Below are 56203 nucleotides of genomic sequence, written 5' to 3' on the forward strand. Positions count from 1 at the left end.
CCGGCCCGTCGGCCGTTCCCGCGGCTGTTCCCGCGGCGATTCCCGCGGCGATTCCCGCGGCGAGGGCCTCGGAGGCCGCCGCGCGGGTGTCCGCCGCGGTCGCCGCCGTCAGCACGGCCTTCGCTGCGGCCACGCACTGGGCCTCGGTGACAGCGGCGAGCGCGGCGGCGACGCGACCGAGCGCCCGCGGCGTCATCGACAGCGAGGTGACGCCGAGGCCCACGAGCACCGGCGCGAGAGCGGGGTCCGCGGCGGCCTCGCCGCACACCCCGACCGGGAGATCCCACCGGCGACCGGCCTCGCCGACCGCGCCGATCAGCCGGAGCACGGCGGGCTGCCACGGATCGTTGAGCTCGCCGAGCTCGGCCAGCAGCCGGTCGGCGGCCAACGCGTACTGGGCGAGGTCGTTGGTGCCGATGCTGACGAAGTCGACGACCTCGAGCATCTCGGAGGCGAGCAGCGCCGCCGACGGAGTCTCGACCATGATGCCGACCGTCATGAGCCCTGCAGCGCGGGCACTCTCGGCGAAGGCGCGGGCCTCCTCGACCGTCGCCACCATCGGCGCCATCACCTCGACGACCGCGGACTCCGCCTCGGCCGCCCTCGCCAACGCATGCAGTTGCTCGTCGAGCAACGCGGGCGAGCGACGAGAGATCCGCAGGCCGCGGATCCCCAGCGCGGGATTGTCCTCGGCATCCGCGTTCGCGAAGGGCAGCGGCTTGTCGCTGCCCGCATCGAGCGTGCGCACGACGACCCGGCGACCGCGGAAGGCCGCGAACACACCGCGATAGGCGGCGACCTGCTCGTCGATCGACGGCGCGTCGACCCGGTCGAGGAAGCAGAACTCGGTGCGGAAGAGCCCGACGCCCTCGGCTCCGGATGCCACGGCGGTGACCGCATCCGCCGCGCCGCCGACGTTGGCGAGCAGGGCGATGCGTCGCCCGTCGGCCAGCACGCCTTCGCCGCGGAACGGCGCCGCGACGGCCGCCGCCTCCGCCGCCGCGACCGTCGCCGCGTCGGGGGCGATCTCGACGGTCCCGCGATCGCCGTCGACGAGCGCGGTGACGCCGGGCACGATGCCCGTCGCCCCGGCGACCCCGACCACGGCGGGGATCCCGAGAGAGCGGGCGATGATCGCGGTGTGCGAGGTGGGCCCGCCTCTCTCGGTCACGAGAGCGACGCAGTTGCCGCCGTCGAGCGCCGCCGCATCGGCGGGCGCGAGATCGACCGCGACCAGGGCGAACGGCTCGTCGCGGTCGGGGACTCCGGGCACATCGATCTCGAGGATCTCGGCGATGAGGCGATCCCGGATGTCGCGGATGTCGGCGGCGCGCTCGGCCATCCGACCCCCGAGGGCGGTCAGCCCCTTCTCGTGCGCGACCGCGGTCTCCCACACGGCACGCGCCGCAGAGAGCCCCTTCGTGCGGACCCGCAGCGACGCGTCACCGACCAGTTCCGGGTCGGAGGCGAGAAGACGCGACGCGTCGAGGATCGCGCGCGCCTGTCCGGTCGCCCGTGCAGTGCGTCCGCGCAGCTGATCCGCGACCGCCACGGACGCCCACTCGATCGCCGACACCTCGCGCTCCCGATCGGCGGCAGCGACGACGACGTCGGGATCGGGCTCGCCGAGCGGTGGTCCGAGGAGAACCACCGGCGCGGCGACTCGACCGCCGCTGACCCCTCGACCGCGCAGCACGGTGCCGGCGAGCACCGGGGCCACCTCGGATGCGCGCTCGGCGGCGTTCGGGGCCGGTACACCCGCCGCGGCCGCCGGGCCCGCCTGACCCGCCGGGCCCGCCTCACCCGGCGGGCCCGCCGAGGCCGGCGGACTGGCGGTCCCCTCCCCGAACCCGTCATCGAACAGGGCCGCCACGCACTCGAGCACGGTCTCGGACCCGACCCCGCTCGCCGAGAGCTCGACCTCGTCGCCCTGCGCGGCGCCGAGGATGAGCATGCGAGACAGACTCGCCGCCGACGCGTCGGGCCCGTCGGGCAGCCGGCGAAGCCGCACATCCGCCCCGACCGACGCCTCGGCGATCAGGGCGGCGGGACGAGCGTGGATGCCGAGAGGATTGCGCACCACCACCACGCGCGTCACCGCGTCGGGATGCCGCCCGGTCGAGACGGCCTCTCCTGGCGTCGACTCGGCCTCCGGGACTCCGAGCTGCCCTGTCTTCGCACCCAACGCCGCCGAGGCCTCTGCGGCGACCAGATCGAGCGAGCCGCCGGCCGCCGCAGACACGACGGCGGCGAGCAGCCCCTCCACGAACGGGGCCGGCGCCAGGCGCACCGGCACGTCGCTCAGCCGGAGCTCGAGTGCGAGCTCCGCGCTGAGCACCGCGGAGCCCAGGTCCATCAACACGAGCACGCCGTCGCAGTCGGCTGCGAGTTCGTCGATCGCCGCGGCCACCGCGACCGCATCCGTCCCGAGGATGGGCGTGCCGTCGGCATCCGCTCCTGCGCCGGCGGCGACCCGCACGCGCACTCCCCCGCCCTGCACCATCTGCAGGGCGAGCTCGAGCGCCGCCTCCCCGAGTCGAGCGCTGTGGGAGACGGCGACGATGCCGATCATCAGGACGATTCCGCGGCGGGTGAGGCGGTCTCCGCGGTGGCCCGCGCGAGCGCCTCGAACAGCAGCGTGGTCGATGCGGCGCCGGGGTCGAGGTGACCGGCGCTGCGCTCGCCCAGGTAGCTCGCGCGTCCCTTGCGGGCGACGAGGGGCTCGGTGGCGTCGCGACCGGAAGCCGCGGCCCGCGCCGCCACCGCCGTGGCCTCACCGAGATCCGCACCGCCGGCGACCTCGGCATCGAAGGCATCGACCGCCGGAGCCATGGCGTCGATCATCGTCTTGTCGCCCACCTCGGCCTTGCCGCGGGCGACGATCCCGTCGAGCCCGGCCCGCAGCGACGCCGCCAGAGCCGGAGCGTCGAGCGCGGTCACGGGCCCCGCGGCCACTCCCATCCGCAGGAAGAGGGTCCCGTACAGCGGGCCGCTCGCGCCGCCGACCGAGCTCACCAGGGTCATGCCGACCGTCTTGAGCAGCTCGTCGACCGTGTCGGGCACGCCCGCGTCGAGCTTCGCGACCACCGCATCCATACCTCTCGACATGTTCGCGCCGTGGTCGGCGTCACCGATCGCGGAGTCGAGCTCGGTGAGCCACTCCTTCTTCTCGACGATCACGTCGCGGAACCCGTGCATCCAGGCCGACAGCTCAGCCGGACCGAGCGCCGCCATCAGGCGCCCCACCGCAGACCGGGGGTGTTCACGGGCGCGTCCCACAGTCGCAGCAGCTCGTCATCGGCTGTGAGCACGGTGAGCGAGCACCCGGCCATGTCGAGCGAGGTGATGTAGTTCCCGACCAGATTTCTGGCGATCTGCACGCCGGCCTTCTCGAGCAGCGGCACGACCTCGCCGTACATCAGGTACAGCTCGATCAGGGGCGATCCGCCCATGCCGTTGAGCATCACGATCGCGGGTCCCGCCGCGTCGAGATCCGCCAGGATCGGCTCGACGAGCTGGCGGGCGATCTCGGACGCCGGAGCCAGGGGCTCCCGGTGTCGGCCCGGCTCGCCGTGGATGCCGATGCCGATCTCCATCTGGTCGTCCGGAAGATCGAACGTGGGCTTGCCCGCCGCGGGCACGGTGCAGCTCGTGAGTGCCATGCCCATCGAGCGCCCCTGCCCGACGATCCGCTGCGCGAGCTCGACCACCGAGGCGAGATCCTGACCCTCTTCGGCCGCTGCGCCGACGAGCTTCTCGAGCAGCACGGTGAGCCCCACCCCACGGCGCCCTGCCGTGTACAGGGAGTCCTGCACGGCGACGTCATCGTCGACGATCACGGTGCCGACCTCGATCCCCTCCATCGCTGCGAGCTCCGCGGCCATCTCGAAGTTCAGCACGTCTCCGGTGTAGTTCTTCACGATGTGCAGCACGCCGGCGCCCCGATCGACCGCTTTGGTCGCGGCCTGCACGCGGTCGGGGGTGGGCGAGGTGAAGACCTCGCCGGCCACGGCCGCATCGAGCATCCCGACGCCGACGTAGCCGCCGTGCAGGGGCTCATGTCCGGATCCGCCTCCCGACACCACCGCCACCTTGCCCTGCGCCTTGGGCGTCGCCCGCGTGATCACCTGGGTCTCGTGGTCGACCGACAGCTCCGGATGCGCGAGGGCGACGCCCCGCAGCGATTCGACCAGCACATCGGCGGGGTTGTTGATGAGCTTCTTCATCGTTCGATCTCCCTTGATCTCTGCGGCGGCGAACTTTCGCGATATCGGAAAGGCATTCGTCACTGTCGAATATGCTCCTGCCCGACACCGCCCGCAACAGTTCTCGCGAGTGGGGATCGACGCGCCCGGTCGTTCACGCCCGGTCGCGCGCCCTTCTCAGCGCGACTGCAGTCCGTCGAGGCTCACCCGGAGGATGTCCTCACCCAGCTCGTCGGGATCCACGGAGCCACCGGGCCGGTACCACTCGACCACGGAGTTGATCATGCCGAAGATCAGCCTCGTCGCGACCGCGGCATCCACGTCATCGCGGATGAGCCCCTCGGCCTGAGCCTCGGAGACGATCGCGGTGACCCGCTGGTCGAACGCGCGGCGGCGCACCAGCGCGGCCGTCTCGACGTCGCCGTTGCCACGCACCCGCAGCAGCAGCGTCACCGAGGGGAGCTTCTCGGTGAGCACGCGCACGGCCCCGCGGATGATCGATCGCAGACGGTCGGAGGCGAGCGGATGCCGGGCGGTCGCGTCGTCCACGACGGCCTCGAGAGCGTCGAGCGCGTCGTTCAGGGCGAGCTCGAGGATCGCCGACTTGGAGTCGAAGTGGTGATAGAGCGCGGACTTCGTCAATCCCAGAGTGGCACTGAGGTCGGCGACGCTGGTCGCGTCGTAGCCCTGCTCGTTGAACACCTTGACCGCGACCGCGAGCACCTGCTCACGGTCGTAGCCGGGCCGGCCGCGTCGGGGGGCCGGTGCATCGGATCGGGGCTGCGACATGCGCCAAGTCTGTCATTCCTGCGGAGTTGCCATTCGCCTCCCGATCTGAGATCGTATTCCTGACCGATCGGTCTGAAATTATCGCCAGCGTCGGTGATCGAGAGGATGATGATGTCCGAGGCCTATCTCGTCGATGGCGTCCGCACCCCCGTCGGGCGCTACGGAGGGGCACTCGCGTCCGTCCGCCCCGACGACCTCGCAGCCCTGGTGGTGGGTGAGACCGCCCGCCGGTCCGGCCTTCCCGTCGAGGAGATCGACGAGGTGATCCTCGGCGCTGCGAACCAGGCGGGCGAGGACAACCGCAACGTGGCGCGCATGGCCGTGCTGCTCGCGGGTCTCCCCGACTCGATCCCCGGCCTGACCGTCAACCGCCTCTGCGCCTCGGGGATGTCGGCCATCGCCCTCGCCGCGAACGCCGTGCGCGCAGGAGACGCCGACCTCGTCATCGCTGGCGGCGTCGAATCCATGACCCGTGCGCCCTGGGTGCAGGCGAAGCCCGACCGGGCATGGGCACGGCCCGGTGCCGCGTTCGACACGTCGATCGGCTGGCGCTTCACGAACCCCCGGCTGAGCGCGCGCGACAAGGCGACGTTCTCGATGCCGGAGACGGCGGAGGAGGTCGCGCGCGTCGATGCGATCAGTCGGGCGGATGCCGACGCTTTCGCTCTGCAGAGCCACGAGCGGGCGATCGCCGCGATCGATGCCGGGCGCTTCGCCGCCGAGATCGTGGGAGTCGAGACGAACCGGGGGCTCGTCGAGACCGACGAGGGTCCTCGACGGGACACCACCCTCGACGCACTCGCGGGGCTGCGTGCGGTCGTCGCCGGCGGCGAGGTCGTCACCGCCGGGAACTCCAGTTCGCTGAACGACGGATCGTCCGCGATCGTCGTTGCGAGCGCCGAGGCCGTCGAACGGCACGGACTGCGCCCGCGTGCGCGCATCGTGGCATCCGCGACAGCCGCGCTCGCTCCCGAGATCATGGGTCTGGGCCCGGTGCCCGCCACCCAGAAGGTGCTCGCCAAGGCGGGGCTGCAGATCGGCGACCTCGGCGCCGTCGAGCTGAACGAGGCCTTCGCCTCGCAGTCCCTCGCCTGCATCCGCCGCCTGGGACTCGACCCGGCGATCGTCAACGCCGACGGTGGCGCCATCGCGCTCGGCCATCCGCTGGGATCCAGCGGCTCGCGACTGATCGTGACGCTTCTCGGACGGCTCGAGCGCGAGAACGCACGCTACGGACTCGCCACGATGTGCGTGGGCGTCGGGCAGGGCACCGCCATGATCGTCGAGCGCCTGACGTGACCCTGCACATCGAGGAGCAGGAGGACCGGATCGTCGCGACGCTGGACCGCCCCGAGAAGCGCAACGCCATCGACCAGGCGACGGTCGACGCGCTGCACGGGCTGTGCGCGATGCTCGAGGATGCTCCGCGCACGCTGATCCTCGCGGGATCGGGCGGTGTCTTCGCCGCCGGCGCCGACATCGCACAGCTGCGCGACCGCACCGCCGACGACGCCAGGCGCGGCATCAACGCGACCGTGTTCATCCGCATCCATGAGCTGCCGATGCCCGTGGTCGCCGCGATCGACGGCTACGCCCTCGGCGGCGGGGCCGAGCTCGCCTACGCCGCGGACATCCGCATCGCCACGCCGTCCCTCCGCATCGGCAACCCCGAGACCGGACTCGGGATCATCGCGGCGGCAGGCGCCACGTGGCGCCTGCCCGAGATCGTCGGCGAGGCGCGAGCCGGCGAACTGCTGCTCACCGGTCGAGCGCTCGACGCCGAGGAGGCGCTGCGCTGGGGCCTGGTCTCGTCGGTGCATCCGGCCGACGAGCTGCTCGCCACAGCTCACGGGATCGTCGATCGCATCGCAGCGAACGATCCACTGGCGACCCAGTACACGAAGCGGGCCCTGCGCACCCCTCGAGCGCAGCACCCGGCGATCGAACTCGAGCTGCAGGCCGAGCTGTTCGACTCGCCGGAGAAGCACCGCCGGATGACCGCATTCCTCGAGAGGAAGACCCGATGAGCGAGACCACCCGCCCGCTGAGCGAGCACACCGACCCCACCCGCCCGCTGAGCGAGCGGAGCGAGACGAAGCGCGCCCACGTCGCACCGGCGCACGTCGGCGTGCTGGGCGGCGGGCGCATGGGCGCCGGCATCGCGCATGCGTTTCTGCTCGCGGGTTCGCACGTGAGCGTGGTCGAGCGTGACGCGGCGAGCGCTGACGCCGCCCTGACGCGCATCGGCGACAGCATCCGCAGATCCGTCGAACGCGACTCCGCTCTGGATGCGGCAGAGCTCGCCGACCGGCTCACGACCGGTACCGACATCGCGGCGTTCGCCGCGGCCGACCTCGTGATCGAGGCGGTGCCGGAGGACCGTGCCCTCAAGGACGACGCCCTCGGTCGCGCCGAAATGGCGATGCCGGCTCACGCGACGCTGGCGAGCAACACCTCATCGATCTCGATCGACGATCTGGCTGCGGATCGGCTGCGCCCCGAGCGCTTCCTCGGTCTGCACTTCTTCAACCCCGTGCCGGCGTCGGCGCTCGTCGAGATCGTGCGCGGCGGCCGGACCGAGACGGCGATCGTCGACAGCGCGACCGGATGGGTGAGCGCTCTCGGCAAGACACCGATCGTCGTGAGCGACTCGCCGGGCTTCGCCTCGTCCCGACTGGGCGTGATGCTCGGCCTCGAGGCGATCAGGATGCTCGAGGAGGGCGTCGCCTCGGCAGCCGACATCGACGCGGCGATGACGCTCGGATACCGGCATCCGATGGGCCCCCTGCGCACGACCGACGTGGTCGGCCTCGATGTGCGCCTGGGGATAGCCGAGGAGCTGGAGCGCACGCTCGGCGCACGCTTCGCTCCGCCGGACCTCCTGCGGCGCCTGGTCGCCGAGGGAAAGCTCGGCCGCAAGAGCGGCGAAGGGTTCTACGCATGGAACGAGGAGAGATGACCGAGTATCTGCCGAGCTATGTCCAGGGCGAGTGGTGGACGCCGTCGTCCCCCGAGCGTTCCACCGAGGTGCGCGATGCGTCCACCGGCGACGTCGTCGCACACGTCTCCACCGACGGCCTCGACCTCGCCGGGGCGCTGGAGCACGCGCGTTCGGTGGGGCAGAGAAGCCTCGGCGCTCTCACCTTCCACCAGCGTGCGGTGCTGCTGAAGCAGTTCGCGCTCGCGCTCACCGAACGCAAGGACGAGCTGTATGCGCTGTCGTCCCGCACGGGCGCCACGAAGAACGACTCGTGGGTCGACATCGACGGCGGAATCGGCGTGCTGTTCTCTTACTCCGGAAAGGGACGGCGCGAGCTGCCCAACAGCCGCGTGCACGTCGACGGTCCGGTCGAGCCGCTCTCGAAGGACGGATCCTTCCTCGGTCGTCACGTCTACACGACGCTGCCCGGCGTCGCGGTGCAGATCAACGCGTTCAACTTCCCCGTGTGGGGATCGCTCGAGAAGTTCGCTCCGGCGTTCCTCGCCGGCATGCCCACGCTGGTGAAGCCCGCCACCCCGACGGGGTACCTGGCGGAGGCGATGGTGCGCATCCTCGTCGAGTCCGGACTGCTGCCCGAAGGGTCTCTCCAGCTCGTCAGCGGAAGCGTTCCCGAGCTGTTCGAGAACCTGCGACTCGGCGACATCGTCGGCTTCACCGGCAGCGCGTCGACGGCGGAGAGCCTCAAGGCCCACCCCGCCGTGCAGGTCGGAGGAGTGCGCTTCACCGCCGAGACCGACTCGATCAACGCGTCGGTACTGGGCACCGACGCCGTCGAGGGGACGCCCGAGTTCGACGCCTACGTGCGCCAGCTCGTCACGGAGATGACGACCAAGGCCGGCCAGAAGTGCACGGCGATCCGCCGCGCGATCGTGCCCGCGGGCTCGGCGGACGCCGTGATCGCGGCCGTACAGGCGCGCATCGCCGAGAAGACCGTGCTCGGCGACCCACGCGCCGAGGGCGTCACGATGGGCCCTCTCGCCTCGACCGCGCAGCGCGACGAGGTGCTTCGCCAGGTGCAGAGACTGCAGACGGGCGGCGGGCGGATCGTCGTCGGCACCACCGATGTCCCGGATGTGCGCCTCGCCGACGGCAGCACAGGCCCCTCCCCCCATGGCGCGTTCGTCTCGCCGGTGCTGCTGCATTTCGACGACTCGGGATCCGAGGCCGCGCACTCGATCGAGGCGTTCGGTCCGGTGTCCTCGCTGATCACCTACGACACCACCGCCGACGCCGCGGCGCTCGTCGCGAGGGGCGGAGGCTCACTCGTCACGAGCATCGCGACCCACGACCCGGTGCAGGCTGTGGAGCTGGCCGCGCGCATCGCGCCTTTCAACGGCCGGATGCTGCTGCTCGACCGCGACGACGCGCGATCGTCGACCGGTCACGGCTCCCCGCTCCCCACCCTCGTGCACGGAGGACCCGGCCGGGCCGGCGGCAGCGAGGAGCTCGGCGGCATCCGCGCGGTGCTCCACCACATGCAGCGCACCGCCGTGCAGGGCTCACCCGACATGCTCACCGCGCTGACCGGCGTGTGGCACGCCGGGGCCGCCGCGCGCAGCGACGGCCGGCATCCGTTCCGCAAGTCGCTCGCAGAGCTCCGCATCGGCGATCAGATCGTGTCCGCGTCGCGCGAGGTGACGCTCGCCGACATCGAGACCTTCGCGCACTTCACCGGCGACACGTTCTACGCGCACATGGATGAGGCGGCCGCCGCCGCCAACCCGTTCTTCCCCGGTCGGGTCGCCCACGGCTACCTGCTCGTCTCCTGGGCGGCCGGCCTGTTCGTCGACCCGGAGCCCGGCCCCGTGCTCGCCAACTACGGGCTCGAGAACCTGCGGTTCATCACCCCCGTCTCCCCGGGCGACACGATCCGCGTCGAGCTCACCGCCAAGCAGATCACTCCCCGCGAGACCGACGGGTACGGCGAGGTGCGCTGGGACGCCGTGATCCGCAACCAGAGCGACGAGCTCGTCGCGACCTACGACGTGCTGACCCTCGTCACCAAGGACGACGCCACCGAGGTCGCGGCAGCATGAGGCCCATGATGCAGCGCGATGCCGCCTCGGCCATGCTCGGCATGGTCATCGAGCTCGACGTGCCGGGAGAAGCCGTCGTGTCGATGACGGTGCGCGACGACATGCTCAACGGCTTCGCGATCACGCACGGCGGTCTGGTGTTCACTCTCGCCGACACCGCCTTCGCGATCGCCTGCAACGAGGATGAGCGGGTCACCGTCGCCGGCGGCGCCGACATCGCCTTCCTGAAGTCGACGGCCGCAGGGCAGCGGCTGACCGCACATGCCGTGCGCCGGGTCGTGAGCGGCCGCAACGGGCTCTACGATGTCACCGTCACCGATGACTCCGGAGACGTGGTCGCCGAGGTGCGGGGCCGCTCACTGACGACGAACCGCTCGCATCCCGCCTGAGCACCCCCGCGTTCACCCCCCTGTTCACGACGAAGGAGTCGACGATGACCGCTACCCGTGCCGACATCGGAACCGAACCCGAACTGCATTCGCCCGATCAGCTCGCCCGTCTGCAGCTGGAGCGTCTGCAGTGGACCGTGCACCACGCGTGGGAGAACGTGCCGACTTATCGCCGGAAGTTCGCCGAGCACGGCGTGCACCCCGACGACATCCGCACGCTCGACGACGTGCAGAAGCTGCCCTTCACCACCAAGGCGGACCTGCGCGAGAGCTACCCCTTCGGGATGTTCGCCGTCCCCCTGCCCGATGTCCGGCGCATCCACGCGTCGTCCGGCACGACGGGGCGTCCGACCGTGGTCGGCTACACCGAGGGCGACCTCGACCGCTGGGGCGACCTGGTCGCGAGGTCGCTGCACGCGGCGGGGATCCGGGCGGGGATGAAGGTGCACAACGCCTACGGATACGGGCTCTTCACCGGAGGACTCGGGGCGCACGCCGGCATCGAACGGCTCGGCGCCACGGCGATCCCCGTGTCGGGAGGGCAGACCGCACGACAGGTGCAGCTGATCCGGGATTTCGAACCGGATGCCATCCTGTGCACCCCCAGCTACCTGCTCACGATCGCGGATGCGATGGAGGCGGCCGGGATCGACCCGACCACGACGTCGCTGCGGGTGGCGGTGCTGGGCGCCGAGCCCTGGACGAACGAGATGCGTCGCGAGATCGAGCGTCGACTGCACATCGATGCGGTCGACATCTACGGTCTCAGCGAGGTGATGGGACCCGGTGTCGCGAGCGAGAGCGTGCTCACGAAAGACGGTCCGCACATCTGGGAGGACCACTTCCTGCCCGAGATCATCGACGGCGACACCGGCGGGCGGCTGGCGGACGGCGAACTCGGCGAGCTGGTCTTCACCTCGCTCACCAAGGAGGCGTTCCCCGTCATCCGATACCGGACGCGGGATCTCACACGGCTTCTCCCGGGCACGACCTACCCGGCGCTCCGGCGCATGGAGAAGATCACCGGGCGCAACGACGACATGATCATCCTGCGCGGCGTGAATCTCTTCCCCACGCAGATCGAGGAACTCGTGATGGGCATCGAGACCCTGACGCCGCACTTCGTGCTCGAGCTGCATCGTGCCGGTCAGCTCGACACGATGACCGTGCGCATCGAGCGACACCCGTCGTTGAGCGCCGAGGAGTGCGAGGCCGCCGCAGCGGTGCTCACCCACCGGATCAAGATGCACATCGGCACCAGCGTCGACGTCGAGGTCGAGGAGCCGGGCACGCTCCCTCGGAGCGAGGGCAAGTACAAGCGCGTGTACGACCTGCGCTGAGGGAGAATCGCCTCTACGCGATATCGCGTAGAGGTGATCAGCCGCGGAGCGCGAGGACGAACGGGAGCACCTCCGTGGCACCGGCCTGACGCAGCGTGCGGGCGGCGATGGTCAGAGTCCACCGGCTGTCGGCCAGGTCGTCGACGAGGAGGACGGGGCCGTCGGGGATGTCGAGACCCTTCGCGCTGAACCTGTCCCACAGACCGGCGAGACGGAAGACGCTGTTGCCGCCCGGCTGACCGGTCGGTCCGCCGTTCACCGGATCGAGCGCGCCGAGGTAGGGAAGTCGGCCGATCTCGGCGATCCCGCGGGCGAGCGAGTCCACGAGCAGCGGATGCGACCGTGACGGCATCGCGACCACCGCGACGGGGCGCTGCGCCCACCCCCACTCGGTGAGGACCCGCACGCATCCGCCGAGAACCTGCGGGGTGACGGGCGCATCAGGGGTTCCCGCCGCGAAGAGCTCCCGCAGGGTGCCGCCCCAGCCGAGGTCGGTCAGACGTGCGAGGGCACGCCCTTCCCCCGCCTGCTCGCCGGCGGGGATGCGTCCCTTGACGGGGACGTCGAGCCGATCGGCCCCGGTCGGCCAGGCACGACGAGGTTCGACCGGCACACCGACCCGGTCGAGCGAGTGCGCCGCCTGCGTGGTCGCGGACTCGCCGATCTCGCTCGGGAACCACACCCCCGCGCAGTTGTCGCACCGACCGCACGGCGCGGCGGTGTCGTCATCGAGGGATCTCTGGAGGAACTCCATCCGGCATCCGTCGGTCTGCTCGTAGTCGATCATGTGCTGCTGCTCGGCACGGCGTTCGGCCGCGATGCGCTCATAACGCTCGGCGTCGTAGACCCACGGCTCCCCGGTCGCGATCCACCCTCCCTGCACCCGTCGCACCGCTCCGTCGACGTCGAGCACCTTGAGCAGCAGCTCGAGCGGCGTGCGCCGGATGTCGACCATCGCCTCGAGCGCCGGCGTCGAGATCGGCTGATCGCCCAGCGCGTCGATCACGCGCTCGGCCCGCTCGCGGTCGGGCATCGACGCCGTCGCGAAGTAGTGCCAGATGTCGCGGTCTTCGACGCCGGGCAGCAGCAGGACGTCGGCGCTCTCGCTCGCGCGCCCCGCACGACCGACCTGCTGGTAGTACGCGACCGGTGACGACGGTGCGCCGAGGTGCAGCACGAAGCCGAGGTCGGGCTTGTCGAACCCCATGCCGAGAGCACTCGTCGCGACGAGAGCCTTGACCTCGTTGCGCTTCAGCATCCCCTCGGACTCCGCGCGCTCGTCGGTGTCGGTCTGGCCCGTGTAGGCGCGCACCTCGTGCCCGTGCTCGCGCAGCAGCCGCGCGGTGTCGACGGCCGCGGCGACCGTCAGCGTGTAGATGATGCCCGAGCCGGGCAGGTCGTCGATGTGGCTCAGCAGCCAGGCGAGGCGGCTCGCCGAATCACGCAGGCGCAGCACTCCGAGCCGCAGCGAGGTGCGGGCCAGCGGGCCTCTGATCGTCAGCACTTCGGGGCCATCACCGGATTCCTCCGCGGCGCCCGTGCCGAGCTGCTCGGCGACATCGGCGACGACCCGACTGTTGGCCGTGGCGGTCGTCGCGAGAACGGGCACCGCGACGGGCATCTGCTCGATCAGATCGCGCAGCCGCCGATAGTCGGGGCGGAAGTCATGCCCCCAATCGCTGATGCAGTGCGCCTCGTCGACCACCAGCATGCCGATCCGTCGCACGAGAGCGGGCAGCTGCTGCTCACGGAACGCGGGGTTGTTGAGTCGCTCCGGAGACACCAGCAGCACGTCGACCTCGTCGCGGTCGAGCTGCTGCATCACCTCGGACCACTCGTGCGCGTTGGTCGAGTTGATCGCCACGGCGCGCACGCCGGCCCGCTCGGCGGCGGCGATCTGATCGCGCATCAGAGCGAGCAGCGGCGAGACGAGCACGGTCGGCCCCGCCCCCTGTCGTCGCAGCAGCAGGGTCGCGACGAAGTAGACGGCGGACTTGCCCCACCCCGTGCGCTGCACCACGAGAGCCCGACGCCGGCCCTCGACGAGCGCCTCGATCGCCTCGTACTGACCATCGTGGAAGTCGGCGTCAGGGCGGCCGACGAGCTCGCGCAGCGCTCCGAGAGCGGCGTCGCGGGTGTCGACGGGGGTGGGGGAGGTCATGCCTCCACTCTGCCCGATGCGTCCGACACCCGGCCCCCTCCCTCCACAGCCCGATCCGCGCCCGGGCCCGACCACGTCGTCTAGCGTGGAGAGATGATCACCCGAGAACTGGCCGTATCCCTGCGCGACGCCGGCCTCGTGTGGCACCCGGCGGAGGGCGATCGCTTTCAGCTCGACCTCCCGGACGAGGTGGAGCTCGAGGCCGAGGCCGACGTGTTCACGGTCAGCGGGATGACGATCGAGGCCCGCCAGACGCCCAGCGGAACCGACCTCGCGTTCAACGGCACGACGGAGTGGGCCCTCGATGCGGTCACGCTGGCGGACGCCGTCTGGCTTCCGCGGGAGGATCAGCTGCGCGAGCTCCTGCGCGGCACGTTCCGCTCGCTGACGCGCCTCTCCGACGCCTTCGTCGTCGAGGTCGAGATCGCGGGCTCGACCCTGCGATTCGAGCATCCGGATCCGTCCGAGGCCTACGGCCGCGCACTTCTCGACCTCGTCTCGCGCTCGCGCTGAGCGCCCCGCCTTGCGCGCCGACGACCCTCGTGTCAGAATTACCTAACGACCGGTCAGTAAAGCAGGTCGGATACCGAGGAGTCGATGATGACAAGCCCCGCAGATCTCTCCCTCATCACGGGAGAGTCCGCCGATGACCAGATCTCCGACGAGGAGCGCCTGTTCGACGAGCTCATCGCGAACGAACAGCGCATCGAGCCGCGCGACTGGATGCCCGACGCCTACCGCAAGACGCTGATCCGTCAGATCTCGCAGCATGCGCACTCCGAGATCATCGGCATGCAGCCGGAGGGCAACTGGATCAGCCGCGCCCCGAGCCTCAAGCGCAAGGCGATCCTCATGGCCAAGGTGCAGGACGAAGCCGGCCACGGGCTCTACCTCTACTCCGCCGCCCAGACCCTCGGCATCACCCGCGACGAGATGATGGACCAGCTCATCAGCGGCAGGGCCAAGTACTCGTCGATCTTCAACTACCCCACCCCGACCTGGGCCGACATGGGCGCGATCGGATGGCTCGTCGACGGCGCGGCGATCGTGAACCAGGTGCCGCTGTGCCGTGCCTCGTACGGCCCGTACGGCCGCGCGATGGTGCGCGTCTGCAAGGAGGAGTCGTTCCACCAGCGGCAGGGATTCGAGATCCTGCTCTCGCTCATGCAGGGCACCGACGAGCAGAAGCAGATGGCACAGGATGCCGTGAACCGCTGGTACTGGCCGAGTCTGGCGATGTTCGGCCCGCCGGACGACCAGTCCCCGAACTCCGCGCAGTCCATGAAGTGGAAGATCAAGCGCTTCACCAACGACGAGCTGCGCCAGCGCTTCGTCGGAATGCTCGTGCCGCAGGCGGAGATCCTCGGCGTCACCCTTCCCGATCCCGATCTGCGCCTCGACGAGGAGACCGGACAGTACGTGATCGGCGAGATCGACTGGGACGAGTTCTTCGAGGTGCTCCGCGGCAATGGGCCCTGCAACGCCGAGCGTCTGGAGCGTCGTCGCACGGCGCACGAAGACGGCGCGTGGGTGCGCGAGGCCGCCGCCGAGTACGCCCGCAAGCAGTCCCTCCGTCGGGCTCAGAGGCCGGTCGGAGTCGTGGCGTGATGGCGACCCCGGGAGCCGACGAGCGCGAGCCCTGGCCCCTCTGGGAGGTCTTCGTGCGCGCGAACCGCGGTCTGAGCCACGTGCACGTCGGATCGCTGCATGCTCCGGATGCCGACCTGGCGATCCGCAACGCCCGCGACCTCTACACGCGTCGTGGCGAAGGCGTGTCGATCTGGGCCGTTCCCGCCGAGGCGATCACGACCAGCGACCCCGATGCCAAGGGCGCCTACTTCGAGAGCCCCGCAGGCAAGAACTATCGGCACGCCGTGTACTACACGGCCTCCGAAGGGGTGCCGCACCTGTGACGCTTCGACAGGCTCAGGGCCCCCTCGACGATGCCGACCTGCACGGCGACGTCTCGGTCGACGAGCTGCGACTGAGCGACGAGATCACCGGAACCGGCTCCGCCGCCGCATCCGCCGACATCGCCGAGTACGCGCTGTGGCTCGGCGACGACGCCCTGATCCTCTCCCAGCAGCTCGGCGAGTGGATCGCCCGCGCCCCCGAGCTGGAGGAAGACGTCGCCCTCGGCAACATCGCCCTCGACCTGCTGGGCCACGCACGCTCCTTCCTGCACTTCGCCGGCACCTACGACGGACGCTCCGAAGACGATCTCGCCTACTTCCGTGACGAGCCGGAGTTCCGCAGCGCCTGGATCGTCGAGCAGCCCAACGGAGACTTCGCGCAGACGATCGCGCGCCAGTTCGTCGTGTCGACCTACATGTTCGAGCTCTACGCGGCTCTGCGCGCGAGCACCGATCGGACGTTCGCGGCGATCGCCGAGAAGTCGCTCAAAGAGGTCGACTACCACCGCGACCACTCCGTGCAGTGGGTGCTGCGCCTGGCCGGGGGCACCGACGAGTCGAGGCGGCGGATCGTCCGGGCGCTCGGCGATGTCTGGCCGTACGTCGACGAGCTCTTCCGCGACGAACCCCTGATCGAGCGCCTCGGCGACGCCGCGGCACGGCCCTCGACGCTCCGTCCCGGTTTCGACGCGGTCGTCGACACGGTCTTCGCCGACGCGGAGCTGACGACACCCGCCGTCGCGGCATCATCGGCCGGTGGACGGCGCGGCCACCACGCGACACCGCTCGGACATCTCCTCGCCGAGATGCAGGTGCTCGCGCGACGGCATCCGGGGGCATCGTGGTGACCCTTCGTCAAGCTCAGGGGCCGGAGCGGGCTCAGGGGCCGGAGCGGGCTCTGGGGGCGGAGCGGGCTCTGGGGGCGGAGCGGGCTCTGCGGACCGAGTCCCACACCGCCGCCTGGCGGATCGCGGCGGCCGTGGCCGATCCCGAGGTGCCGGTGCTCACGATCGAGGACCTCGGGGTGCTGCGGGCGGTCACCGTGCAGGGCGACACCGTCGTGGTCGACATCACCCCGACCTACAGCGGATGCCCGGCGATGGACACGATCCGCGACGACGTCATCCTCGCCCTGACCGCGGCCGGCTACGAGAACGTCGACGTGCGCCTCGTCCTCTCCCCCGCCTGGACGACGGACTGGATGTCGGATGCCGGCAAGCAGAAGCTGTCTCAGTACGGCATCGCTCCCCCGAGCGGACGGGCGGCGATCTCCTCCGGCCCGATCCGGCTGGCGATCAGCGTGCGATGCCCGCGCTGCGGCTCACTGGACACCCGCGAGGTGTCGCGTTTCGGATCCACCTCGTGCAAGGCGCTGTTCGAATGCCGCGCCTGTCTCGAGCCCTTCGACCACTTCAAGGTGCACTGATGTCGCTGTTCGCTCCGTCCGGTGCGGTGGCCCCCGCATCCGCCCCACGTCCCGCCACGGCGGCGACCAGGAAACGGGCCCGTTTCCACACGCTGTCCGTCGAGGAGGTGCGGCCGCTCACCGACGACGCGGTCGAGGTGACCTTCGCCGTTCCCGCCGAGCTCGCCGACGAGTACGACCACCTGCCCGGCCAGTACGTGGCCCTGCGCACCACCCTCGAGGGCACCGAGGTGCGCAGGTCGTACTCGCTGTGCCGCGCCCCCGAGCACCGCACGGCGGAGCAGATCGCCGCGGGCGTGCCGACCCGCCTCAGCGTCGCCGTGAAGCGCGACGAGGGCGGGCTGTTCTCCACCTGGGCGCAGACGGGGTTGCATCCGGGGTTCGAGATCGACGTGATGAGCCCGCAGGGCACCTTCACCTCGGGCCTCGACGACCTCGATCACCGCCATGTCGTCGGCATCGCCGCAGGCTCGGGCATCACGCCGCTGATGGCACTCGCGCACACCGTGCTGACCCGCTCGGAGACCTCGCGCTTCACGCTGTTGTACACGAATCGCTCGACGCTCGACGTGATGTTCCTCGAAGACCTTGCCGATCTGAAGGACCGGTACCCGACACGGCTGACGCTGCACCATGTGCTCTCGCGCGAGCAGCGCACCGCGCCGGTGCTGTCCGGACGCATCGACGAGGAGAAGCTGCGCACGATCCTGCGGATGCTGATCGACCCGACCGATGTCGACGAGTGGTTCCTCTGCGGCCCACTCTCGCTCGTCGACCTGTGCCGCGAGGTGCTCGCCGACGTGGGCGTGCCGCGCGAGCACATCCGTTTCGAGCTCTTCACGACGGGCGACGAGCCGGTGCGTGCGGCACGACCGGTCGAGGTGCGGGCGGGAGAGCGCACGATCCGCATCGAGGTGACCCTCGACGGCGTCTCGTCGACCGTGCAGAGCCCGGTCGACGCCCACGAGTCCGTGCTGAACGCGGCGCTGCGCGTGCGCCCCGACGCCCCCTTCGCCTGCGCGGGAGGTGTCTGCGGCACCTGCCGCGCGCGGGTCGTCGAGGGCAGCGTGACGATGGCCGAGAACTACGCGCTCGAGCCGGACGAGATCGAGCGCGGTTACGTGCTGACCTGCCAGTCGCACCCGACGAGCGACCGCATCGTCGTCGACTACGACGTCTGAGGAGCATCCGATGATCGATCTCACCATCGCCGACGACACGGCGACCATCGTGCTGAACGCTCCCGCGAAGCTGAACGCGCTCGACGAGCAGGCGATCCGCGACCTCGGGCACGCGTACGACGAGGCGGAGGCCGCGGGAGTGCGCGCTCTCGTCCTGCGCGGCGAAGGCCGGGCATTCTGCGCCGGCCGGGACATCTCTGCCGTCGACCCGCGCGACGACGACGTGATCGGCTACCTCGGCGGGCTGGTGACACCCCTGCTCCAGCGGATGTCGCGCTTTCCCGCGCCGACCTTCGCGGTCGCGCACGGCGCCTGCCTCGGCGTCGGACTCGGGCTCCTGATCGCCACGGACGTCGTCTACGTCGCGCAGTCGGCGAAGATCGGCTCGCCCTTCGCCGCCCTGGGCGCCACGTTGGACTCGGGAGGGCACGCCCTCTTCGTCGAACGGCTGGGGGCGCACCGGACGCTCGACCTCATCTACACGGGGCGGCTGATGAGCGGGACGGAGGCGGTGAGCGCCGGGCTCTTCTCGCGGGTGGTGCCCGACGACGAGGTCGTCGACGCCACCGTCCTCGCCGCGACGACGGCCGCACGAGGAGCCACGGCCGCGTTCCTCGCCAGCAAGCAGCTCGTCGCGCGGATCCGCGACGAGCGGCTGGGCCTGTGGGTGTCGATGGATGCCGAGAACACGGCGCAGGCCGCGCTCTGCGACACGGAGGACTACCGCGAGGGGTTCGCCGCGTTCCAGGAGAAGCGCACTCCGGTGTTCCGGGGCCGCTGAGACGCGGGCGGGACCCCGGTCGCCTAGCGCCTGCGTGCCCGCGACGGCAAGGGCGTCGGCGATGTCGGATGCCGGTGCGAGACTGCATCCATGATGCTCTCGGAGCTCGTCTCCACCGCCGAAGCCGTCGCCGCGACCTCGTCCCGACTCGCGAAGATCGACGCGCTGTCGCAGCTGCTCGCCCAGGCCGACGCCGATGAACTGCCGGCACTCACCGGACTCCTGCTCGCCGCACCCCGCCAGGGGCGTCTGGGAGTCGGATGGCGGGGCCTGTCCGCTCTCGACGTCACGCATGCCGCGGATGCGACGCTGACGATCACCGACGTCGACGACGCTCTCGACACTCTGGCCCACACGTCCGGTTCAGGGTCGACCGCGGCCAGGAGCGCCGCGCTGACAGCTCTCGCCGCACGAGCGACGGCTCCCGAGTGGGACTTCCTGAGCCGGTCGATGCGGGGCGAACTGCGCACCGGCGCGCTCGGCGGAGTGCTGCTCGACGCGATCGCCAAGGCCTCGGAGCGACCTGCCGCATCCGTGCGTCGTGCCGCGATGCTGTCGGGCGACCTCGGCGCCACCGCGCGGCTCGCACTCACCGGCACGGCGACCGAGCTCGACGCCGTCGGTCTCGAGGTCGGACGCCCCGTGCTGCCCATGCTCGCATCGACCGCCGCGACGCCGACGGCGGCGCTCGCGGTCACGGGCACGGCATCCGTCGAATACAAGCTCGACGGTGCGCGCATCCAGGTGCACCGGCACGGCGACGAGGTCGGCGTCTACACCCGCAGCCTCGCCGACATCACCCACCGCGTGCCCGAGATCGTCGAGATCGTGCGCGCTCTGCCCGCTCACGACCTGATCCTCGACGGAGAGACCCTGTCGCTCGACGAAGACGGCGGTCCCCGGCCGTTCCAGGAGACGATGTCGCGGTTCGGGGCCGACGTCGCGCGCGACCTCGTGCTGCGGCCCTGGTTCTTCGACATCCTGCACGTCGACGGACGCGACCTCATCGACGAGCCGCTGTCGACGCGGCTGCACGAGCTCGCACGGGTCGTCGGCGAGTGGCGCATGCCCGGCATCGTCACCGACGATCCCGACGCCGCGGAGCAGCTCTCCCGCGAGGCCCTGGCCGCCGGGCATGAAGGCGTCGTGATCAAAGGCGTCGATGCCCCGTACGCCGCGGGCCGTCGCGGCGCATCCTGGGTCAAGGTCAAACCGGTGCTGACCTATGAGCTCGTCGTGCTGGGGGCCGAGTGGGGCTCGGGGCGCCGGAACGGGTGGCTGTCGAACCTGCATCTGGGTGCCCTCGATCCGACGGGCGAGTTCGGAGAACCCGGCGGATTCGTGATGGTGGGCAAGACGTTCAAGGGGCTGACCGACGAGCTGCTGCGGTGGCAGACCGAGCAGTTCCCGCCGCTCGAGACGAGGCGGACGCAGAGCACGGTGTTCCTGCGACCCGAGTTCGTCGTCGAGATCGCGATCGACGGTGTGCAGCGCTCCCCGCGCTACCCCGGCGGCGTCGCGCTGCGCTTCGCGAGGGTCAAGGGCTACCGGCCAGACAAGACCGCGGCAGAGGCCGACACGATCCAGACGCTGCGCGCGCTGGTTCGCGGCTGAGACGGCCGCGGTCGCCCGCAGGATCGCTCCGTCAGGCGGAGCACCGTCAGGCGGAGCACCGTCAGGAGGAGCGCCGTCAGGCGGAGGGCGCGAGTCCGAGGTCCTCTTCGCGCACCGTGCCCTGGAACGACCACGGGAAGTCGATCCACAGGTCGGTGTCCTTCCAGGCGTAGTCGGGCTGGATGATCGTCGACGGCTTCGTGTAGATCGTCACCGAGCGGACATCCGCCCCCTTGTCGGTCAGCAGCTGCACGGCCAGGGCGAGTGTGCGCCCCGAGTCGGCGACATCGTCGACGAGCAGCACTCGGCGACCGTCGAGATACGCCATGTCGAGTTCGGGCGGCAGCACCTCGGGGGCATCGAGCACGGTGCCGATGCCGGTGTAGAACTCGACGTTGATCGCTCCGCAGTTCTTCGCACCGAGACCGTACGCGATCGCACCGGCGGGGAGCAGCCCGCCGCGCGCGATGGCGACGACCACCTCGGGCACGAAGCCGCTGTCGAGGATGCGTCGCGCGAGGTCTCGCGTCGCCGATCCGAAGCCGTCCCAGGTGAGCGTCTCGCGCTCGATCGAAGCATCCGTCATCGTCTCATTCTTCCCCACCCGCCCGGTGCCCGCGTTCACCCGAGCCTGGTGACCTCGACCGACACGAACAGCTCGGACCCGCTGGATCCCGCGTACACACCACGCAGCGGAGCGACGTCCGCGTAATCGCGGCCGTGACCGACGTAGACGTGCGAGTCGCCGACCTCGACGAGATTCGTGGGATCGTACCCGCGCCACTCGCCCGAGTACCACTCCACCCAGGCGTGGGACTCCCCCGTGACCGGCTCTCCGATCGCGGCCGTCGGGTCGGGGTGCAGGTAGCCCGACACGTAGCGCGCCGGGATGCCGGCAGCACGCAGAACGCCCAGGGCGACATGTGCGATGTCCTGGCAGACGCCCGAGCGCGCGGGCCACGCATCGCGGGCGGTCGAGCTCACCCCTGTCACGCCGCTGCGGTACTCCATCGCCTCGCCGACCGTGCGGCAGATCTCGAGCGCGGTCTCGTCGACACCGCCGCCCTCGGCTTCGATGCGCAGGGCCAGCTCGTGCATCTCGTCATCCGGAGCGGTCGCCGGCGTCTGCATCACGCACTCCGCCAGGCCCAGGGACTGCGGGATCCGCAGCGCGAGCTCTTCCCAGTCGATGCCCGGCGCGGCAGCGAGAGCGGGCCGCACATCCACCACGCTGGTCGCCGTGACCGAGAGCATCTGGTGCGGGGTCAGCACCTCGAACGTCGAGACCCTGGTGTCCCAGTAGTCCACGTACGAATGCTGGGTCGCGGTGGGCGAGATGTCGAGAGTGGCCTGCAGCACGAACTGGCCGTCACGCGAATGCGGCAGCATCCTCGCCTCGTTGTACGACGCCGTCGCCGGCTGTCCGTAGCGGAATCCGGTGCGGTGCACGATCCTCAGCCGGCTCACAGTGCCTCTCCGATCCACACCGGCATCGCGATCGAGGGGAAGTACCGCTCCCTGATCGCGTCGCTCGCCACAGACATGCCCACCTGGACCTCCTCCATGCTCTCCGACAGCCGGTGCACCGTATCGCCGATCGGCCGGTACTCCAGCTCTGATCGCAGGCGTCCGAGCACGCGGTGCGCGCGATCAGGGGCACCGAATGCGCCGGCGGGGTCGATACCGCGCATGCATTCCTCGGCCTGCAGGATGCTGGAGAGCACCGACCGCGGGAACAGACGATCGACGAGGAGGAACTCGACCGCCGATGCCCCGGTCGGCACCGCCCTGTGGCTGCGCAGGTGCGCCTCGTACGCCCCACAGCTGCGCAGCAACGTCGTCCAGCTCGGACCGCCGGCCTCGGTCAGCGACCGCGTCGCGAGCAGGCGCGCCGTCATGTCCGCGCGCTCGATCGAGCGGCCGAGCACGAAGAAGTGCCACGCCTCGTCACGGCTCATCGACGAGTCCACGACCCCGAAGGCGAGCGCCGAACGGTCTCGCACCCAGCGGAAGAACGGATGCGTCTTGTCCGAGGCGATCCGCCGCGGCATCCGCGCGTTCGACTCGTTGAGCGTCTCCCACAGGTCGGTCGAGATGATCTCCCTCGCGCGCCTCGCGTTCTCGCGCGCGGAGGCGATCGAATGGGCGATCGATGCGGAGTGCTCGCGGTCGAGGGCGAGCAGCCGCACCACGTCGTCGCGGCTCAGCACCGCCTCGGGGTCCGCGGTCGTGCCCATCACCGAGAGGAGCGCTCGGCACGCGGTGTCCTCCTCCACCCACGGGTCCTCGAGGAGCAGCTGCAGATGCACATCGAGAATGCGTGCCGTGCCGTCGGCGCGCTCCACGTAGCGGCCGATCCAGAACAGCGCCTCGGCGATGCGGCTCAGCATCCCGCGCCTCCCTGCTGCTGTTGCGGCTGCTGTTGCTGCTGCTGTTGCTGCTGCTGGTGATGGCGCAGCTCGAGGTCCTCGTCCTGCGGCGATGAGAGGAAGGGAGGGCTCGCCTCCTCGCGCGACGACGCGAGGATCGGGATCGCGCCGGTCGCGAGCGACACCTCCGCGGCCGCGGGGTCGGGCTCCCCCGGCACGGTCGCCGTCTGTCCGGTGAAGAGAGACGGATCGAGCACCCACGTGTCCTTGGATCCTCCGCCCTGACTGGAGTTCACCACCAGCTGCCCTTCGGGAAGCGCGACGCGGGTGAGACCGCCCGGGAGCACCCAGATGTCCTGTCCGTCGTTGACCGCGAACGGGCGCAGGTCGACGTGCCGCGGCCGGAAGCCGTCCTCGACCAGGGTGGGGATGGTCGACAGCTGCACCACCGGCTGCGCGATCCAGCCACGCGGATCCGCCAGCAGCGTCTTCTTCAGCTCCTCCAGCGTCTCCCGCGACGCGTCGGGACCGACGACCAGCCCCTTGCCGCCCGACCCGTCGACCGGCTTCACCACGAGCTCGTCGAGCCTGTCGAGCACCTCCTCGAGCGCATCCGGCTCTTCGAGACGCCAGGTGTCGACGTTCGGCAGCACGGGTTCCTCCCCGAGGTAGTACCGGATCAGGTCGGGCACGTAGGTGTACACGAGCTTGTCGTCGGCGACGCCGTTGCCCACCGCGTTGGCGAGGGTCACGTTGCCGAGCCGCGCGGCGAGCATCAGTCCCGGCGCTCCGAGCACCGAATCCGGGCGGAACTGCTGCGGATCCAGGAACTCGTCGTCGACCCTGCGGTAGACGACGTCGACACGGGTGGGACCCGCGGTCGTGTGCATCCACACGCGGCCGCCCGAGCAGAACAGGTCGCGGCCCTCGACGAGCTCGATGCCCATCATGCGAGCCAGCAGCGTGTGCTCGTAGTACGCCGAGTTGTGCACGCCGGGCGTCAGCACCACGACCGTCGGGTCGTCGACGCCGATCGGCGCGGCCGCCCGCAGCGCCTGGAGCAGGCGGCCGGGATAGTCGACGACCGGTCGCACCCGCAGGCTCGTGAACAGTTCGGGCAGGGTCTGCGCCATCACCCGGCGATTGGCGAGCACGTAGCTCACTCCGCTGGGGACGCGCACGTTGTCCTCGAGCACGCGCCATGAGCCGGCCTCATCGCGGATCACGTCGATCCCGGCGACGTGGATGCGCACGCCGTTGGCCCCGACGATCCCCGCCGCCTGACGGTGGAAGTGCGACGAGGAGCTGATCAGCGATGCCGGGATGACTCCGTCCTGCACCGCGAGCTGCGGGCCGTACACATCGGCGAGGAACGCCTCCAGCGCCCGCACCCGCTGCGTCACCCCGGACTCGACGTAGCGCCAGTCATCCGCGGCGATCACCCGCGGCACGACGTCGAGAGGGAACGGACGCTCCTCCCCCGCGAAGTCGAAGGTGACGCCCTGCGCGAGATACGAGCTGGCGAGGGCATCCGTGCGCGCCCGCAGCTCCGCATCGTCCATACCGGCGAGGGCGGGATACATGTCCTGATACGGCGCCCGCACGTCCGCGCCGTCCGGCCGGGCCTCCGCCGCGAACATCTCGTCCCAGGGCGAGGCCCCCGGCCGCCGGGGCGATCGGCGCGTGGTGTATCCGTCGAACAGCGATTCCATGACCGCATGTTTCCCTGTCGCCGTTTCGACGGTGTTACGCGCAGGAGACGGCGCCGCGACGACCGGCGGCGGGCCGCGCGGTAGGATCTATCCGTCCGGCGCTCTGTGCCGCCGGTGCCTGAAAAAGAGGCACGAAGCACTCCGCGATGATGCGGAGGCGAGACACATACGGAATGCGCACGACCTCCGTCCCTGTCTCGAAAGGCCCACCCATGCCCAGTGTCTCCGCGCACGTCGCCCTCACCCTCGCCCAGCACATCGACGCCGTCTTCGGCGTCATGGGCAACGGCAACGCCTACTTCCTCGACGCGATCGAGACGCAGACGGACGCCGTCTTCACCGCGGTACGACACGAGCAGGGTGCTGTCGTCGCCGCCGACGCCCACTTCCGCGCGTCCGGGCGCATCGCCGCAGGCACGTCGACGTACGGCGCCGGGTTCACGAACACCCTGACCGCACTCGCGGAGGCCGTGCAGGCCCGCGTGCCGCTCGTGCTCGTCGTCGGAGACGAGCCGACCTCGGGACCGCGCCCCTGGGACGTCGATCAGATCGCGCTCGCCTCGGCCGTCGGCGCCCGCACCTATACCGTCGGTCATGCGGATGCCTCGGCCACCACCGTCATCGCGATCGAGCACGCTCTCACCTATCGCCTGCCGGTCGTGCTGGCGATCCCCTACGACGTGGCCACGCTCGATGCCGGCAGCGTGCCCGAGGTTCCCGCGCCGCGTCTGCTCACACCGCTCGCCCCGAAGGGCGAGTTCGCCGAGGGGATGCTCGACGAGATCGCCGCCGCGCTGTCGCAGGCGGAGCGTCCGTTCCTGCTCGCCGGACGCGGCGCCTGGCTGGCCGGCGCGGGCGACGCCCTCGGCGAGCTCGCCGCCCTCACCGGCGCGCTCACCGCGTCATCCGCTCTCGGCCGCGGCGTGTTCCCCGACGAGCGGTTCGATCTCGGCGTGACGGGTGGATTCGGGGCGGACGGGGCGATGGAGCTGATCCGCACCGCCGACGTCGCCGTGGTCTTCGGCGCCGCCCTGAACCAGTTCACGATGCGTTTCGGCGAGCTCTTCGCTCCGGGCACCCGTGTCTTCCAGATCGACATCGCGCCGGCGGCGACACATGCGCACATCGGCGGCTTCGTGCGCGCGGACGCCCGCGTCGCCGCCGAAGCGCTCGTCGCCAGGGTCGGCTCCGCGTCCTCCGCCGCTGCGCCCGGGGTGCCGTGGCGCGAGTCCGTCGACGTCGCCGCCGCACGGACGTACGAGAAGGGCGACGACCTCGCCGTCGACGGACGACTCGACCCCCGATCGGCCGCACGCCGCATCGCCGAGCTTCTGCCCCGCGACCGCGTCGTCGTCTCGGACGGCGGACACTTCATCGGCTGGGCGAACATGTACTGGCCCGTGGAGGCCCCCGACCGGATGATGATGGTCGGCACCGCCTTCCAGTCGATCGGGCAGGGATGGCCGAGCATGGTCGGCGCCGCGCTCGCCCGCAGGGACTCGACGATCGTGCTGACCTCGGGCGACGGAGGCGGGCTGATGGCCATCGCCGACCTCGAATCCGCGGTCCGCGCGGCCGCCGGACGCGGCATCGCCGTGATCTGGAATGACGCGGCATACGGCGCCGAGGTCAACCTCTACGGCCTGAAGGGGCTCGCGGAGGGGCCGATGCGGATCCCCGAGGTCGACTTCGCGGCGTTCGGCGCCGCCGTCGGGGCGGAGGGCGTCGTCGTGAAGACCCTCGCGGATCTCGACCGGCTCGGCGCATGGGCGCAGGAGGATGCCGCCACGCGACGATTCCTGCTTCTGGACCTGCGGATCTCCGGCGACGTGATCGCGCCGTACCAGCAGGAGATCATCCGCGTGAACTCGTGATCGCCGACGGTCCGGGCCCCTGCTGCGCTAGCCTTCCGGGATGCCCACCATCCGCAACATCGCCGTCGGCCTGCCCGTGAAGCAGGGTCATGTCCTTGCGTTGTCCGGCACGGATCGGTCCCGCGGACTCGACTTCCTGCGAGCGATCGGCGGCGGGATCGAGTTCGGCGAACGGGCCGAGGAGGCGCTGCATCGTGAGTTCCGCGAGGAACTCGACGTCACCCTGCAGGCCGTGGAACTGCTCGGCGTGCGCGACAACATCTTCACGTACGAGGGTGTCCCGGGTCACGAGATCGCCCATATCTACGCGGTGCGCTCGATCGAGCTCGACGCGGTCCCCCTCGACGCCGAGCTGCACGTGCTCGATGAGGGCAGTCCGGTGCGATGGGTGCCGATCGCGGAGGTGCGCGACGGCAGGCGACCGCTGTTCCCCGACGGCGCGACGGAGTTCCTGCTCGACCTCGACGCGAGCTGACTCCGCTGCGGGGCCGCAGGCGGGGCGCGGGGCGGGACACCGAGCTCATCGATCTGCCAGAATCGACGGGTGACCGGGCGGAACAGCACGAGGAAGACGGCGGCGGCAGCCGCGATCTTCCTGATGATCGTGACCATGACGTTGACCTCGTGCTCGGCGGGCGCCGATCCCGCGGAGGTCGCCGCGACCGCCACGGCGACCCCGCCCGCCACCTCGGAGCCGGTCGCCACGCAGGCCGCCGAGCCACCGGCGTCCGAATCGCAGAGCGCGTCCGACGGATTCCGCGAGTGGCTGGACGCGTCCCGCCTTCCCGACGTCGACACCGCCTGTGCGCGCCTCACCCCCGACCTCGTGACCCGCATGATCGCCGAGCTCGAGTCGCACGGGATGACGGGGATCTCGAGCTGCGAACAGATGATCACCGCCACCGCCGACCTCTACCGACCCCTCGGCCAGAGCGCCGAGGTCGACATCGCCGTGCAGACCGAGACCGCCACCGACGCCACGCTCTTCGTGACCTACCTCGCCTCCGGAGACTGCGGCACCGTGGTGATGGAACGCCGTGGCACCGCGTGGATCCTCACCGACCAGTCGATGGAGTGCGGAGCCTGAGGCGAGCCGCCCCGGTGCACTTCCCGCGACGTCAGCCGCTGTAGTCCGGCAGCTCCTGCAGCGTCCAGGTGTTGCCGTCGGGGTCGTCGAACGTCACGAACCGGCCCCAGTCCAGGTCGTCCACACCGCTCGCCTCGACGCCGACACCGCGCAGGTGCGCGAGCGCCTCGTCGGCATCCGGCACCACGACCTGGATCGTGTTCTGCTGGCCCGGCTCGAGTGCGATCCCGAGACCCGTGCCGAATGCGATCGAGCACGCGGAGCCCGGCGGCGTCATCTGCACGAAGCGCAGACCCTCGACAGGCGTCTGGTCGTGGTCGGCGGTGAAGCCGATCTTCACGTAGAAGTCCTTCGCCCTGTCGACATCCGTCACCGGCACGAAGATGAGTTCGATCTTCCAGTCCATCGCGCACTCCTCCTGGTGGGCACCGTCGACCCATCCGCGTTCACGGTACGCCGCACCACCGACGTCCCGCCAGGCCGAGTCACGCCTGCAGACGGAGGTGCGGCGACGCCCTCAGATCCACCCCTTGTCGAGGGCGATCCGCACCGCCTGCGCCCGATTCGCCGCGCCGGTCTTCCCGATCGCCGAGGAGAGATGATTGCGCACGGTTCCCGCCGAGAGGAACACCTCGGCGGCGATCGCCGCGGCCGAGCGCCCGTCCGCCGCGAGACGCAGCACCTGCCGTTCCCGGTCGCTCAGCGGATTCGCACCGTCGAACAGGCTGTCGGCTGCGAGCACGGGATCCAGCACACGAAGTCCCGATCGCACCCGGCGGACGGCCTCGGCGAGCTGCTCGGCAGGGGTGTCCTTGACGATGAACCCGCTCGCGCCCGCGTCCAGTGCCGCGCGCAGGTACCCGGGGCGCGCGAATGTCGTCACGACGAGCACCCGCGTCGCCGGACTCGTCTCACGGATCCGACGCGTCGCCTCGATGCCGTCCATGCCCGGCATCTGGATGTCCATCAGACACACGTCCGGCCGCAGCTCCCCCGCACGCTGCACCGCTTCGGCCCCATCGGACGCCATTCCGACGACGGTGAGGTCGGACTCGAGGTCGAGGAGCGCCCCGAGCGCACCCCGCACGAGCGCCTGGTCGTCGGCGATCAGGAGGCGGATCTCCCCGCCGGCATCCGAGGCGCTCACCACGTCAGCTCCACGCGCGTCCCGGTGCCGCCCGCGGCATCGGCGGCACCGACCGCGAGGGCCGCACCGGCCGCTGCCGCCCGGTCGCGCATACCGCGCACGCCGTTTCCCTCATCCGCGCCGACGCCCGCCCTCGCGCCGATGCCCACTCCGTCGTCTTCGAGCACCATCCGACCCGGCGACAGCTGCACTCGCACCGAGCGCGCCCGCGAGTGCCGGAGGGTGTTGGTCGTGGCCTCCCGCAGGATCCAGCTCGCGGTGATCGCCTGCACCGGCGACAGCGCGCCGGGCTCCCCCTCGACCTGCACCTCGATGTCCGCCGCACGGAACGAGTCGCGCGAGGAGGCCAGCTGCTCGACGAGCGTCGTCGCCCTGGCACCCGACACGGTCGAACGCACTCCGGCGATCGCCTCCGCCGTGAGCCGCTCGATGTCGGCGAGCTCGGCCTTCGCGCGCTCAGGGTCGGAGTCCATGAGCCGACGCACCAGCTGCGCCTTGAGGCCGACCACCGTCAGCGAATGTCCGATCAGATCGTGCACGTCGCGAGCGAGCGCCTCGCGACCCTCGCTGGTCGCCAGCTCCAGACCGAGCCGCTCCGCCTCGGCGGAACGCAGGATGAGCCACGTGGACACAGTGTTCACCACACCGAGCAGCGCGACGATCGCCAGCACCGACAGGTACGTCATTCCCCCCGGCAGCAGGAACACGCAGACGGCCGTGAGCGCGACCGCCGCGACGGTGGTGATCCAGTGCCAGACCCGCGTCAGTCCGTACGAGGCGAAGGACATGATGAACGGCAGGAAGCTGAGCGCGGATCCGCCCTCCGCCGGCACCGAGACCAGGACGCACACGATGAGGGCGATGAAGGTGAGCCACTGGCGCCTCGAGGGCGTGCGGCCCAGCCCTCCTCCACCGCGCATCCCGTGCAGGAAGCCCGTGACGTACAGCACGACGAAAGCCACGAGCGCGACCCACCCGACCACGATCCACGGGAGCTGCGCCTCGGATCGCACCAGCGCGATCACCGGATACACGAGGAAGACGAGCCAGATCACGGCCATCAGCCAGCCGAACCGCGCCCACGGATCCTTGCCTGTGGCGTGCGCCCGCCGGGCACCGGGTGCCGCCCACGCCGCAGGCGGCACACCCGCGGCGGCGAGTCCCGCCGCGTCGAGGGCCGCGTCGCGGGAGACCCCGGATCCGTCCGAGGTCTCTCGCGTCGATCGTCGTGTCATCCGTCCAACCTACTGTCGTCGCCAGCGGCTACTGCCGTGCGCGCGAGCGCTTCATGCCCAGCATCACCAGCAGCGCGAAGAGCGCGAGCCAGACGGCGACGTTGAGGAACAGCATCCACAGCTGATCGGTCTGCCCGGTCGTGAGCTGCCCGTCGGTGAGGGGCCACCGGGCGAGCGCCACGAAACCGTAGAGCGGCGTGAATCGTGCGATGTCGAGCATGACTCCGTCGAGCGGCATGAACACGTTGCCGAAGAACGCGAAGAACGTCATGGTGATCGAGGCGAGCGCCGCCGCCGAATCCGAGCTGAAGAACAGCCCGACGCCGAGCCCGTACAGTCCGTACATCAGGCCGAGCCCGAGGACGATCGCCGCCGTCGCACCCCAGCGCCAGACGTCGTCGACGCGGGCTCCGGTCATCGCGCCCGCCGTGCACACCGCCACCAGCGCCAGAGCCGCGAAGGCGACGGAGGTGAGCAGTTTGGTCAGGGCGTAGCCGAGCGTGGTCAGCGGCGTCATCGCGAGCTGACGCCCCCAGCCCTGCTTCGCCTCGGTCGCCGCCAGCGAGGTCAGCGAACTCATCGCGACGGCTGTGCCGTATGCCGCCATCGAGGTCATCACGTAGAAGGAGACGTTCCCGTTGCCGGCCGACTGCGCGCCATAGCCCATGCCGGCGCCGAACAGGAGGTACATCGCGACAGGCATGGCCAGCGTGAACGCGAGCGTATAGGGGTTGCGCAACTGGCGGACGCCTTCGATGCGCAGCATGGTGGGTGAGACGAGCATGTCAGTCCTCCGTCAGAGCGGTGAAGGCGGTTTCGAGCGTGGGCGCGGCGATCTCGAGATCGTGAGCGCCGGCATCGAGCAGCATCCGGGCGGCGGCGTCCGAATCGGTGGCGCGGAGACTCAGCCGATCTCCGTCGATCCGCAGATCGATGACGCCGTCGGTCGCGCGGAGCATCGCGACGAGATCCTCGGATGCCGCGTCCACCGTCGCCGAGACGGTGCGCTCGCCCAGGCTGGCGCGCAGGAGCGCCGTCGGCGCGTCCGCGACGACCGTGCCGCGATGCATCACGACGGTCCGGCGGGCGAACTGCTCCGCCTCCTCCAGGTAGTGGGTGGCGAAGATGATGGTCCGCCCCGCGTCAGCATCAGCGCGCATCGCGTCCCAGAAGTGCCGGCGGGCGGTGACGTCCATGCCTGCGGTCGGCTCGTCGAGCACGAGGATGTCGGGGTCCGACACCATCGCGAGGGCGAACTTCACCCGCTGCTGCTCACCGCCGGAGCACTTCGACACCCGACGGCGTGCGAGGCGGACGAGGTCGGCTCGCGCCATGACGTCGTCCACCCGGGCGAGAGCATCGGTGCCGTACAGCGACGCGATGAGGCGCACGGTCTCCCCGACGGTCAGGTCTCCGAGCAGCCCGCCGGTCTGCAGCACCGCGCCGATCGCGCCCGTCGACGTGGCCCGCTCCGGTGTGACGCCGAGCACCCGAACGGTGCCGCTGCTGGGCTCGGTGAGTCCGAGCAGCATGTCGAGCGTCGTCGTCTTGCCTGCGCCGTTCGGCCCGAGCAGGGCGACGACCTCGCCGCGCCGGACGGAGAGGTCCACCCGGTCGACGGCCTGCACGCGACGGTCGCCGGTGCCGAAGTGCCGCTCGACGGCCCGCAGTTCGAGCACGACAGCGCCTTCGATCAGGGAAGCCTCATCGGTCAGGGCAGCGGAGGCCGGTCGCGCGGTGACCCGCGTCGCCGAGCTCTGCACGGAGGAGTTGTTCATGTCTCCAGCCTCGTCGGGCGACGAGGATCCGGCCGGAGGGCGGTGTCATCTCCTCGGCATGACACGTGTCATGCCGGATGTCCTCACCGGACCGTCAGCAGCGCTCCGTCGAAGAAGGCGGCCAGCTCGTCGACCCCGTCCAGCGGCAGGATCGCCGCGACGTACTGGTCCGGCCGCACCACCACGACCACGCCGTCCCGCGACAGCTCACGCGCCGCGAAGATGTCGGTCTCCGTCCACTTCGAGGGCCCTGCCGCGTAGACCTTCTCCCAGTCGGTGAGCCCGAGCGGGCCGGTCTGAGGCTGGAAGAGCGCGGGGGCGGACGTGACCTCGACCTGCTCGTACGGCTGCTGGTAGATCGCCTTGACGTCGAACACCGCATCCTCGTCGGCGCCCTCGGGAGTGAAGCGCGCGAGCACCGGGGCCGCCTCCGCGGCCCACGCCGCGAGCGTCGACGCCTCCCGTCCGCCGAACGCGTACACGCGCCACCGCCCGTCGGCCCTGGCGTGATGCCCGAGGTGCACGACGTTCCCGTCGCCCACGCGCACGACCTCTGCGGACTTGAAGCGCTTGCCGAGCGGGAAGCCCGCCGCGAGCGCCTGGTGCGCGTCTGTGCCGGTGATCATCGACGAGGTGTACTGCGTCATGAAACCGGAGGGGAACTCCGCCGTGGCGAGGTAGTAGGTCGCCAGATCGCCGGGGTCGGTGATCTCCGAGGGCTTGCGGGCCATCAGCGTCGACCACTCGCGGTCGAAGTCGATCAGCTGCTGCGCGACCGGTCGACGCTCGGCCCCGTACGTGGACAGCAGCGCCTCGGGGGCACGTCCGGAGAGGACCGACCCGAGCTTCCAGCCGAGGTTGAAGCCGTCCTGCATCGAGACGTTCATCCCCTGCCCGGCCTTGGCGCTGTGGGTGTGGCAGGCGTCGCCGGTGAGGAAGACGCGAGGCATCCGATCCGAGCCGTCGGCGACGTCGTCGAAACCGTCGGTCACGCGGTGGCCGACCTCGTAGACGCTGTGCCAGGCGACCTCCTTCACATCCAGCGTGTACGGGCTGAGGATCGCGTTCGCCCGGCGGATGATCTCCTCGACCGGCGTCTGCCGCACACGGTGGTCGTCGTCGTCGGCGACCTCCCCGAGATCGATGTACATCCGGCTGAGGTAGCCGCCCTCGCGCGGGATGTGCAGGATGTTCCCCGCCTCGGAGTTGATGGCGCATTTGGTGCGCCAGTCGGGGAAGTCGGTGTTCACGAGCACATCCATGACCCCCCACGCGTGCGCCGCGCTGGCGCCCACATGCGTACGGCCGATCGCCTGACGCACGCCGCTGCGCGCACCGTCGCACCCCACCACGTACTTCGCGCGCAGAGTGCGCTCCTCGCCCGCGCGCTCGCCCGTGACGTATCGCACGGCGACCTCGACCGGATACGCGCCCTCGTCGTGGATCGTCAGCCCCGCGAACTCGACGCCGTAGTCGGGAGCGATGCGTCCCGGCCCGTGCGCTGCGGCCTCGGCGAAGTAGTCGAGCACGCGCGCCTGATTCACGATCAGATGCGGGAACTCGCAGATGTCGTAGGCGTAGTCGGCCGCGCGCGACGTGCGGACGATCTCGCCGGGGTTCTCGGGGTCGGGACCCCAGAAGTTCATCCAGCCGATGTTGTACGCCTCGGCGATGATGCGCTCGGCGAAGCCGAACGCCTGGAAGGTCTCGACGCTGCGCGGCTGGATGCCGTCGGCCTGCCCCAGCACGAGGCGTCCGTCGCGCTTCTCGATGATGCGGGTGGTCACGTCGGGGTACTGCGACATCTGCGCGGCGAGCAGCATCCCGGCGGGTCCCGAGCCGACGATGAGCACATCGATCTCGTCGGGGAGATCGGCCGGGCGGGCGTCGCCGGTGCCCGCGGCATCCTTCACCCTCGGGTCTCCGGAGACATAGCCGTGGTGGTGGAACTGCATCGTCGTCGATTCCTTCCGGACGTCACTGTCGGGTGTTGCACTCTCGTGCGACGTGTTCTATATTCGAACACATAGTTCTACTATTGAACACAGCTTAGGGACGCCCGTCCCGAAGCGCAAGGAACGCACGGCCATACGAGGGAGCACACGCATGCCCGACGGCACCCCCGCCTCGCAGACCCTCAGCCGCGGCATCCGCATCCTCGAGGTGCTCGCCGACGCCAGAGCGCCGCTCACGATCGACGAGATCGCCGTCGCGCTGGGAGTGCACCGCTCGATCGCCTATCGGCTGCTGCGCACGCTGGAGGACCACCGGCTCGTCGGGCGCGACGGCTCGGGCTCCGTCACCCTCGGCCCCCGGATGGCCGCGCTCGCGGCCGGGGTCGCGCACGACCTCCAGGCCGAGGCCCTGCCCGAGCTCACCGCGATCGCGAACGAGCTGGGCATGACCTGCTTCCTCGCGGTGCTCGACGGCGACGACTGCATCACCCTGGCCAGCGTCGAACCGCGACATGCGATCGCGAGCGTCGCTCAGAGACCGGGAGCACGGCATGCGGTCATCGTGGGCGCACCGGGCAAGGCCATCCTCGCGCAGCTCCCCTCCGCAGACTGGCCGGATGCTGCGGGCGGAGCGCTGCGCGCCGAGGTCGACGATGCCAGGGCGCGCGGCTACGCGACGAGCCACGACGAGGTCATCCCCACCGTGCAGGCGGTCGCGGTGCCGCTCGCGCTGCGCGGACAGCGCCCCGCCGCGATCGCGGTGGTGCATGTCGCGACCGATCACGACGACGCCGAGATCGCGGCGAGGCTCGCGCGCTCGGCATCCGCGATCCGCGACGCCCTCGAGGGCTGAGCGCCATACGTGTGAGCGCACACCCGCGACGGCGGGCGTGCGCTCACGGCACGGTGCGAGACCGCTGTCAGGCCCTGGCGAGACCCCGCACGGGGCTCACCGACTGCTCCTCCTCGTGGTCGGGTCCGAGCGGGATCCCCGACCGGTCGCGCAGCAGCAGCGTGGCCACGAGCCCGAGTCCCGTCATTCCTGCGAGGTACCAGGTGACGGCCTGGGTCGAGCCGGTGGCCTGCACGATCGCCGTCGCGATGGTCGGCGCGAACGCCCCTCCGGCGATCGCTCCGATCGCGTACGAGATCGAGACGCCGGAGAAGCGGATGCTGGCGGGGAAGAGCTCCGCGTACAGCGCCGCCTGCGGCCCGTAGGTGAAGCCGAGACCGATCGTGAGGATCGCGAGCCCGGCGAAGAGCAGGCCGACCTCGCCCGTGTTCACGAGCGGGAACAGGGTGAACACGCCCACGAGCTGCATCACCCAGCCGAGGATGTACGTGGTCCGCCGTCCGATGCGGTCGGAGAGCCAGCCGGCGAGCAGTGTGGTCAGGAGCCAGGTCACCGCGGACCCGGCGACGGCCCACAGCACCGGTCCGCGCTCCAGCCCGATCGGCCCCTCGGGGTTCGTGGCGTATCCCTGGATGTACCCGCCGGTGGTCATGTAGCCGACGGCGTTGTTGCCGGCGAACACGAAGGCGGCGATGATCACGAGCAGCAGGTGCTTGCGGAACAGCTGCACGATCGGCATGCTCGCCTTCTCCTTGCGCTCGGCGAGCTCCATGAAAACCGGGCTCTCCTCGACCTTGCGGCGCACGTAGTAGCCGACGAGGATCAGCACGACGCTGAGCAGGAACGGCACCCGCCATCCCCACTGCAGGAACTGGTCGCCCGGCGCGATCGCGGTCATGAGGGCCATGACGCCCGAGGCGAGCAGCAGTCCGAGCGGCACGCCGATCTGAGGCGAGGCGCCGAAGATCCCGCGCTTGGCCTTCGGGGCGTGCTCGACGGCCATCAGCACCGCTCCGCCCCATTCGCCGCCGGCCGAGATCCCCTGGATGATGCGCAGCAGCACCAGCAGGATCGGCGCCGTGATGCCGATCGTCTCGTAGGTGGGCAGGACGCCGATGAGCGCCGTGGCGGCACCCATCAGGATCAGCGTCCACATGAGCACGGTCTTGCGCCCGAGCTTGTCGCCGTAGTGTCCGGCGAGGAATGCCCCCAGCGGGCGGAAGAGGAAGCTGACACCGACTGTCGCGAAGGCGATCAGCGCACTGTTCGCGCCGAGCGGCTCGAAGAACAGCTGCCCGAACACCAGGCCGACCGCCGTGGCGTAGATGAAGAAGTCGTACCACTCGACCGTGGTCCCGACGACGGTGGCGAATACGACACGGCGCCTATCGGCCGTGGTCGCGATGGTTCCGGTGGGGGTGAACCCATCCTGTGACTGCCCGCTCATGGGGGTGTCTCCTTTTTCTGTGACCGCATTGTCACGGCTCGCCGTCGAGAGGATCGAGTGCTTGCCGAGGGATGAGGAGATAATATATGATTTCGAATACGACGCACAAGGCGTCGATCCACAGCGCGAGGAGGCGCCCCGTGACGGCATCCATCACCCGCCCCGGCAAGATCATCGCGATCCACCTGAGCTACGCTTCTCGGGCCGATCAGCGGGGCCGCCGGCCCGCAGCCCCCTCCTACTTCTTCAAGCCCGCCAGCTCCGTCGGCGTCTCCGGCGGAACGGTCGAGCGTCCCGCCGGCACCGAGCTGCTCGCCTTCGAGGGCGAGATCGCGCTCGTGATCGGAACGCCGACGCGTCGGGTCTCCCTCGACGAGGCGTGGGCGCACGTGGGATGGGTCACCGCATCGAACGATCTCGGACTGTACGACCTGCGCGCGAACGACAAGGGCTCGAACGTCCGCTCCAAGGGCGGCGACGGCTACACGCCCCTGGGGCCGGAGCTCATCGACGCGCGCACGGTCGACCCTGGCGCCCTCCGCGTGCGCGCCTGGGTCAACGGAGAGCTGCGCCAGGACGACACCACCGCCGGCCTGATCTTCCCGCTCACTCAGCTCGTCGCCGATCTCTCGCAGCACTTCACGCTGGAGCCCGGCGACGTGATCCTCACCGGCACGCCCGCCGGCTCGTCGGTGATCGTCCCCGGAGACGTCGTCGAGATCGAGGTGGATGCTCCGGATGCCGTGGACTCGCCCTCATCCGGCCGCCTCGTGACCACCGTGACGCAGGGCGAGACGCCCTTCGACGGCGGGATCGGCTCCCTGCCGGCCGTCGACGATCTGCAGCGCACCGAGGCCTGGGGGTCCGCCGAGGCCGCGGGGCTTCCCGCCACGAGCAGCCCGCACGACGCAGGGCTCTCCCCCGAGCTGCGCGCGAAGCTGCTCGAGGCGCCGACGGCCGGGCTCTCCGCCCAGTTGCGCAAGCGCGGCCACCACTCCTGCTTCATCGACGGCGTCGGTGCGAACATCCCCGGCAGCAAGATCGTCGGCACGGCGAAGACGCTGCGCTTAGTTCCCTTCCGTGAAGACCTGTTCTCCAGCCACGGTGGCGGGTACAACGCGCAGAAGCGCGCCTTCGACGCCGTCGACGAGGGCGAGGTCATCGTCATCGAGGCTCGCGGCGATGCGACCACCGGAACGCTCGGCGACATCCTCGCGCTGCGGGCGAGGTCCCGCGGGGCGGCGGGAGTGGTGACCGACGGCGGTGTGCGCGACTTCGACGCCGTGGCCGAGATCGGACTGCCCGTGTTCTCGCAGGGCGCGCACCCCTCGGTCCTCGGCCGCCGGCACGTGCCGTGGGACGTCGACGTGACGGTCTCCTGCGGCGGCGCGACCGTGCAGCCGGGCGACATCATCGTGGGAGACGGCGACGGCGTGATCGTGATCCCGCCCGGCCTCGCCGACGAGATCGCCGACGCCACCCTCGCCCAGGAGGTCGAGGACGCGTGGATCGCCGAGCAGGTCGCCGCAGGTCATCCGGTCGACGGGCTGTTCCCCCTCAACGCCGCCTGGCGTGAGAAGTACGAGGCGGCGACCGGCTCGGCCTCCGACTCCTCCGCCGACTCCGGCCCGCGCCGATGACGATCGTCAGCGGGGCGAGCAAGTCCGAGCAGGCGTACTCCTGGATCCGCTCGCGCATCTCCGGGCACGTGTTCGGTCCCGGCTATCGGCTCGTGCTCGGCTCGCTCGCCGAGGAGCTGGGCATGAGCGTCGTCCCGGTGCGCGAGGCCATCCGCCGCCTCGAGGCGGAGGGGCTGGTGACGTTCGAGCGCAACGTCGGCGCGCGTGTGACGCTCGTCGACGAGAGCGAGTACGCGCACACCATGGAGACGCTCGGGCTCGTCGAAGGCGCGGCCACGGCGCTGTCGGCTCCTCTGCTGGACCGGGCGGCGCTCGACGCGGCCGCCGAGGTCAACGAGCGGATGACCCAGATGCTCGACCATCTCGACGCGCACGCGTTCACCGAGCTGAACCGCCGGTTCCACTCGGTGTTGTTCGAGCCGTGCCCGAACCCGCACCTGCTCGACCTGGTGCATCGCGGATGGGCCCGGCTCTCCGGCATCCGCGACTCCACGTTCGCCTACGTGCCCGGCCGCGCGCGGCACTCGGTCGAGGAGCACACCCAGATCCTCGAGCTGATCCGTGCGGGCGCCGACCCGCTCGAGATCGAGCTCGCCGCCCGCAACCATCGTCTGCGCACGAGGGACGCCTTCCTCGACGCCCTGCACACCCGCTCATCCCGCACGACTGGAGAAGACTCATGACCGATTCGCGCATCCCCGCCGATCTTCCCGACCACATCCAGCACTACATCGACGGCGAGTTCGTCGACTCCGTCGACGGCGACACGTTCGATGTGCTCGACCCGGTGACGAACAAGACGTACACGACGGCCGCCGCGGGTAAGAAGGCCGACATCGAGCGCGCCGTCGCCGCCGCGAAGCGCGCCTTCGACGAGGGGCCCTGGCCTCGCCTGCTCCCCCGCGAGCGCTCGCGCGTACTGCACCGGATCGCCGACATCGTGGAGTCCCGCGACGCCCGTCTCGCCGAGCTCGAGTCCTACGACTCCGGCCTGCCGATCACGCAGGCTCTGGGCCAGGCCCGCCGCGCCGCCGAGAACTTCCGCTTCTTCGCCGACCTCATCGTCGCGCAGTCGGACGACGCCTTCAAGGTCCCCGGTCGCCAGATGAACTACGTCAACCGCAAGCCGATCGGCGTCGCAGGCCTCATCACGCCGTGGAACACGCCCTTCATGCTGGAGTCGTGGAAGCTCGGTCCCGCCCTCGCCACCGGCAACACTGTCGTGCTGAAGCCCGCCGAGTTCACGCCGCTGTCGGCCTCGCTGTGGGCGGGCATCTTCGAGGAGGCAGGATTGCCGCAGGGCGTGTTCAACCTCGTGAACGGACTGGGCGAGGACGCCGGAGACGCCCTCGTGAAGCACCCGGACGTGCCGCTGATCTCGTTCACGGGCGAGAGCTCGACCGGGCAGCTGATCTTCGGCAACGCCGCACCGTTCCTCAAGGGGCTCTCGATGGAGCTCGGCGGCAAGTCGCCGGCCGTGGTCTTCGCCGACGCCGACCTCGAGGCCGCCGTCGACGCGACCATCTTCGGCGTGTTCTCCCTCAACGGCGAGCGCTGCACGGCCGGTTCGCGCATCCTCGTCGAGCGCTCGATCTACGAGGAGTTCGTCGAGCGGTACGCCGCCCAGGCGAAGCGCGTGAAGGTCGGCTACCCGCACGACCCGGCGACCGAGGTCGGCGCCCTCGTGCACCCCGAGCACTACGACAAGGTGATGAGCTACGTCGAGATCGGCAAGAGCGAGGGGCGCCTCGTCGCCGGCGGCGGACGCCCGGAGGGGTTCGATACGGGCAACTTCGTCGCGCCGACCGTGTTCGCCGACGTCGCACCCGATGCGCGCATCTTCCAGGAGGAGATCTTCGGCCCGGTCGTCGCGATCACCCCGTTCGACTCCGACGAGGAGGCGCTGTCACTCGCGAACAACACGAAGTACGGGCTCGCCGCCTACATCTGGACGAACGACCTGACGCGCGCCCACACCTTCGCGCAGTCAGTCGAGGCGGGGATGGTGTGGCTGAACAGCAACAACGTGCGCGACCTGCGCACCCCGTTCGGCGGCGTCAAGGCGTCGGGCCTCGGACACGAGGGCGGCTACCGCTCGATCGATTTCTACACCGACCAGCAGAGCGTGCACATCACGCTCGGCGGTGCGCACAACCCGACCTTCGGCAAGAACTGACCCAGAGAGACTCGGCAAGGACGCTGACATGACCGACCGCGAGAACATGACCCTGACCTCCGCCGGCTACTACGTGAGCCAGGAGGCCCCGATCCGCACGGACGATCCGATCGCGACGCCCGAGAGCACTCCGCCCGATGTACTCCGCTGCGCCTACATGGAGCTCGTCGTGACCGACCTCGCGGCATCGCGGGTGTTCTACGTCGACGTGCTCGGGCTCTACGTCACCGAGGAGGACGACGAGGCGATCTACCTGCGGTCCACCGAGGAGTTCATCCACCACAACCTCGTGCTGCGCAAGGGCCCGGTCGCCGCCGTCGCCGCGTTCTCCTACCGGGTGCGCTCGGCCTCGGACCTCGATCTCGCCGTCGCGTTCTACACCGAGCTCGGCTGCGACGTGCGTCGCGAGCCGAACGGATTCGTCAAGGGCGTCGGCGACTCGGTGCGCGTGGTCGACCCGCTCGGCTTCCCGATCGAGTTCTTCCACCAGTCCGACCACGTCGAGCGGATGTCGTGGCGCTACGACCTGCACATCCCCGGCGAGCTGGTGCGTCTCGACCACTTCAACCAGATCACTCCGGACGTGCCACGGGCCGTCAAGTTCATGCAGGACCTCGGCTTCCGCGTCACGGAGGACATCCAGGACGAGGAGGGCACCGTGTACGCCGCGTGGATGCGGCGCAAGCCCACCGTGCACGACACGGCGATGACCGGCGGCGACGGGCCCCGCATGCACCACGTGTGCTTCGCCACCCACGAGAAGCACAACATCCTGGCCATCTGCGACAAGCTGGGCGCGCTCCGCCGCTCCGACGCGATCGAGCGCGGACCCGGTCGGCACGGCGTGAGCAACGCGTTCTACCTGTACTTGCGCGATCCCGACGGCCACCGCGTCGAGGTCTACACGCAGGACTACTACACGGGCGATCCCGACAACCCCGTCATCACCTGGGACGTGCACGACAATCAGCGGCGCGACTGGTGGGGCAACCCCGTCGTGCCCTCCTGGTACACCGACGGCTCGCTCGTGCTCGACCTCGACGGCACGCCGCAGCCGGTCGTCGCCCGCACCGACAGCTCGGAGATGGCCGTCACGATCGGTGCCGACGGCTTCTCGTACACACGCCCCGAAGAGGGCGAGAAGAAGCTCGGGAACCAGCTCTAACACCCCGCGTCCCGCTTCGCCATCCCCGAGCGCCCTTCGTCTCGCTCCGCTCGCTCAGGGACCGGAGCACCGACTGAACGACGCTCGCTCAGGGGCCGGAGCGCAGCGACGGGACCCACACCGACCTGAGGAGGAACGGATGCTGTCAGCAGACACGATCGAGACCATCGCCGCGGAACTGGCCGAGGCAGACCGCACGCACACGGTCATCCCGCGGATCACCGCGCGCCACCCCGACGCGACCGTCGAGGACTCCTACGCGATCCAGGGGGTCTGGAGAGACGCGCAGATCGCCGCGGGACGCCGCCTCGTCGGCCGGAAGATCGGGCTCACGTCCAAGGCGATGCAGCAGGCGACGGGCATCACCGAGCCGGACTACGGGGTGATGTTCGACGACACCGTCTACGAGTCGGGCGCCGAGATCCCGACCGCGCACTTCTCGAACGTGCGCATCGAGGTCGAGCTCGCGTTCGTGCTCGCGCGCCCTCTCGAGGGCCCTGACTGCACGCTCGACGATGCTCTCGCGGCGATCGACTACGCGGTTCCCGCGCTCGAGGTGCTGAACTCGCACATCGAGCTCGAGGGGCGCACCATCGTCGACACCATCAGCGACAACGCCGCGTACGGCGCGATGGTGCTCGGCAGCGAGCGCCGGCGTCCCGACGAGATCGACCTGCGCTGGGTGCCCGGCGTGCTCTCCCGCAACGGCGAGATCGAGGAGACCGGAGTGGCCGCCGGCGTGCTCGGACACCCCGCCACCGGGGTCGCCTGGCTCGCGAACAAGTTCCACCAGCACGGCGCGCGACTGGAGGCCGGGGAGATCATCCTGGCAGGATCGTTCACACGCCCGATGTGGGTGTCGCGCGGCGATCAGGTGCTGTGCGACTACGGACCGATGGGAACGATCGAATGCCGCTTCATCTGAGCCCGTCCTTCCGCGAGCGGCTCGCCGCCGCCGACCGCTCGCTGATCGGCATGTGGGCGTGCTCCGGCAGCCCGCTCGTGACCGAGGTCGCGGCCGGATCCGGACTCGACTGGCTGCTCATCGACATGGAGCACTCCGCCAACTCCCTCGAATCCACCCTCGTGCAGCTGCAGGCGGTCGCGGCGTATCCGATCGCGCCCGTGGTGCGGGTGCCGTCGAACGACGCGGTCGCCATCAAGCAGGTGCTCGATCTCGGCGCGCAGAACATCATCGTCCCGATGGTGTCGTCGGTCGAGGAGGCCAGGGCCGCCGTCGCCGCGACTCGGTATCCGCCGCGGGGCGTGCGGGGGGTGGGCAGTGCGCTCGCCCGCAGCGCGCGATGGAATCGGGTCGACGACTACCTGCAGGACTCCGCGTCGCACACCTCTCTCACGGTGCAGATCGAGACGACGGCGGGGGTCGAGGCCGCCGCCGCGATCGCGGCCGTCGACGGCGTCGACGCCGTCTTCGTCGGCCCCTCCGACCTGTCCGCCTCGATGGGGCTGCTCGGCCAGCAGACCCACCCCGACGTCGTGGCCGCGGTGCATCGCGTCTTCGCCGCGGTGGCGGGCACGGGCACCCCGGTCGGCGTGAACGCGTTCGACCCGGCCGCCGCCGACGCCTACATCGCCGCGGGTGCGGACTTCGTGGCCGTCGGGGCCGACGTGGCGCTGCTGGCTCGCGCCTCGGAAGCTCTGGCCGCGCGCTTCATCCCGGCGTCCGACGACGCGACCCGCGCCAGCTACTGACCCGCGCCCCGCAGTGCGAAGAGTGGCGTATTCATAGCAATCCGGGTGAGACTGGGGGCATGACCTTCGCCGCGCTCCAGCCGCTCGCAGACCGTGCCGCACTGTTCACCGCCCTCCGCCAGGATTCACTGGTCACCGCGCTCGAGGACCTGGGCGAGAACCGCTGGGATGCCGACATGGCCGCCGGCACACTGACGTTCACCTCGAACGATGACCCGTCGCGCCGGCTGACGACCCGCGCCCACCTCATCGCCACCATCGCTCCCGGACCCCGCTCGCTGCTCTGGGCCTGGGCCCACCCGCAGGGCGACCCCGACGGCATCGCCGGCCAGTTGAGGGACTACGGCACCGCCCACGGCATCGCCGAGCTCAGCCAGAGCGAGCTGCCGTTCCCCGACGATGCCAGCGGCGACTCCGAGTGGATCACCGCGGCCGCGCACACCGTCGGCGGCGTCGCCGTCGAACTCACCGGCCGCGCGCCCTACTACTCCGCCCCGGTCGGCGGCGGCACGTCGGCCGTGTTCCTGCTCGACGCGCCGATCCCCCCGCTCACGGTGTCCGTCGCGGCGATCGCGCTCCCCCGCATCCTCTCCGGCACCGCGCTCACGGATGCCCGCACCGCGGTGTGGGATGCCGCCCGCCTCGCCGGCTGGAACCTCACGTGGGCCGACGAGGCGTTCTCGGGGGCGACCGTCGCCGATGAGACCGGATCGGCCACCTTCCGCTTCGACGAACAGGCCCGCATCACGAACATCGAGAGCAGCCTGCGCCCGCAGAGCTGATCGCACGCGTCACGCCGCGAGTCGGCCCGTCACCGCCCCAGGCGTTGGCGGGCCGTCTTCGTGCCGGCGCCCACCGGCGCATGAGCGGTCGCCGCCGCCAGCCCGAACAGCGGCATGTCGACGTACACGGTCTCGAGATCCGCAGCGGGCACCTGATACGTCTCGTGCCAGACTCCGACACTGCCGGTGCCCTGCAGCGTGCGCATGAAGTCGCGCCACGGCTGCAGGTGCGGGGCGTCGCGGTCGGCGGCGAAGCGCTGCAGGTGCTCGGGGCTCTCCCAGTACGACAGCAGGATCGTCGTCCTGCCGAACCAGCTGTGCACACCGAGCATCCCCGAGTCGGGATGGGTGGCGAGGTGCTGCAGCATCGGCGGCATCTTGCTGGCCGTCCACCACACGCGGCGGAGATCCCACCATCGGTTGGCGCGCATCCCGATCAGGAAGACCGTCACGTCCGCGCTGTAGGGGGCCGCGGTGTAGCGCCCGGGGAACACCTGCTGGGTCATTTCCACTCCTCATGCGATTCCGTAACCGCGTTATGAAACGACGTTACGGTATGCTGGGCCGCATGGCAAGACCCGCACTGTACGACGACGCCCTGCGTCGCCGACTCCTCGACGCCACGGCGCGGATGGTCGACGAGCGTGGAGTGGAGGGGATCAGCCTGCGCGAGATCGCCCAGGGCGCCGGCACCTCCACATCCGCCGTGTACGCGCTGTTCGGCGGCAGGGCGGAGCTGCTCGTCGCCGTGATCGATCACGGCTTCGCGTCGTTCGGGCAGTCGCAGGCGTCCACCGAACCCGACGGCCTTCGCGCGCTCGGCCTCGCCTATCGCGCCTGGGCCACCGCGAACCCCGCGCTGTACCGGCTCATGTTCGGCGGAGCGGTCACGAGCGCGCACTGCCACCCCGACGAGGCCACCACGGGCGCGGCGATGATGCCGCTCGTGCGCACGCTCGCCGAGCGGGTCGACGAGACCGAGGTGATGCCCGCCGCCCTCACCGTGTGGGCGCAGGTGCACGGCGCCGTGAGCCTGGAGCTCGCGAGCGTCGCACCGGTGGCCGTCGACTGGGATGCCGTCTACGACCGCGTGGTCGACGCGGTCGAGCGCGCCTTCCCGGCGCGCTGACCCTCACCGCGCCGGGCCCCGACCCGCCGACCGCCCCTGAGGACTCAGACCAGGCGCTCGGCCGCCTCCACCACGTTGGTCATGAGCAGCGCGACCGTCATCGGGCCGACACCGCCCGGGTTCGGCGAGATCCAGCCCGCGACCTCGGCGACATCGGGATGCACGTCTCCGAAGACCGCACTCTTGCCCGTCTCCGGATCGCTCTCGCGCGTGACCCCGACGTCGAGCACGGCCGCACCGGGCTTCACGTCTTCGGCGCGGATCAGATGCTTGACGCCCGCTGCGGCCACGATGACGTCGGCCTCGCGCAGGTACCGCGGCATGTCGACGGTGCCGGTGTGCGTGAGCGTGACCGTGGCGTTCAGGTCGCGACGGGTGAGCAGCAGTCCGATGGAGCGGCCGATCGTGACACCTCGCCCGACGACGACCACATGCCTGCCCGCGAAGTCGTAGCCGTTGCGCAGCAGCAGCTCGATCACACCCCGCGGCGTGCAGGGCAGCGGCGTGTGGATGGGCTTGTTGACGTTGAGCACGAGACGGCCGAGGTTCGTCGGATGCAGCCCATCCGCGTCCTTCGCCGGGTCGATGCGCTCGAGGATCGCATCGGTGTCGATGTGCGCGGGAAGAGGCAGCTGCACGATGTAGCCGTGGCAGTCCTGGTCGGCGTTGAGCTCGTCGATCAGCGCCTCGACGTCGGCCTGCGTGGCATCGGCCGGCAGCTCGCGCTGGATCGAGTTCATCCCGATCGCCTCGGACTGGCGATGCTTCATCCCGACGTAGAGCTGGGACGCCGGGTCGGCGCCCACCAGCACGGTCGCGATGCCGGGCACGATGCCCTTCGCCTTCAGAGCGGCGACACGCTCGGTCAGCTCGACCTTGATGGCGGCTGCTGCCGCCTTGCCGTCGAGGACCTGGGCGGTCACTGCTGCAGGTCCGGGTAGAGCGGGAAGGCGGCGGCGAGCGCGTCGACGCGCGCACGGAGTGCCTCGACATCGGCGCCGGGCAGCAGCGCGAGGGCGATCACGTCGGCCACCTCGGTGAACTCCGCATCTCCGAAGCCGCGGGTCGCGAGCGCCGGAGTCCCGATGCGCAGACCCGACGTCACCATCGGCGGACGCGGGTCGTTGGGCACCGCGTTGCGGTTGACGGTGATGTGGATGTCGTGCAGCAGGTCTTCGGCCTGCTTGCCGTCGACCTGGGCGTCGCGCAGGTCGACGAGCACGAGGTGCACGTCGGTGCCGCCGGAGCGCACGCCGATGCCGGCATCCTTCACGTCCTGCTGCGAGAGACGATCGGCGAGGATCGAGGCGCCGCGCAGGGTGCGCTTCTGGCGCTCGGCGAACTCGGGGGTGCCCGCGAGCTTGAACGCGGTCGCCTTGGCGGCGATCACGTGCATGAGGGGTCCACCCTGCTGCCCCGGGAACACGGCCGTGTTGATCTTCTTCGCGATGTCGGCGTCGTTCGTCAGGATGAAGCCCGAGCGAGGGCCGCCGATCGTCTTGTGCACGGTCGACGAGACGACGTGCGCGTGCGGCACCGGGTTCGGGTGCAGGCCCGCGGCGACGAGTCCGGCGAAGTGCGCCATGTCGACCCAGAGCAGCGCGCCGACCTCGTCGGCGATCGCGCGGAAGGCCGCGAAGTCGAGGGTGCGGGGGTACGCGGACCATCCGGCGATGATGACCTTGGGCTTGTGCTCGATCGCGAGGCGACGCACCTCGTCCATGTCGATGATCGAGGTCTCGGGGTCGACGCCATAGGCGACGATGTCGTAGAGGCGGCCCGAGAAGTTGATCTTCATGCCGTGCGTCAGGTGGCCGCCCTGGTCGAGGGCGAGGCCGAGGAGGGTGTCGCCGGGGCGGGCGATCGCGTGCAGCACGGCGGCGTTGGCCGATGCGCCCGAATGCGGCTGGACGTTCGCGAACTCGGCACCGAACAGGTCCTTGGCCCGCTGGATCGCGAGTTCCTCGGCGACGTCGACCTCTTCGCAGCCGCCGTAGTAGCGGCGCCCGGGGTAGCCCTCGGCGTACTTGTTGGTCAGGACGGAGCCCTGCGACTGCAGGACCGAGACGGGCACGAAGTTCTCGGATGCGATCATCTCGAGGAACGTCTGCTGGCGGGCGAGTTCGCGGTCGAGGACCTGTGCGATCTCGGGGTCCACCTCGGACAGCGGTGCGTTGAAGTAACGGTCGGTCATGATGACGTGCTCCTCTGACGACGGATTCGAAGGGTGTTCCTATCGGCCCAGGCGCGCGGTCGAATTCCGTGGTCAGTCGCTCCCCGGTGGTAGTCCACCCAGACGCCAGTCGCGACGAGTACGAGCATAGCGGATTTCCCTGCGCCCACGACCCCGAGCAGGGTAGGTTTTGTTCATGGTCCTTCCTGATTACCTGCCGCTGGTGCCGCTGCCCGCATCCGTCACGATCGGAGCCGGGCGCCTGCCTCTCTCCCCCGACGTGCGCGTGACCGGGGGCTCCCCCGCCGTCGCACAGCTGATCTATGCGGTCGAGAGCCGCAGCGGCATCCGTCTCGTCCACTCCGCCGACTCGACCGGCGACTCGACCGGCGAGATCGCGCTGCGTGTCGACGCGTCGGTCGCGGGGGCCGAGGGCTACACGCTCTCGATCGCGGAGGGGGTCGAGATCGTCGGCGCCGATGAGGCCGGACTCTTCTACGGGGTCCAGACCCTGCTGCAGCTGCTGCGCGAGGACGCGCACGGCTGGGCGCTCCTGCGCGCCGAGATCGCCGACGAGCCGCGCTTCGTCCGCCGCGGGGTCATGCTCGACGTGGCGCGCCACTTCTTCGGAGTCGCCGAGGTGAAGCGACTGATCGACAGCGTCAGCGCGCTGAAGTTCAATCACCTGCACCTCCACCTCACCGACGATCAGGCGTGGCGCATCGAGATCGAGTCCTGGCCGCGACTCACCGAGCTCGCCTCCACGACCGCGGCCCTCGGCGACGCGGGCGGCTTCTTCACCAAGGACGACTATCGCGAGATCGTCGCCTACGCGGCAGCACGGCACATGATCGTGATCCCGGAGATCGATCTGCCCGGGCACACGCACGCCGTCGGCGTCGCCTACCCAGAGCTCGTCGAGGACCCGGTGATGAACGACGCACTGATCGCCGATGCGAAGCGCCTGGGGCAAGACCTCCCGGTCGCCGGCGAGCCCTACCTCGGGTGGGGCGTCGGGCACTCCAGCGTCCGCATCCACGAGGAGCGCACCTACGAGTTCGTGCGCGACGTCGTGCGAGAGCTCGCCGAGATGACACCCGGTCCGTACATCCACATCGGCGGAGACGAATCGCTCGGGACCCCGCAGGCGGACTTCGACCTGTTCGTCGAGCGGGCGACCGCGATCGTCGTCGACGAGGGGAAGACGCCGGTGGCCTGGCACGAGGTGGGCGCGGCGGCCGACATCGCCGAGGGCACGGTCGGCCAGTACTGGGGCAAGCGGACCCCGGAGGGGTCGCATGCGGCCGAGGCGAGGCACTTCGTGGAGCGCGGGGGCGCGCTGATCATGTCGGCCGCAGACGCCGCTTACCTCGACATGAAGTACACGACAGACTTCGCCCTCGGACTCACCTGGGCGGGCACCATCGACGTCCGCTCCGCCTACGAGTGGGAGCCGACGTCGGTGCTGGACGTACCCGACACCGCGATCCTCGGCATCGAGGCGCCGCTGTGGAGCGAGACCACGCGCACCTGGAACGACGTGGAGCAGCTCGTCTTCCCGCGCGCCGCCGCCCTGGCCGAGGTCGCGTGGTCGCCGCGCAGCGATTCGGGCCGGGCGTGGGAGTCGTTCCGCGCACGCCTGGGCGCACTGGCGCCGGTGTGGAATGCTCAGGGCATCGACTTCCACCCTGCACCCGAGATCCCCTGGACCGAGCGATGACCGCCGAGCGCCCGACGACGGGGTCGCTCGTCATCCACTCCGCGCGACTCGTCGACGGCGGGTCCGTGCTGGCCGACGCGTGGGTGCGGTTCGACGACGGCAAGGTCTCGGGGCGAGGGGTCGGCGATTCCTGGACCGCGGCAGACGAGGTCGTCGACGCCGTGGCATCCGCCGGAGAGGGCGCAGTGCTCACACCGGGGTTCATCGACATCCACGGGCACGGCGGCGCAGGCGCGTCCTTCGACGACGGCATCGACGCGATCCGCACCGCTCGGGCCCTGCACCGCGCCCACGGCACGACGCGCGCCGTGATCTCCCTGGTGACGGCCCCCCTCGACGCACTCGCACGGCGGGTCCAGGACATCGCCGACCTCATGACGACGGATGCCGACATCCTCGGCTCCCACCTCGAGGGGCCGTTCCTCGACCCGGCGCACCACGGAGCTCACGAGCCCACCCTGCTGCGCGAGCCCCGCGCCGCCGATGTGGCCCGGCTGCTGGAGGCCGGGCGAGGGACGATCCGCCAGGTGACGATCGCCCCCGAGCGCCCCGGCGGCCTCGACGCGATCCGCTCGATCGTGGAGGCGGGCGCGGCCGCCGCGGTCGGACACACGAGCGCGGATGCCGCGATGGCGATCGCCGCCTTCGACGCCGGCGCGTCGATCCTGACCCACGCGTTCAACGCGATGCCCGGCATCCATCACCGCGCCCCCGGGCCGGTGCTGGCCGCCGCCGCCGATCACCGGGTGGTGCTCGAGGCGATCGCCGACGGCGTGCACCTCGACCCGCACGTGATCAAGCTGGTGTTCGATTCCGCGCCCGGCCGCGTGGCGCTGATCACCGATGCGATGGCCGCGGCCGGGAGCGCCGACGGGCACTACGACCTCGGTGCGGTGAGCGTCACGGTGCGGGACGGGATCGCGCGCGCGGACGACACGGGATCGATCGCCGGCTCGACCCTCACGCAGGATGTCGCGCTGCGCCGAGCGATCGCCGCGGGGGTCGGACTGTCCGATGCCGTGCAAGCGCTCACCGAGACGCCGGCACGGGCGATCGGATGCGGCCACGACCTCGGCAGCCTCGACGCCGGCTTCACGGCTGATGCCGTTCTGCTGGACGCGCAGCTTCGTGTCGTGTGCGTGTGGGTCGGCGACCGGAGCTGATCCGGTACGCGGCCGGAAGGGTGCGGGGCCGCCTTTCCCCAGATCGGCGGCCCCGTCATGTCCCCTCTTCGCGAGTCGGCGGGCCGGGAACTCCTCCCCCGAGGTGTCCGGCCCGCCATATCGATGCATATCCCCCTGCATCGATGCCTGAGCTCCGCCCCCCGGTGGAGCTCCTTGGCTTCTCTCTGTGATGAGACGACGACCACCGCGATTCATTACGCGAGTTCTCAGTTTTTTTTTCACGCGAATCACGCGCAGTTCGGACTTATCCGTCATCACCTGGGCTTTTGTCAAGGAGCACGCCAGCGGATCTTTTTCAGATGTGGGGTGACATGCCCGGGGGTTTGGCGAGAGAATGGAGAAGGCGCGTGATGAAAACGGGGTTCACGCGTCTCTTCATGTGGGGACGACTTCACGTGCTCCACGACAGATGGATGACATGGATCAGGACAACACTTCGCACGACGAGGGGATCGCTGACGCGGATCTCGTGCTGCGCACGCGGTCGGGCGATGCAGAGGCGTTCGCCGAGCTGTGGCGACGCCACTATCCCTCGGGCATGTCCGTCGCGCGGTCGATCACCTCGTCGATCGATCCCGACGACCTCGTGCAGGAGTCCTACACCCGCATCTACCAGGCCATCATCAGAGGCGGCGGACCGAACGGCTCCTTCCGCGCCTATCTCTTCACCAGCATCCGCAACACCGCCGCCGCCTGGGGGCGCGCACGCCGCGATCACGCGATCGACGAGCTCGATGCGGTGGCCGATCCCGACAGCACCGACCAGGCGGCCAACGAGGCCCTCGACCGCAGCCTGACCGCTCAGGCTTTCCGCAGCCTCCCCTCCCGCTGGCAGGAGGTGCTCTGGTACACGGAGATCGAGCAGATGAAGCCGCAGGAGACCGCGGCTCTTCTGGGCATGAAGGCCGGCGCTGTCTCCCAGCTCGCATTCCGTGCCCGTGAAGGACTCCGCGAGGCCTGGATCCAGGCGCACCTGCGCAGCGCCGCGGCCGGCTCCGACTGCCAGTGGACCATCGAGCACCTGGGCGCCTATTCCCGGGGCAATCTGAGCACTCGCGATCGCAAGCGCCTCGAGCTGCACCTGGACGAGTGCGCCCGCTGCATGATCGTCGCCGCCGAGGCCAAGGATGTGTCGAAGCGCCTCGCGCTCGTCCTCCTGCCACTCGTGCTCGGCATCGCAGGATCAGCCGGCTACCTCGCGTCTCTCCAGGGTGCAGGCACCCCCATCGTCGCGCTGGCGGCCATGCCGTCGACGGTGACCGAAGGCGCCGTCGTCGTCGCCGCGGGTGGCGCGGCCGCCGCCGGAGCGGGCGCCGGCACTGCGGGAGGCGCAGGGCACGCGGGAGCGTCGGGAGCGGGAGCGTCCGGCGGATCTGCGGGCACAGCGACCAGCGGAGGACTGCTCAGCGGAGTGGGTGCCCTGGTCGGAGCCGCCTCAGCGGCCCTGGTGGTCGCGGGCGTCGTCGTCGCCGCGACCATCATCCCCGGCCTCGCCGGAGCGAATCCCACAGCGTCACTGCCCTACGCGGGCGACGGCGACTCGTCCATCAGCGCCGATGTCGGCCCCGACGACGCCATGGCCGAGGATCGCACGCTGCTCGTCGAAGAAGAGGAAGCGCCCGAGACACCGCCGGTCGAAGCGCCGGTGACGCCCGATCCCGGTGAGGCGACCACTCCTGAGACACCCGCCGCACCCTCGACGCCCGAGCCGCCGGTGGTCACTCCCCCGACGCTCGATCCCGATCCGCCCACGGATCCGCACCCCCCCACGGATCCCGAGGATCCGACCGGCCCCGAAGACCCGACCGACCCGGAGCCCCCGACGACCCCGGAGAACCCGGAGAACCCGACCAACCCGGAGAACCCGACCAACCCGGAGAACCCGACCAACCCGGAGAACCCGACCAACCCGGAAAACCCGACCAACCCGGAGAACCCGACCAACCCGGAGAACCCGACCGAACCGGAAAACCCGACCGAACCGGAGAACCCGACCGAACCGGAGAACCCGACCGAGCCCGAGAACCCGACCGAGCCGCAGCTGCCGGCCGGTGGTCCCGAGGTCTCCGATGTGGGAATCTCGCTCGTGGGAACGGTCACGCACTACTCCGTATCGCTCACCGGTGCGCCGGGTGCCACCGTCGATGCACTCCTGAACGGAAGCACCGGAGGCAGCGGGTTCACCGTGCTCGAGGCCGGCGAGGCCGATCTCGGCTACGGCGTCATCGACCTTCGTCCGACGCTGTCGCAGCTCTGCACCAACGCGACCGTCAACTTCTTCTACACCACCGGGACGGAGACGGGCCCGGCGCTCAGCACGACGCTGTGGGACCTCTACGAGGCCTCCGACCTCTACCAGGGTGTCGACTTCCGCGAGAACCCGCTGTTCACCCTCGTATGCCTGTTCGCGACCGACCCGGAGACCGAGCAGCCGGTCACCGAGGAACCGGTCACCGAAGAGCCCGTCACCGAAGAACCCGTCACCGAAGAACCCGTCACCGAAGAACCCGTCACCGAAGAACCGGTCACCGAAGAGCCCGCGCCGACCGACACCACCCCGGAGGATACGACCACCCCGGGCCCCGTCACCGAGCCGACCCCCGACACCGCCGACGACGCTGCGGACGGGGTCGTCGTCCCCGCACTCTGAGGCTCGTCGGCGGCGAATAGACTGGGGTCATGCCTCAGGATTCGGCCTCCGTGCCCGGCGTCGACCGCCCGAACATCGCCCCTCTCGACATCGTTCGCTCGATCGTCCTGGTCGTCTCCGTCGGCACCCTCGCGCTGTGGGGTTTCGCCACGTGGCCGCTGCCGTGGAACGTCATCCTCGGCATCGGCGCCCCGCTCGTCGTCCTGCTGGTGTGGGCGCTGTTCCTGTCTCCGCGCCCCCTGCTGCGCCTGCACCCGTTCCTCCGCGCCGCCGTGGAACTGCTCATCTACGTCGGCGTGACCATCGCCTGGTGGCTGATGGACCAGCCGGTGGTCGGCATCGCGTTCGCGGTCGTCGCCATCGGTGCGGGGCTCGTGAGCGGCCGGCGCCGCATCGCATGAACGTCGTCGATCAGCTCACCGCCGAGCTCGGCATCCTCGTCGACACGGATCCCGACGTCCTCGATCAGGCCCGCGCGGACCATTCGGGCCATGCCGCACCCGGCACACCGCTCGCGGTCGTCCACGCCGAGACCGTCGCGCACGTGCAGGCCGTCCTGCGCATCGCGACCGCGACGCGCACCCCTGTCGTCGTGCGCGGCGCAGGCACCGGACTCGCCGGTGCCGCCAACGGCGGCGACGGCGAGATCGTGCTCTCCACCCGCCGGATGACCGCGATCCGCGAGATCCGGGCGGACGACCTGCTCGCGGTGGTCGAGCCGGGCATCCTCAACGCCGACCTCAACGACGTCCTCGCCGAGCACGGACTGTGGTGGGCGCCCGATCCCGCGAGCCGTGCGATCTCGACCGTCGGCGGCAACATCGCGACCGGTGCGGGCGGCCTGCTCTGCGCCAAGTACGGTGTCGTGCGCGACGCCGTGCTCGCACTCGACCTCGTGCTCGCCGACGGCCGTCTGCTGCACCTCGGGCACCGGAGCGTGAAGGGGGTCACCGGTCTCGACCTGACCTCTCTCGTCATCGGCTCCGAGGGCACGCTCGGTGTCGTCGTCGGAGCGACGCTGAAGCTCCGTCGCCTGGTCGAAGGCACCACGTGCACGGTCACGGCGACCTTCCCCGACGTGCGCTCCGCCGCCGCGGCCTCGGCCGCCGTCACCGCCTCCGGCATCCAGCCGGCGATCATGGAGCTGATGGATGCCGGGAGCCTCGCCGCGGTCGCCGCGCTGCTCGATCTGCCCCTGCCGGCCGCGGGCAGCGCCCAGCTGACGATTCAGACCGACGGACCCGCATCCGTGGTCGAGGCGACGACGATCGCCGCGATCCTCGAGTCGCACGACGGCGTGACCCTGGTCTCGCACGACCGTGAAGAGGGCGAGAAGCTGCTGGCGATACGCCGCGCCATGCATCCCGCGATGTCCGCCCTCGGCACGACCCTCATCGAGGACGTCTCCGTGCCCCGCAGCGCGATGCCGGCGATGTTCGACGAGATCGCGCGCATCGAGCAGAAGTACGGCATGTCGATCCCGACCGTGGCCCACGCGGGAGACGGCAACCTGCACCCGAACTTCATCTTCGAGGGCGCCGAGCCCCCGGCGGAGGTGTGGGCTGCGGCCGACGAGCTGTTCCGTGCGGCCATCGCACTCGGCGGCACCCTCACCGGCGAGCACGGCATCGGAACGCTGAAGAGTCGATGGCTCGCCGACGAGCTCGGTGACGACCAGTGGGAGCTGCAGCGTCGCATCACGCAGGTGTTCGACCCCCTCGGCATCCTCAACCCCGGCAAGGTGTTCACCCCTCGTGCCTGACATCAGGGTCAGTGCCGCGGTGATCGTCGACGACGCCGGACGGGTGCTCGTCGTCCGCAAGCACGGCACGACCCGCTTCATGCAGCCGGGCGGCAAGCCTGAGCCCGGCGAGACCGCCGCGCAGACCCTGATCCGCGAGCTGCACGAAGAGCTCGGGATCGAGCTCGTCGAGGCCGACCTCTCCCCCCTCGGCACCTTCGTGTCCGAGGCGGCCAACGAGCCGGGCCACCGGGTTATCGCGGATGCCTTCGCCGTGACCGTGCCGATCACCGACGTCGTCGTGCAGGCCGAGCTCGCCGAGCTCCGCTGGATCACCCCGGCCGACGCCGAGTCCCTGCCGCTCGCGCCCTTGAGCACCGAGCACCTGCTGCCGCTCGCGTGGCCGACTGCCGGGCGCTGAGCCCTCGACGGGTCAGATGCCCTGCCAGCTCGGCTTGTTCGCGAAGGTGTAACGGTAGTAGTCCGAGAGCGTGAGACGCGAGGCCGCGGCCTCGTCGACCACGACGGTGGCGTGCGGATGCAGCTGGATCGCCGACCCGGGGAGGATGGCCGAGAGCGGTCCCTCGACGGCATCCGCCACCGCCTGCGCCTTGCCCTCGCCGAAGGCGAGGAGCACCAGGTGCCGGGCGCGGAGGATCGTGCCGAGCCCCTGCGTGATGCAGTGCATGGGCACGTCGTCGATCGAGTCGAAGAAGCGGGCGTTGTCCTCGCGCGTCTGCGCGGTCAGCGTCTTCACGCGGGTCCGTGACGCGAACGACGAACCGGGTTCGTTGAAGCCGATGTGTCCGTCGGTGCCGATCCCGAGGATCTGCAGGTCGACACCGCCCGCGGCATCGATGGCCGCCTCGTAGTCCGCCCCCGCGTGCCGGATGGTCGCCTGCGCGCCGTCGGGCACGTGGATGCGACGCGGATCGAGCCCGAGGGGCTCCACGACGTCGCGGGTGATCACCGACCGGTAGCTCTCGGGATGCGCGGGGTCGAGCCCGACGTACTCGTCGAGGGCGAAGCCACGCACCCGGGAGACGTCACGGCCGGCGAGCCTGGAGCGCAGCGCCTGGTAGACCGGCAGCGGGGTCGACCCCGTCGCGAGTCCGAGCACGGCATCGGGACGCGCGTCGATGAGGTCGACGATCTCGGCGGCGACCAGCGCGCCGGCAGCCTCGGGGTTCTCGACGATGACGACTTCAGCCATGGGTCACGATCTCCTTGAGGGGGGTGGAGGCGCCGACGAGCGCCGCGCCGAAGGCCGCCGCGGGAGACCCCGCGGGGAGCAGTTCGATCCTGTCGTCCAGGTGCAGGGAGCGCATGAACGACGACGCCTCCGCTCCGGCCTGCAGCGCGGTGCGGACACCCGACAGGAGTCGGTCGCCGAGTGCGGTGAGCCCGCCCCCGATGATCACCCGCTCCACATCGGCCGAGAGCACCAGCGCCCGCACGGCTGCGGCAGCGCCGTTGAACAGATCCGCGCGCAGCGCACGCGCTCTGACGTCGCCGCGTTCCGCCGCGTCCAGGATGTCGAGCACGGGCAGCGCACCGGGCACCGCCCAGGCGCGCGCCAGGGCACCGCCGCCGCACAGCGTCTCGATGCATCCGCGCTGGCCGCAGCTGCAGAGCCGTCCGTTCGGGTCGACGGACAGGTGACCGACCTCGCCGGCGGTCCCCCGCGAGCCGCGCCAGATCACACCGTCGACGACGATGCCTGCCGCGACACCGGTGCCGAGGTTCAGGAAGGCCATCGACCCGTCGATCTGCCGCAGAGCGGCAGCGCCCAACGCCGCGGCCTTCACGTCGTTCTCGACGCGAACCGGCACCCGCA

53 protein-coding genes and 1 riboswitch (1 of these 54 cut by a window edge) are annotated in these 56203 nt (G+C 70.5%); of the genes, 32 read left to right on the forward strand and 21 right to left on the reverse strand.

Going from position 1 to position 56203, the window contains the following annotated elements; genetic code table 11:
- From ptsP to ABTZ43_RS04500, 4 genes are all read right to left on the reverse strand, one after another.
- On the reverse strand, positions 1-2572 hold a 2572-nt coding region (ptsP, locus tag ABTZ43_RS04485), incomplete at its 3' end, for a phosphoenolpyruvate--protein phosphotransferase (protein ID WP_350537947.1).
- Positions 2572-3234: a dihydroxyacetone kinase subunit DhaL gene (gene dhaL / locus ABTZ43_RS04490; RefSeq protein WP_350537948.1), complete on the reverse strand. Its 663-nt coding sequence runs from the start codon at positions 3232-3234 to the stop codon at positions 2572-2574. The genes ptsP and dhaL, both read right to left, overlap by 1 nt.
- The gene (gene dhaK / locus ABTZ43_RS04495; protein WP_253385705.1) at positions 3234-4226 is read right to left on the reverse strand and encodes a dihydroxyacetone kinase subunit DhaK; all 993 of its coding nucleotides are present in this window, start codon (positions 4224-4226) and stop codon (positions 3234-3236) included. Before dhaK ends, dhaL begins: the two co-directional genes overlap by 1 nt.
- Before the next feature lie 156 nt (positions 4227-4382).
- Positions 4383-4994, reverse strand: coding sequence for a TetR/AcrR family transcriptional regulator (locus ABTZ43_RS04500; protein ID WP_149423555.1), 612 nt, complete (start codon positions 4992-4994; stop codon positions 4383-4385).
- A gap of 111 nt (positions 4995-5105) precedes the next feature.
- Here ABTZ43_RS04500 and ABTZ43_RS04505 point away from each other — a divergent pair, with 111 nt between their 5' ends.
- The 6 genes from ABTZ43_RS04505 to paaK are packed head-to-tail and all read left to right on the forward strand — an operon-like array spanning position 5106 to position 11760.
- The gene (locus ABTZ43_RS04505) at positions 5106-6293 is read left to right on the forward strand and encodes a thiolase family protein (RefSeq protein WP_350537949.1); all 1188 of its coding nucleotides are present in this window, start codon (positions 5106-5108) and stop codon (positions 6291-6293) included.
- Positions 6290-7021, forward strand: coding sequence for an enoyl-CoA hydratase/isomerase family protein (locus tag ABTZ43_RS04510; protein ID WP_350537950.1), 732 nt, complete (start codon positions 6290-6292; stop codon positions 7019-7021). Before ABTZ43_RS04505 ends, ABTZ43_RS04510 begins: the two co-directional genes overlap by 4 nt.
- The gene (locus tag ABTZ43_RS04515; RefSeq protein ID WP_350537951.1) at positions 7018-7953 is read left to right on the forward strand and encodes a 3-hydroxyacyl-CoA dehydrogenase family protein; all 936 of its coding nucleotides are present in this window, start codon (positions 7018-7020) and stop codon (positions 7951-7953) included. The genes ABTZ43_RS04510 and ABTZ43_RS04515 overlap by 4 nt, the downstream gene beginning before the upstream one ends.
- The gene (paaZ, locus tag ABTZ43_RS04520; protein ID WP_350537952.1) at positions 7950-10031 is read left to right on the forward strand and encodes a phenylacetic acid degradation bifunctional protein PaaZ; all 2082 of its coding nucleotides are present in this window, start codon (positions 7950-7952) and stop codon (positions 10029-10031) included. Before ABTZ43_RS04515 ends, paaZ begins: the two co-directional genes overlap by 4 nt.
- 5 nt (positions 10032-10036) lie before the next feature.
- Positions 10037-10420, forward strand: coding sequence for a hydroxyphenylacetyl-CoA thioesterase PaaI (gene paaI / locus ABTZ43_RS04525; protein ID WP_350537953.1), 384 nt, complete (start codon positions 10037-10039; stop codon positions 10418-10420).
- 44 nt (positions 10421-10464) lie between these two features.
- Complete coding sequence (gene paaK, locus ABTZ43_RS04530) at positions 10465-11760, forward strand: phenylacetate--CoA ligase PaaK (protein WP_350537954.1); 1296 nt, start codon at positions 10465-10467, stop codon at positions 11758-11760.
- Positions 11761-11797: 37 nt separating this feature from the next.
- On the opposite strand, the gene ABTZ43_RS04535 is transcribed toward paaK, so the two are convergent.
- A complete protein-coding gene (locus tag ABTZ43_RS04535) occupies positions 11798-13921 on the reverse strand; it encodes a RecQ family ATP-dependent DNA helicase (RefSeq protein ID WP_350537955.1) in 2124 nt (707 codons plus the stop codon).
- Positions 13922-14014: 93 nt separating this feature from the next.
- On the opposite strand from ABTZ43_RS04535, the gene ABTZ43_RS04540 reads away from it, so the two are divergent.
- The 8 genes from ABTZ43_RS04540 to ABTZ43_RS04575 all read left to right on the forward strand — a co-directional run bounded on the left by ABTZ43_RS04540 (position 14015) and on the right by ABTZ43_RS04575 (position 20836).
- Positions 14015-14434: a pilus assembly protein CpaE gene (locus ABTZ43_RS04540; RefSeq protein ID WP_350537956.1), complete on the forward strand. Its 420-nt coding sequence runs from the start codon at positions 14015-14017 to the stop codon at positions 14432-14434.
- A gap of 84 nt (positions 14435-14518) precedes the next feature.
- Positions 14519-15529, forward strand: a complete 1011-nt coding sequence (paaA, locus tag ABTZ43_RS04545; protein WP_502885322.1) for a 1,2-phenylacetyl-CoA epoxidase subunit PaaA — start codon at positions 14519-14521, stop codon at positions 15527-15529.
- Positions 15529-15834, forward strand: a complete 306-nt coding sequence (paaB, locus tag ABTZ43_RS04550) for a 1,2-phenylacetyl-CoA epoxidase subunit PaaB (RefSeq protein ID WP_045253118.1) — start codon at positions 15529-15531, stop codon at positions 15832-15834. The genes paaA and paaB overlap by 1 nt, the downstream gene beginning before the upstream one ends.
- A complete protein-coding gene (gene paaC, locus ABTZ43_RS04555) occupies positions 15831-16682 on the forward strand; it encodes a 1,2-phenylacetyl-CoA epoxidase subunit PaaC (protein ID WP_149423563.1) in 852 nt (283 codons plus the stop codon). Before paaB ends, paaC begins: the two co-directional genes overlap by 4 nt.
- 86 nt (positions 16683-16768) lie before the next feature.
- A complete protein-coding gene (gene paaD, locus ABTZ43_RS04560; protein WP_350537991.1) occupies positions 16769-17260 on the forward strand; it encodes a 1,2-phenylacetyl-CoA epoxidase subunit PaaD in 492 nt (163 codons plus the stop codon).
- On the forward strand, positions 17260-18441 hold the full coding sequence (paaE, locus tag ABTZ43_RS04565) for a 1,2-phenylacetyl-CoA epoxidase subunit PaaE (RefSeq protein WP_350537958.1): 1182 nt from the start codon (positions 17260-17262) through the stop codon (positions 18439-18441). The genes paaD and paaE overlap by 1 nt, the downstream gene beginning before the upstream one ends.
- A gap of 10 nt (positions 18442-18451) precedes the next feature.
- A complete protein-coding gene (locus ABTZ43_RS04570; RefSeq protein ID WP_350537959.1) occupies positions 18452-19222 on the forward strand; it encodes an enoyl-CoA hydratase/isomerase family protein in 771 nt (256 codons plus the stop codon).
- A 90-nt stretch (positions 19223-19312) separates the two neighbouring features.
- The gene (locus tag ABTZ43_RS04575) at positions 19313-20836 is read left to right on the forward strand and encodes an ATP-dependent DNA ligase (RefSeq protein WP_350537960.1); all 1524 of its coding nucleotides are present in this window, start codon (positions 19313-19315) and stop codon (positions 20834-20836) included.
- A gap of 76 nt (positions 20837-20912) precedes the next feature.
- Here the strand turns inward: ABTZ43_RS04575 and ABTZ43_RS04580 are convergent, their stop codons facing one another.
- The 4 genes from ABTZ43_RS04580 to ABTZ43_RS04595 are packed head-to-tail and all read right to left on the reverse strand — an operon-like array spanning position 20913 to position 24917.
- Complete coding sequence (locus tag ABTZ43_RS04580; RefSeq protein WP_149423567.1) at positions 20913-21422, reverse strand: phosphoribosyltransferase; 510 nt, start codon at positions 21420-21422, stop codon at positions 20913-20915.
- Positions 21423-21457: 35 nt separating this feature from the next.
- Positions 21458-22303, reverse strand: a complete 846-nt coding sequence (locus ABTZ43_RS04585) for a transglutaminase family protein (protein WP_350537961.1) — start codon at positions 22301-22303, stop codon at positions 21458-21460.
- Positions 22300-23226 (reverse strand): alpha-E domain-containing protein, encoded by a 927-nt coding sequence (locus ABTZ43_RS04590; RefSeq protein WP_056411971.1) that lies wholly within the window; start codon positions 23224-23226, stop codon positions 22300-22302. Before ABTZ43_RS04590 ends, ABTZ43_RS04585 begins: the two co-directional genes overlap by 4 nt.
- Entirely contained in the window at positions 23220-24917 is a 1698-nt protein-coding gene (locus ABTZ43_RS04595; RefSeq protein ID WP_350537962.1) for a circularly permuted type 2 ATP-grasp protein, read from the reverse strand. Before ABTZ43_RS04595 ends, ABTZ43_RS04590 begins: the two co-directional genes overlap by 7 nt.
- 212 nt (positions 24918-25129) lie before the next feature.
- Between ABTZ43_RS04595 and ABTZ43_RS04600 the strand changes: the two genes are divergently transcribed.
- From ABTZ43_RS04600 to ABTZ43_RS04610, 3 genes are all read left to right on the forward strand, one after another.
- The gene (locus ABTZ43_RS04600) at positions 25130-26791 is read left to right on the forward strand and encodes a thiamine pyrophosphate-binding protein (RefSeq protein WP_350537963.1); all 1662 of its coding nucleotides are present in this window, start codon (positions 25130-25132) and stop codon (positions 26789-26791) included.
- Between the two features lie 40 nt (positions 26792-26831).
- On the forward strand, positions 26832-27266 hold the full coding sequence (locus ABTZ43_RS04605) for an NUDIX hydrolase (protein ID WP_350537964.1): 435 nt from the start codon (positions 26832-26834) through the stop codon (positions 27264-27266).
- Between the two features lie 69 nt (positions 27267-27335).
- Complete coding sequence (locus tag ABTZ43_RS04610; protein ID WP_350537965.1) at positions 27336-27878, forward strand: hypothetical protein; 543 nt, start codon at positions 27336-27338, stop codon at positions 27876-27878.
- 31 nt (positions 27879-27909) lie between these two features.
- Here ABTZ43_RS04610 and ABTZ43_RS04615 read toward each other — a convergent pair whose 3' ends face one another.
- The 6 genes from ABTZ43_RS04615 to ABTZ43_RS04640 form a co-directional block, all read right to left on the reverse strand.
- Positions 27910-28284 (reverse strand): VOC family protein, encoded by a 375-nt coding sequence (locus ABTZ43_RS04615; RefSeq protein WP_056411984.1) that lies wholly within the window; start codon positions 28282-28284, stop codon positions 27910-27912.
- Between the two features lie 111 nt (positions 28285-28395).
- A complete protein-coding gene (locus ABTZ43_RS04620) occupies positions 28396-29028 on the reverse strand; it encodes a response regulator (protein ID WP_350537966.1) in 633 nt (210 codons plus the stop codon).
- Positions 29022-30260 carry a sensor histidine kinase gene (locus tag ABTZ43_RS04625; protein ID WP_350537967.1) on the reverse strand — a complete coding sequence of 413 codons (1239 nt, stop codon included), beginning with the start codon at positions 30258-30260 and terminating at the stop codon, positions 29022-29024. Before ABTZ43_RS04625 ends, ABTZ43_RS04620 begins: the two co-directional genes overlap by 7 nt.
- 28 nt (positions 30261-30288) lie before the next feature.
- Entirely contained in the window at positions 30289-31044 is a 756-nt protein-coding gene (locus tag ABTZ43_RS04630) for an ABC transporter permease (RefSeq protein ID WP_350537968.1), read from the reverse strand.
- Between the two features lies 1 nt (position 31045).
- Positions 31046-32038, reverse strand: a complete 993-nt coding sequence (locus tag ABTZ43_RS04635) for an ABC transporter ATP-binding protein (protein ID WP_350537969.1) — start codon at positions 32036-32038, stop codon at positions 31046-31048.
- A gap of 83 nt (positions 32039-32121) precedes the next feature.
- Positions 32122-33993 (reverse strand): FAD-dependent monooxygenase, encoded by a 1872-nt coding sequence (locus ABTZ43_RS04640; protein WP_350537970.1) that lies wholly within the window; start codon positions 33991-33993, stop codon positions 32122-32124.
- A 151-nt stretch (positions 33994-34144) separates the two neighbouring features.
- On the opposite strand from ABTZ43_RS04640, the gene ABTZ43_RS04645 reads away from it, so the two are divergent.
- Positions 34145-34846 carry an IclR family transcriptional regulator gene (locus tag ABTZ43_RS04645; RefSeq protein ID WP_350537971.1) on the forward strand — a complete coding sequence of 234 codons (702 nt, stop codon included), beginning with the start codon at positions 34145-34147 and terminating at the stop codon, positions 34844-34846.
- Between the two features lie 67 nt (positions 34847-34913).
- Here the strand turns inward: ABTZ43_RS04645 and ABTZ43_RS04650 are convergent, their stop codons facing one another.
- Positions 34914-36293, reverse strand: a complete 1380-nt coding sequence (locus tag ABTZ43_RS04650) for an MFS transporter (protein WP_350537972.1) — start codon at positions 36291-36293, stop codon at positions 34914-34916.
- A 140-nt stretch (positions 36294-36433) separates the two neighbouring features.
- Between ABTZ43_RS04650 and ABTZ43_RS04655 the strand changes: the two genes are divergently transcribed.
- From ABTZ43_RS04655 to ABTZ43_RS04685, 7 genes are all read left to right on the forward strand, one after another.
- Positions 36434-37933, forward strand: coding sequence for a fumarylacetoacetate hydrolase family protein (locus ABTZ43_RS04655; protein ID WP_350537973.1), 1500 nt, complete (start codon positions 36434-36436; stop codon positions 37931-37933).
- A complete protein-coding gene (locus ABTZ43_RS04660; RefSeq protein ID WP_350537974.1) occupies positions 37930-38616 on the forward strand; it encodes a GntR family transcriptional regulator in 687 nt (228 codons plus the stop codon). The genes ABTZ43_RS04655 and ABTZ43_RS04660 overlap by 4 nt, the downstream gene beginning before the upstream one ends.
- A complete protein-coding gene (gene hpaE / locus ABTZ43_RS04665; protein WP_253385685.1) occupies positions 38613-40109 on the forward strand; it encodes a 5-carboxymethyl-2-hydroxymuconate semialdehyde dehydrogenase in 1497 nt (498 codons plus the stop codon). Before ABTZ43_RS04660 ends, hpaE begins: the two co-directional genes overlap by 4 nt.
- 28 nt (positions 40110-40137) lie before the next feature.
- The gene (gene hpaD / locus ABTZ43_RS04670) at positions 40138-41274 is read left to right on the forward strand and encodes a 3,4-dihydroxyphenylacetate 2,3-dioxygenase (RefSeq protein ID WP_314095613.1); all 1137 of its coding nucleotides are present in this window, start codon (positions 40138-40140) and stop codon (positions 41272-41274) included.
- Positions 41275-41413: 139 nt separating this feature from the next.
- Positions 41414-42199, forward strand: coding sequence for a 2-keto-4-pentenoate hydratase (locus ABTZ43_RS04675; RefSeq protein ID WP_350537975.1), 786 nt, complete (start codon positions 41414-41416; stop codon positions 42197-42199).
- Positions 42184-42987: an HpcH/HpaI aldolase family protein gene (locus ABTZ43_RS04680; RefSeq protein WP_350537976.1), complete on the forward strand. Its 804-nt coding sequence runs from the start codon at positions 42184-42186 to the stop codon at positions 42985-42987. Before ABTZ43_RS04675 ends, ABTZ43_RS04680 begins: the two co-directional genes overlap by 16 nt.
- Positions 42988-43046: 59 nt before the next feature.
- The gene (locus ABTZ43_RS04685; RefSeq protein ID WP_350537977.1) at positions 43047-43769 is read left to right on the forward strand and encodes a DUF6882 domain-containing protein; all 723 of its coding nucleotides are present in this window, start codon (positions 43047-43049) and stop codon (positions 43767-43769) included.
- A gap of 29 nt (positions 43770-43798) precedes the next feature.
- Here the strand turns inward: ABTZ43_RS04685 and ABTZ43_RS04690 are convergent, their stop codons facing one another.
- A complete protein-coding gene (locus tag ABTZ43_RS04690; RefSeq protein WP_350537978.1) occupies positions 43799-44275 on the reverse strand; it encodes a DUF4188 domain-containing protein in 477 nt (158 codons plus the stop codon).
- Between the two features lie 62 nt (positions 44276-44337).
- On the opposite strand from ABTZ43_RS04690, the gene ABTZ43_RS04695 reads away from it, so the two are divergent.
- Positions 44338-44898, forward strand: a complete 561-nt coding sequence (locus ABTZ43_RS04695; RefSeq protein ID WP_350537979.1) for a TetR/AcrR family transcriptional regulator — start codon at positions 44338-44340, stop codon at positions 44896-44898.
- Positions 44899-44942: 44 nt separating this feature from the next.
- Here ABTZ43_RS04695 and ABTZ43_RS04700 read toward each other — a convergent pair whose 3' ends face one another.
- Entirely contained in the window at positions 44943-45821 is an 879-nt protein-coding gene (locus ABTZ43_RS04700; protein ID WP_350537980.1) for a bifunctional methylenetetrahydrofolate dehydrogenase/methenyltetrahydrofolate cyclohydrolase, read from the reverse strand.
- Complete coding sequence (gene glyA, locus ABTZ43_RS04705) at positions 45818-47092, reverse strand: serine hydroxymethyltransferase (RefSeq protein WP_253385680.1); 1275 nt, start codon at positions 47090-47092, stop codon at positions 45818-45820. Before glyA ends, ABTZ43_RS04700 begins: the two co-directional genes overlap by 4 nt.
- Before the next feature lie 38 nt (positions 47093-47130).
- A riboswitch (ZMP/ZTP riboswitch) is annotated at positions 47131-47215 on the reverse strand.
- 52 nt (positions 47216-47267) lie between these two features.
- Here glyA and ABTZ43_RS04710 point away from each other — a divergent pair.
- From ABTZ43_RS04710 to ABTZ43_RS04735, 6 genes are all read left to right on the forward strand, one after another.
- Positions 47268-48791, forward strand: a complete 1524-nt coding sequence (locus ABTZ43_RS04710; protein WP_350537981.1) for a beta-N-acetylhexosaminidase — start codon at positions 47268-47270, stop codon at positions 48789-48791.
- A complete protein-coding gene (gene nagA, locus ABTZ43_RS04715; protein ID WP_350537982.1) occupies positions 48788-49954 on the forward strand; it encodes an N-acetylglucosamine-6-phosphate deacetylase in 1167 nt (388 codons plus the stop codon). The genes ABTZ43_RS04710 and nagA overlap by 4 nt, the downstream gene beginning before the upstream one ends.
- Positions 49955-50393: 439 nt before the next feature.
- Positions 50394-52625: a sigma-70 family RNA polymerase sigma factor gene (locus tag ABTZ43_RS04720; protein WP_350537983.1), complete on the forward strand. Its 2232-nt coding sequence runs from the start codon at positions 50394-50396 to the stop codon at positions 52623-52625.
- Between the two features lie 29 nt (positions 52626-52654).
- Positions 52655-53026, forward strand: a complete 372-nt coding sequence (locus ABTZ43_RS04725) for a YrdB family protein (protein WP_056412044.1) — start codon at positions 52655-52657, stop codon at positions 53024-53026.
- Positions 53023-54387, forward strand: coding sequence for an FAD-binding oxidoreductase (locus tag ABTZ43_RS04730; protein WP_350537984.1), 1365 nt, complete (start codon positions 53023-53025; stop codon positions 54385-54387). The genes ABTZ43_RS04725 and ABTZ43_RS04730 overlap by 4 nt, the downstream gene beginning before the upstream one ends.
- Complete coding sequence (locus tag ABTZ43_RS04735; protein WP_350537985.1) at positions 54380-54787, forward strand: NUDIX hydrolase; 408 nt, start codon at positions 54380-54382, stop codon at positions 54785-54787. Before ABTZ43_RS04730 ends, ABTZ43_RS04735 begins: the two co-directional genes overlap by 8 nt.
- 12 nt (positions 54788-54799) lie before the next feature.
- Here the strand turns inward: ABTZ43_RS04735 and ABTZ43_RS04740 are convergent, their stop codons facing one another.
- A complete protein-coding gene (locus tag ABTZ43_RS04740) occupies positions 54800-55579 on the reverse strand; it encodes a glucosamine-6-phosphate deaminase (RefSeq protein WP_056412056.1) in 780 nt (259 codons plus the stop codon).
- Positions 55572-56203: the 3' portion of an ROK family protein gene (locus ABTZ43_RS04745; protein WP_350537986.1), read on the reverse strand. It continues 334 nt past the right edge of the window; 632 of the gene's 966 nt are visible here — the last part of the coding sequence; its start codon lies beyond the right edge, outside the window; the stop codon is at positions 55572-55574. Before ABTZ43_RS04745 ends, ABTZ43_RS04740 begins: the two co-directional genes overlap by 8 nt.

The organism is Microbacterium sp. NPDC097977 (genome assembly GCF_040302605.1).
Classification (GTDB): Bacteria; Actinomycetota; Actinomycetes; order Actinomycetales; family Microbacteriaceae; genus Microbacterium.

Bases quoted from the DNA above. Each gene is read 5' to 3' on its own strand.
- ABTZ43_RS04730 (WP_350537984.1), top strand. From the start codon at position 53,023: ATGAACGTCGTCGATCAGCTCACCGCCGAGCTCGGCATCCTCGTCGAC.
- ABTZ43_RS04535 (WP_350537955.1), bottom strand. From the start codon at position 13,921: ATGACCTCCCCCACCCCCGTCGACACCCGCGACGCCGCTCTCGGAGCG.
- ABTZ43_RS04640 (WP_350537970.1), bottom strand. From the start codon at position 33,993: ATGCAGTTCCACCACCACGGCTATGTCTCCGGAGACCCGAGGGTGAAG.
- paaE (WP_350537958.1), top strand. From the start codon at position 17,260: ATGTCGCTGTTCGCTCCGTCCGGTGCGGTGGCCCCCGCATCCGCCCCA.
- ABTZ43_RS04580 (WP_149423567.1), bottom strand. From the start codon at position 21,422: ATGACGGATGCTTCGATCGAGCGCGAGACGCTCACCTGGGACGGCTTC.
- ABTZ43_RS04635 (WP_350537969.1), bottom strand. From the start codon at position 32,038: ATGAACAACTCCTCCGTGCAGAGCTCGGCGACGCGGGTCACCGCGCGA.
- ABTZ43_RS04515 (WP_350537951.1), top strand. From the start codon at position 7,018: ATGAGCGAGACCACCCGCCCGCTGAGCGAGCACACCGACCCCACCCGC.
- ABTZ43_RS04680 (WP_350537976.1), top strand. From the start codon at position 42,184: ATGCCGCTTCATCTGAGCCCGTCCTTCCGCGAGCGGCTCGCCGCCGCC.
- hpaE (WP_253385685.1), top strand. From the start codon at position 38,613: ATGACCGATTCGCGCATCCCCGCCGATCTTCCCGACCACATCCAGCAC.
- hpaD (WP_314095613.1), top strand. From the start codon at position 40,138: ATGACCGACCGCGAGAACATGACCCTGACCTCCGCCGGCTACTACGTG.
- ABTZ43_RS04740 (WP_056412056.1), bottom strand. From the start codon at position 55,579: ATGGCTGAAGTCGTCATCGTCGAGAACCCCGAGGCTGCCGGCGCGCTG.
- dhaL (WP_350537948.1), bottom strand. From the start codon at position 3,234: ATGGCGGCGCTCGGTCCGGCTGAGCTGTCGGCCTGGATGCACGGGTTC.
- ABTZ43_RS04570 (WP_350537959.1), top strand. From the start codon at position 18,452: ATGATCGATCTCACCATCGCCGACGACACGGCGACCATCGTGCTGAAC.
- paaK (WP_350537954.1), top strand. From the start codon at position 10,465: ATGACCGCTACCCGTGCCGACATCGGAACCGAACCCGAACTGCATTCG.
- ABTZ43_RS04720 (WP_350537983.1), top strand. From the start codon at position 50,394: ATGGATCAGGACAACACTTCGCACGACGAGGGGATCGCTGACGCGGAT.
- ABTZ43_RS04625 (WP_350537967.1), bottom strand. From the start codon at position 30,260: ATGACACGACGATCGACGCGAGAGACCTCGGACGGATCCGGGGTCTCC.
- ABTZ43_RS04675 (WP_350537975.1), top strand. From the start codon at position 41,414: ATGCTGTCAGCAGACACGATCGAGACCATCGCCGCGGAACTGGCCGAG.
- ABTZ43_RS04630 (WP_350537968.1), bottom strand. From the start codon at position 31,044: ATGCTCGTCTCACCCACCATGCTGCGCATCGAAGGCGTCCGCCAGTTG.
- ABTZ43_RS04645 (WP_350537971.1), top strand. From the start codon at position 34,145: ATGCCCGACGGCACCCCCGCCTCGCAGACCCTCAGCCGCGGCATCCGC.
- dhaK (WP_253385705.1), bottom strand. From the start codon at position 4,226: ATGAAGAAGCTCATCAACAACCCCGCCGATGTGCTGGTCGAATCGCTG.
- ABTZ43_RS04575 (WP_350537960.1), top strand. From the start codon at position 19,313: ATGATGCTCTCGGAGCTCGTCTCCACCGCCGAAGCCGTCGCCGCGACC.
- nagA (WP_350537982.1), top strand. From the start codon at position 48,788: ATGACCGCCGAGCGCCCGACGACGGGGTCGCTCGTCATCCACTCCGCG.
- ABTZ43_RS04595 (WP_350537962.1), bottom strand. From the start codon at position 24,917: ATGGAATCGCTGTTCGACGGATACACCACGCGCCGATCGCCCCGGCGG.
- ABTZ43_RS04695 (WP_350537979.1), top strand. From the start codon at position 44,338: ATGGCAAGACCCGCACTGTACGACGACGCCCTGCGTCGCCGACTCCTC.
- ABTZ43_RS04690 (WP_350537978.1), bottom strand. From the start codon at position 44,275: ATGACCCAGCAGGTGTTCCCCGGGCGCTACACCGCGGCCCCCTACAGC.
- ABTZ43_RS04590 (WP_056411971.1), bottom strand. From the start codon at position 23,226: ATGCTGAGCCGCATCGCCGAGGCGCTGTTCTGGATCGGCCGCTACGTG.
- paaI (WP_350537953.1), top strand. From the start codon at position 10,037: ATGATGCAGCGCGATGCCGCCTCGGCCATGCTCGGCATGGTCATCGAG.
- ABTZ43_RS04685 (WP_350537977.1), top strand. From the start codon at position 43,047: ATGACCTTCGCCGCGCTCCAGCCGCTCGCAGACCGTGCCGCACTGTTC.
- paaZ (WP_350537952.1), top strand. From the start codon at position 7,950: ATGACCGAGTATCTGCCGAGCTATGTCCAGGGCGAGTGGTGGACGCCG.
- ABTZ43_RS04725 (WP_056412044.1), top strand. From the start codon at position 52,655: ATGCCTCAGGATTCGGCCTCCGTGCCCGGCGTCGACCGCCCGAACATC.
- ABTZ43_RS04710 (WP_350537981.1), top strand. From the start codon at position 47,268: ATGGTCCTTCCTGATTACCTGCCGCTGGTGCCGCTGCCCGCATCCGTC.
- paaB (WP_045253118.1), top strand. From the start codon at position 15,529: ATGGCGACCCCGGGAGCCGACGAGCGCGAGCCCTGGCCCCTCTGGGAG.
- ABTZ43_RS04505 (WP_350537949.1), top strand. From the start codon at position 5,106: ATGTCCGAGGCCTATCTCGTCGATGGCGTCCGCACCCCCGTCGGGCGC.
- ABTZ43_RS04540 (WP_350537956.1), top strand. From the start codon at position 14,015: ATGATCACCCGAGAACTGGCCGTATCCCTGCGCGACGCCGGCCTCGTG.
- ABTZ43_RS04615 (WP_056411984.1), bottom strand. From the start codon at position 28,284: ATGGACTGGAAGATCGAACTCATCTTCGTGCCGGTGACGGATGTCGAC.
- ABTZ43_RS04660 (WP_350537974.1), top strand. From the start codon at position 37,930: ATGACGATCGTCAGCGGGGCGAGCAAGTCCGAGCAGGCGTACTCCTGG.
- ABTZ43_RS04650 (WP_350537972.1), bottom strand. From the start codon at position 36,293: ATGAGCGGGCAGTCACAGGATGGGTTCACCCCCACCGGAACCATCGCG.
- glyA (WP_253385680.1), bottom strand. From the start codon at position 47,092: ATGACCGACCGTTACTTCAACGCACCGCTGTCCGAGGTGGACCCCGAG.
- ABTZ43_RS04605 (WP_350537964.1), top strand. From the start codon at position 26,832: ATGCCCACCATCCGCAACATCGCCGTCGGCCTGCCCGTGAAGCAGGGT.
- paaA (WP_502885322.1), top strand. From the start codon at position 14,519: ATGATGACAAGCCCCGCAGATCTCTCCCTCATCACGGGAGAGTCCGCC.
- ABTZ43_RS04600 (WP_350537963.1), top strand. From the start codon at position 25,130: ATGCCCAGTGTCTCCGCGCACGTCGCCCTCACCCTCGCCCAGCACATC.
- ABTZ43_RS04500 (WP_149423555.1), bottom strand. From the start codon at position 4,994: ATGTCGCAGCCCCGATCCGATGCACCGGCCCCCCGACGCGGCCGGCCC.